The sequence below is a fragment of the Marinobacterium sp. xm-m-383 genome (assembly GCF_013283255.1).
Lineage (GTDB): Bacteria > Pseudomonadota > Gammaproteobacteria > Pseudomonadales > Balneatricaceae > Marinobacterium_E.
In genome coordinates this window covers 344259-396372 of record NZ_WBYT01000002.1, presented here as the reverse complement: position 1 = coordinate 396372, position 52114 = coordinate 344259, and the positions used below count along the sequence as shown (strand labels likewise).

Genomic DNA, 52114 nt, shown 5'->3' with positions numbered 1-52114 from the left:
GCTCGTCAGCAAAGAAGCAAGCTTCTCTCTGTTACCGCTCGACTTGCATGTGTTAGGCCTGCCGCCAGCGTTCAATCTGAGCCATGATCAAACTCTTCAGTTAAAAAGTTCGACAGTCATAAATGACTATCTAAATCTTGCTCAAGAAAAACATTACGCTAAATGAATTCACATATAGGTTGCTTGTCTTGTTAAGCTTTTGTGCTCAACCTCAACAAGCGCCCACACGCATTACCTGATTAATTGTTAAAGAGCGTGCCACCGATCTTTTGGTGGCTGCTTGAGTACTCGTCTCAAGCGAGGTGCGTATATTACCGACACCCGATTTTTATTCAACCCCTTTTTTGTAAAAAAACTAACTTTTTTACAAATAAAACAGGTGGTGTTTCTTTTTACCCAGTTTGACTAGGAAATATTTACCAAATAGGCCTGCTTCAGAGCTGAAAATTTCGTTGCCTGACATATTATCGGCCATACCACAGGCACGATCATTTACGATGACAGCGTCACGCTGCAGTGCATCTTTGATCTGCTTACCGGAATTCGCCATACCCGCATCAACCAACAGTGTCGTCAACGGTGTATCCGAAAGATCGGTTGGAACCTGTGTCGCCGGAAGACCATCTTGCTTAAGCTGCTCAAAGTCAGCTTCACTTAACTGGCTAATATCACCTGAGAAGAGTGACTCTGTAATTCGCTTAGCCGCTTCTACTGCATCATTACCATGCACCAAGCGTGTCACCTCTTCCGCGAGAATCGCTTGCGCTTGAGGACGACCAGTCGCTGCTTTATCTTCCTCTTCAATGTCAGCAATTCTCTCAACATCTAAGAAGGTGAAGTAACGAAGGAACTTGTAAACATCTGCATCAGCCGTCGACATCCAGAATTGGTAGAAGGCGTAGGGCGATGTTTTAGTCGCATCTAACCAGATAGTACCTGACTCGGTTTTACCAAATTTTGTTCCATCTGACTTGGTTACCAGTGGCAGCGTAATACCGAACACCTGGTTGCCATTCATACGGCGTGATAGTTCGATACCACCAGTAATGTTGCCCCACTGATCAGAACCACCGATCTGTAAAGTACAACCGTGCGACTTATTAAGCTGCTGGAAGTCAAAAGACTGAAGAATCATGTAGGTAAACTCTGTAAAAGAGATACCAGATCCCTCACGATCAATACGCTGTTTTACAGACTCTTTTGCAATCATCGAGTTTACAGAGAAGTGCTTGCCCACATCGCGCAGGAAGGTCAGTACATCCATGCCTCGAGTCCAGTCGAGGTTATTTACAACCTCGGCACTGTTATCGCAGTTATCAAAGCTGATGAACTGACTCACTTGTGCTTTGAGTTTATCCACCCAACCAGCAACCGTTGAATCATCGTTTAACTTTCGCTCCTGTGCTTTAAAGCTCGGATCACCGATCAAACCGGTTGCTCCACCCACAAGAGCCAAAGGCTTATGGCCATACTCTTGAAAACGACGCAATGTTAACAGCGGCACTAGGCTACCAATGTGCAGACTATCTGCCGTCGGATCGAAACCACAATAGAGCGTTACAGAACCCTTCTCTAGGTGTTCCATTAACTCATCTTCACTACTCATTTGCGCGACAAGTCCACGCGACTGAAGTTCAGCGATTAAATTGATATTTGCCATGGTTTGTTTCAATCCGATGTTTGCGGTCTTAATTTGAGAGGCGAGATTCTACCGATTGATCATCTGTTAGACAAATTTGATAAGGGATCCATTTGATTAAAATCATCGCTAAATCGCTTTATCTATCGGAATCTAGATGGAACTTTTATACAATTAACTGTCTAAGGGACAAACACTCTGTTTCAACTAATATCTGGCTGTAGGTTTGGCTAAAAATATTTTCAGAAAAGCGAAGCGATTTCCTAAGATGCACCTTGCCGTTGTTGGGTCTCTGTCGTTTATCGCCTTGATGCTCTCGATACTTCCTTCATCGGAGGTAGAAGCCACTCGATCTCAGATCGAACTTATTTCACCCAAAGCCCTTCCAGAAGCACAACTACCGGTGGCTGAAACCACCTCTTCAACCCTTATAGAACACAATGAGCAAACCTCAGCCACCACTGAAGTGGCAGAACAGCCACCCGCTATTGAGTGGCAACGCTTTAAAGTCAAAAGCGGTGACAACCTAAGCAAAATCTTCAAGCGTGCCGGCCTAGGTGCTAAAGATGTTCATAAGATTGCCCAGGCTGATAAAAAAACCAAGCACTTCAATGCGCTCCGTCCTGGCCAGACGCTCAGTCTTCACATTGAAGATAACCAACTCATCACACTGCGCATTGAAAAGAGCCTGTTAGAGTCAGTTGAGTTTTCGCTGACGGATACGGGTTATCAGCAAGAGACCCTAGTACTTGAACCCGAGATGCGCCAGCGGTTCGTCACTGGAGAGATCTCCAGCTCGCTCTACCTTGCAGCCAAAAGCGCCGGTCTATCTGAGAACATCACCATGAAACTGGCCGAGGTATTTGGCTGGGACATCGATTTTGCTCTGGATATTCGCAAAGGCGACCAGTTTAGAGTGCTGTTTGAAGAGAAGTATTTAGATGGAAAAAGAATTGGCGATGGCGACATTCTTGCCGCGGAGTTCACCAATAACGGTGATACTTTCGCCGCCGTTCGCTATGAAGACTCCAACGGTGACGTAAACTACTTCACTCCGGAAGGCCGCAGTATGCGTAAAGCTTTCCTACGCTCCCCTGTCGACTTCCGCCGAATCAGCTCAGGCTTCACACGCGAGCGCTACCATCCAGTGCTTGGCGTAAAACGTCCTCACCGAGGAACTGATTACGCTGCTAAAACAGGCACACCCATCAAGGCAGCCGGGGATGGCAAAGTTATTTGGCGCGGTACAAAAGGCGGATACGGTCGTACGGTCATTATCCAACACGGTGGCAACATCACTACGCTCTATGGCCACATGAGCAAATACAACAGCAAGGTTAAAAAGGGTTCACGCGTTAAGCAAGGCCAGACCATTGGCTACGTAGGTATGAGCGGCACTGCAACCGGCCCCCACCTGCACTATGAGTTCCGAGTTGCGGGGGTCCATAAGAACCCACAGACGGTGAAACTTCCTGCCGCACAACCGATTGCTAAGAAAGAGCGTGCCAACTTCAATAAAGTGGCTAACGATATGATTGCTTCACTTCAGCAGAAGGCTATTGAGCAACTGATTGCCAGTGAGAGTCGTGCAGCAGAGTAAAATGTTTCTGGGCCTCATGTCCGGCACCAGCTTAGATGGGCTCGACATCGCTCTTTGCTACTTCGAACCTGAGTATCAACTACTGCACTCTCGCTGTTTCGAATTCTCTGACGAACTTAAGCAGCGCATTCTTCCCTTTATGACTGGCCAGCCCCAATCGATTGATCAGCTGATGATCCTAGATAGGGACCTGGCCACTTTTGCTGCGGAAGCCATTCTGATCTTCCTGCATGACCACCGCATTGATCCTAAAGAGGTCAACGCTATTGGCTACCACGGTCAAACCCTACGACATAGACCAGACGAAGGCTGCACTCTGCAGGCAGGTAACCCTCATATTCTGGCCGAGATGACCGGAATCGATGTCATTGCCGACTTCAGACGACGCGACCTTGCAGCAGGTGGTGAAGGAGCGCCTTTGGTACCTGCCTTCCATCATTTCCTAACCGAGAAGATGCGCCGACCCTTTGCCCTTTTGAACCTTGGCGGCATTGCCAACCTCTCTCTGTTTACATCAAACGGAGATATTCAAGGTTTTGATACCGGACCTGCCAACACACTGATCGATCAGTGGATCTACCAACATAAGGGGGTTCACTTTGATGCAGAGGGTGCATGGGCGGCGAGCGGTGATATAAACCAACCCTTGCTTGACGCTCTATTAGACGAGCCCTATTTCCATCGAGCCGCCCCAAAAAGCACCGGTCGGGAAACTTTCAATCTAGAGTGGCTCAATCATAAACTCGCAGACTTTGATCAGCTACCGCCTGAAGATGTTCAAGCGACGCTGACAGAGCTAACCGCAGTGACCATTGCTGACGCTCTAAAACAGGCCAAGCTGACCCACTGTCAACTGATTCTATGTGGCGGAGGCGCGCGAAACGATCATTTGATTGAACGCCTAACAGCACACCTACCTGACTTCACCATTATATCCAGCGACCTATTAGGCTGGTCAGCCGATGCCATGGAAGCCGCTGCCTTTGCTTGGCTAGCTTGGGCTTTTAAAAACAAAAAAGCTGGGAATATCCCAGCTGTGACAGGCGCCTTCGGTGAGCGTCGCCTTGGCGCGCTCTTTCCCGCTTAAGGCTGAAGGACGTAGCGCAACGTCTCCACTACCTGCTCATTCGTCTTGGCCCAGGCTAGAGATTGAGCATCAACCTCTTTAAGTGGGTGAATCAAATCTTCTGCATGCAGAGTAATGTAAGGCTTACCCAAAGCAGCACAGTAGCCTGCATCGAATGCAGCATTCCACTGCTTATACTTGTCACCAAAACAAATCACAACCAGATCAGCTTGTTCGATCATCCCTTTGGTTCTAATTAGGTTCACTTTGGATGACTGGTGATCACGCCAGAAATTATCTGACTGCTCTCCCAAGTGGTCGCCGGCAGCATCACTGGCAGGGTGATCAGTGACCGGAGCCAAATAGGTAATATCCAGACCCAATGCTTCAGTACCTTGGCGAATCACATCACGCCAATCGGTATGAATTTCACCCGACATATACACTTTGTAACTCATGATAGCCCCCTAATAAAAAAGCCAGCCACTCTTGCTAGGAGCCGCTGGCCTATAGCATTCATTTAAATTGAGAAAGATGAACCACAACCACAGGTCGTTGTTGCATTAGGATTGTTGATCACGAACTGGGAACCCTGTAGACCCTCTTTGTAATCCACCTCTGCACCCACAAGATATTGAAAGCTCATCGGATCAACCACCATGGTCACTCCCGCATTCTCAACCACAGTATCATCTTCAGCCACAGACTCATCGAAAGTGAAGCCGTACGAAAAACCTGCACAGCCACCACCAGTAATGAAGACGCGCAACTTTAGGTTATCGTTCTGCTCCTCTTCAATCAGAGTACGTACCTTATTTGCAGCAGAGTCAGTAAAGATCATATCGGCATCAGCGGACATGAATACACACCTCAAAATTCATTGGAATGGGTGAATTCTCACAAAACCAAGTAAAACAGTCAAGAATTATGGCATCAACGCTACGTTAGTGAGGCCTGCATTCTCTTTTAGGCCAAACATAATGTTCATGATCTGAATTGCCTGACCAGAAGCACCTTTCACTAAGTTATCGATGACTGAGAGAACCACGACCGTATCATCATCTTGTGGACGGTGAACGCTGATACGACAGAAGTTAGACCCTTTTACACTGCGAGTCTCAGGGTGAGAACCTGCAGGCAACACATCGACAAAAGGCTCGTTGGCATAACGTGCTTCAAAGAGCTCTTGCAGACCCGAATCAACAGGGTCTTTCAACGTAGAGTAGAGCGTCGCGTGAATACCACGAATCATCGGCGTCAAATGAGGTACAAAGGTTAAACCGACCGGCTTACCCGCCGCCCAAGTGAGTCCTTGGCGAATTTCAGGGAGGTGGCGGTGGCCAGGCACACCATAGGCTTTAAAACTCTCGCTCGACTCACACAGCAATGTACCAACACTGGCGCCACGACCGGCACCGGATACACCCGACTTACAGTCGGCAATCAAACGGCGTGTATCAACCAAACCCGCTTCTAGCAGCGGCAAAAAGCCCAGCTGAGTCGCGGTGGGGTAACAGCCAGCACAAGCAATTAACTGCGCATCTTTAATCTGCTCCCGATTCAACTCAGGTAAACCGTAGACCGCTTTCTCAACCAGGTCTGGGCAGCTGTGGTCCAGCTTGTACCACTTCTCCCAAAGCGGTACATCCTTGATTCGGAAGTCAGCACCCAGATCGATCACGCGCACACCACGGTCAACTAACGCCGGCGCCATCGACATGGCAACACCGTGCGGCGTTGCAAAGAAGACAACATCACAGGCGGCCAAGCGGTCAACATCTGGCACGGTAAACTCTAGATCGTAATGACCACGAAGATTGGGGAACATATCAGCAACTGGCATACCCTCTTCAGAGCGGGAGGTAATCACCTCGACAGAGACTTCTGAATGGTTGGCCAACAGTCTAAGCAGTTCAACGCCGGTATAACCCGTGCCACCCACAATACCTACTTTAATCACGATAGTTCCACGCTCCATGTTAGCCATACTGACTGAGTCTTAAGAATTCAGGTGCTGTATAATACGCCACAGTGATTTCCAACTCCAGATTCACGATCCAAGGGATTTGTTCAGGCGTACTACTGACACTCCCTTGCTGGCTGTGGATAATGGTCAAAAATGTTTACCGAGGTTAAGTTGATGTCTAAGTCAGAACAGTTATTTGAAGCCGCCCAGAAACACATCCCAGGCGGTGTTAACTCGCCCGTTCGTGCGTTCAAAGGTGTCGGTGGCACACCGGTCTTTGTTAAACGTGCCGAAGGCGCTTACATCTTCGACGAAGATGACAAACAGTACATCGACTACATCGGCTCTTGGGGCCCTATGCTGTTTGGCCACAACTACCCTCCTGTGATCGATGCGGTGCGTGATGCCCTAAACCACGGCATCTCTTTCGGTGCACCAACAGCAATCGAAACAGAGATGGCAGACAAAATTTGTGAGCTTGTACCCTCAATGGAGATGGTTCGCATGACCAGCTCGGGTACTGAAGCGACCATGAGTGCCATCCGATTAGCGCGAGGTTACACCGGTCGCGATAAGATCGTTAAATTTGAAGGCTGCTACCACGGTCATTCCGATTCACTGCTGGTCAAAGCGGGCTCAGGAGCACTGACACTGGGCGAACCAAACTCACCTGGAGTGCCTGCTGCACTGGCGGAGCACACCATCACACTGCAGTTTAACAACCTAGAGAGTGTCAAACAGGCCTTCGCTGAAGTGGGTAAAGAGATTGCGTGTATCATCGTTGAGCCAGTCGCTGGCAACATGAACTGTATCCCTCCAGTAGAAGGATTCTTGGAAGGCTTGCGTGCCATCTGTGATGAATACGAAACCGTTTTGATCTTTGACGAGGTGATGAGTGGCTTCCGCGTAGCGCGCGGCGGTGCACAAGAGCTTTATGGTGTCACACCTGATCTTACCACTCTAGGCAAGATCATTGGCGGCGGCATGCCCGTTGGCGCCTTTGGTGGCAAACTGGAGATCATGCATCAGATCGCGCCACTGGGCCCTGTTTACCAAGCGGGCACCCTATCAGGCAACCCTCTAGCCATGCGTGCCGGCCTTGCTATGCTAACCGCGATGGAGCGTGAAGGCTTGTACGAAGAGTTAAGCGCGAAGACAGAATACCTCACCGAAGGGTTGAAGGCAGTAGCGGCTAAAAACGGCATCTCTGTGACCACGACCACAGTAGGTGGTATGTTTGGTCTGTTCTTCACCGATCGTGAGAACATCACTGGGTTTAGTGATGCAACCGCCTGTGATGTTGAAGCGTTCGGAAAGTTCTTCCACCACATGCTCGACGAAGGAGTCTATCTGGCACCTTCAGCGTATGAAGCGGGCTTCCTTTCCGCCGCTCATACAGAGGCTGACCTAGACGCAACCATTGCAGCGGCTGACCGCGCCTTTGCGAAACTAGGGTAATCTGCGATGACTCTGTTGGGGCAAATACTCCTGTTGCTAGCGGCCATCGCTAGCACGCTCTACCTCTTCAGAGGGACGCAAGATAACCTCGATAGCAGCAGTGAGATCAAAGTCACTCGACTCTCACTGCTGAGCATGATCATAGCCCTCATTGGCAGCTTCACCCTGACCAGTGACTCCATGGACAGTTCGACACTGCTTCGGATGCTGAACAATTTGGCCCTCTATGCAGGGGCCCCCATGATGGCTAGCGCACTGCTGGCACGAGCGGTGCAGCGCAGCTTCACCATGCAAACCTGGGGGCGTTACCTACTGGCACTGATTGCCCTGTTTGAGCTCTGCCGTAGAATGGATGCCGGAGCAGGTTACGCTATGGTGTTGGCTATTGTTCTAATAGGTGCATTAGGAGCAGCTGCCTTTCTTAGCAAAATCAGATCCCAACGAGCTTCGTTTTTGAGTGCGGCAATTCTACTGGCAATCGCTATTTTCAGCTGGAAAGCCAACACCTCTGATCTACTACTCTACTTAGCCCTTAGTTTGACGCTTCTGTTTGCCTCCAAAGGATTGAAGGCCAAAGCTTCACAGGCATAAAAAAGCAGAGGCGGTAAACCGGCTCTGCTTTTTAATCACTGATATCAATTAGTAGCGGTTCAACATGCCATCAAGGATGTTTTTCGGCGCTTCTGCGTAGTTTTCAAACTCCATTGAGTAGGTCGCACGACCCTGGGATGCTGAACGAAGATCGGTCGCATAACCGAACATCTCACCCAGTGGCACTGCAGCACGAATCACCTTGCCTGATGTCGTATCTTCCATACCCTGAACCAGACCACGACGGCGGTTAAGGTCACCCATCACGTCACCCATGTACTCTTCAGGTGTTACGACTTCCACTTTCATCATCGGCTCTAGAAGACAAGGATCGGCTTCCATAGCGTACTTTTTAAGTGCTTGAGATGCGGCGATCTTAAAGGCCATCTCATTAGAGTCGACATCGTGGAAAGAGCCGTCGTAAAGACGCGCTTTCAGACCGATCAATGGGTAGCCCGCAAGAACACCGTTCTTCATCTGCTCAGAGATACCTTTCTCGATCGCAGGAATGTACTCTTTTGGAATCGCACCACCGACGATCTCATTGATAAACTCCAACCCTTCGTCATCACTTGGCGAGAACTCAACGACAACGTGACCATACTGACCACGACCACCTGACTGGCGGGCAAACTTGTGGTTTGCAACAACACTGCTGCGGATCTTCTCACGGTAAGCCACCTGAGGTTTACCGATGTTCGCTTCAACCTTGAACTCACGTTTCATACGGTCAACGATGATGTCTAGGTGAAGCTCGCCCATACCCGAAATGATGGTCTGGCCTGTCTCTTGATCGGTCTCAACACGGAAGGATGGATCCTCTTGCGCCAATTTGCCCAGTGCCAAGCCCATCTTCTCTTGATCCGCTTGTGATTTAGGCTCAACCGCAACCGAGATCACTGGCTCAGGGAACTCCATACGCTCTAGAACGATCTTCTTGTCAGCATCACACAGCGTATCACCTGTGGTCACATCTTTAAGACCGATCATCGCAGCGATGTCGCCTGCGCGAACCTCTTTAATCTCTTCACGGCTGTTAGCGTGCATCTGCACCATACGACCGATGCGCTCTTTCTTCTGTTTAACCGAGTTATAAACGCTGTCACCAGATGCCAACACACCTGAATAGACACGAACGAAGGTCAAGGTTCCCACAAAGGGATCGGTAGCGATCTTGAATGCCAGTGAGGCGAACGGCGCGCTGTCATCCGCTTCACGCGTTTCAACGGTTTCAGCAGCATCATCCAATGTACCTTCGATCGCTTTGACCTCAGTCGGCGATGGTAGGTACTCAATAACCGCATCGAGTACTGCTTGAACGCCTTTGTTCTTGAACGCAGAACCGGCTAGCATCAAAACAATCTCGTTATTCAGAGTACGCTGACGCAGACCCGCTTTAATCTCATCAATAGATAGCTCACCCTCTTCAAGGTACTTATCCATCAACTCTTCATTGGCTTCGGCCGCCGCTTCTAGCAGCTCTTCACGAAGCTCTTCGGCACGGTCCTGTAGATCAGCTGGAATCTCTTCCAGATCATAGGTCATACCTTGATCGGCTTCGTTCCACATGATCGCTTTCATGCTGATCAGGTCAACGACGCCTTTGAATTCATCTTCAGCACCAATCGGAATATTAATAGGTACTGGTACAGCACCCAGGCGCTGTTTAAGCTGATCAACCACCATGTAGAAATCTGCACCGGCACGGTCCATCTTGTTCACAAACACCATACGAGGTACTTCGTACTTGTTTGCTTGACGCCATACCGTTTCAGTCTGCGGCTGAACACCCGAAGAGGCACAGAGCACAACAACGGCACCATCCAGTACACGCAGTGAACGCTCTACCTCAATGGTAAAGTCAACGTGCCCAGGAGTATCAATGATGTTAACGCGGTGCTCATCGAACTGCTGATTCATCCCTTTCCAGAAACAGGTTGTCGCAGCCGAGGTAATGGTGATACCACGCTCCTGCTCTTGCTCCATCCAGTCCATGGTTGCAGCGCCATCGTGCACTTCACCGATCTTGTGTGACATGCCTGTGTAGAACAGAACGCGTTCGGTTGTTGTCGTTTTACCAGCATCTACGTGAGCACAGATACCAATGTTACGGTAACGATTAATTGGGGTAGTACGAGCCATTGATCAAACTCCTGAAACGTAAAAAGCCCTCGTCATAAACGAAGGCTTTAAAAAAGCGAATTTAAAGCTGGCGAAATGATAACACCATTTCGCCAGATAAAAACGCTTAGAAGCGGAAGTGTGCGAACGCTTTGTTAGCGTCAGCCATGCGGTGAACGTCTTCACGTTTCTTAACCGCAGCGCCACGGCCTTCAGCCGCGTCTAGTAGCTCGCCCGCTAGACGAAGAGACATGTCTTTTTCGCCACGCTTACGCGATGCGTCAACCAGCCAACGCATTGCAAGCGCCATACGACGTGATGGACGAACTTCAACAGGTACTTGGTAAGTTGCACCACCAACGCGGCGAGACTTAACTTCGACCATAGGCTGAACAGTTTCCAACGCTTTATCAAACAGTTCCAAAGGATCTGCTTTAGTACGCTCTTCAACTTTCGCTAGAGCGCCGTAAACGATGCTCTCTGCTACAGATTTTTTACCGCTAATCATCAAGTGGTTGATGAATTTAGCCAGTGTGATGTTTCCGAATTTAGGATCCGGTAGAATTTCGCGCTTTGCAGCGACGCGTCTTCTTGGCATGGATAAGCCCTCAATAAATCGTTTAAAAGGTCTTCAGGTTACTCAGGCAATTAAGCCTGCCCTTACTCTTATCGTCTCGGTCTAGCTACCAGCGCGGACTAGGTCCTGCTTAACAGCTTCGCCGACTCTCATAGAGAGTAGACGAACTTAAGACTTAGGACGCTTAGCACCGTACTTAGAGCGGCCCTGTTTACGGTCGTTAACGCCCGCACAGTCAAGCGCACCACGTACAGTGTGGTAACGTACACCAGGTAGGTCTTTAACACGGCCACCACGGATAAGAACAACACTGTGCTCCTGTAGGTTGTGACCTTCACCACCGATGTATGAAGAAACTTCGAAACCGTTAGTAAGACGAACACGACAAACTTTACGTAGTGCTGAGTTCGGTTTCTTAGGTGTAGTAGTGTAAACGCGGGTACATACGCCACGACGTTGAGGACAAGCTTCTAATGCACGAACATCAGACTTCTCTACAACGCGTTTACGTGGTTTGCGCACCAGCTGGTTGATAGTTGCCATTAAGCAAACTCCACGTTTAGTTAAACAACAAAAAGACTAGGACCGAAGCCCTAGTCATTCAGGGGGCGAAATTTTAATCAATTCCACCCCTTCTCGTCAACGTCTTCTGAAATTATTCAGAATCTTCCACTGAAGCGTTCAATGCTTCAGTCAAAGCTGCTTGTACTTCTTCAGCACTTACAGTGACGCTAGATTCTGTATCCTGCATACGTTTGCGTTTGCGTTCGCTGTGGTATGCAAGACCAGTACCGGCTGGGATCAGACGACCCACAACCACGTTCTCTTTCAGACCGCGCAAGTAATCTTTCTTGCCGGTTACTGCACCTTCCGTTAGGACACGAGTTGTCTCCTGGAACGACGCTGCAGAGATGAACGACTCTGTTGCCAGAGAGGCTTTAGTAATACCTAGAAGCACACGTTCAAACTTAGCTGGCTGCTTACCTTCAGCAACCAATTTTTCGTTTGCGATTGTCACATCTACGAATTCAGCCTGTTCACCCTGAATGAATTCAGAATCACCGCTATCTAGGATCTCTACCTTGCGAAGCATCTGACGCACAATCACTTCGATGTGCTTGTCGTTGATGCCTACACCCTGTAGACGGTAAACGTCTTGGATCTCAGAAACGATGTATTTAGCTAGCTCTTCTACGCCCAATACGTGCAGGATATCGTGTGCACTTGATGGACCATCTGAGATCACCTCACCCTTCTCAACTGTCTCACCTTCGAAGACGTTAAGCGAGCGCCACTTCTGAATCATCACTTCGATTGGATCCGCACCATCAGTTGGAGTGATCACAATACGACGCTTACCTTTGGTCTCTTTACCAAAGCTGACAGTACCTGAAATCTCAGCAAGCACAGCCGCTTCTTTTGGTTTACGCGCTTCGAATAGATCCGCTACGCGTGGAAGACCACCGGTGATATCTTTGTTGACAGTACCCTCTTGTGGTAGACGTGCTAGGACGTCACCAACACCCACATCTGCACCATCTTGAAGGTTCAAGATCGCATTAGGTGGCAGCATGTACTGTGCAGGCATTGCTGTACCAGCGTGAAGAACGTCTTCACCCTTGGCATCAACAAGCTTGATCATTGGACGGATATCTTTACCTGCCTGTGGGCGGTCTTTGATATCCAATACTTCGATCGTAGTTAGACCTGTTAGCTCATCCGCTTGGCGCTTAACAGTGATGCCGTCTTCAAGACCAGCAAACTGAATGCGACCCGCAACCTCGGTTACGATTGGGTGAGTGTGCGGATCCCAGTTAGCAATGATTGCGCCTGCTTCGACAGTGTCGCCATCTTTCGCTTTGATCACTGCACCGTAAGGTACTTTGTAACGCTCGCGCTCACGACCGTGCTCATCGGTTACACCGATCTCACCAGATCGTGAAGAAGCGACTAGGTTGCCATCTGCACGCTCAACGGTTTTAAGGTTGTGTAGACGAATTTCACCGCCGTTCTTAACCTGGATGTTATCGACAGCAGCTGCTCGTGATGCCGCACCACCGATGTGGAAGGTACGCATGGTAAGCTGTGTACCCGGCTCACCGATTGACTGTGCAGCGATAACGCCGACAGCTTCACCGATGTTAACCTTGTGACCGCGACCTAGGTCACGACCGTAACAGCTTGAACAGATACCGTGGTGTGATTCACAGGTAATAGCAGAACGAACGATCACTTCATCGATCGAGCTGTAAGTATCGTCATTATCTAGACGTGCTACCCAAGCTTCATCCATCAATGTACCCGCAGGGATCAATACATCTTTACCCTGTGGATCAAGAACGTCTTGTGCAATAACACGACCAAGAACACGCTCACCTAGACCAACAACTACGTCGCCGCCTTCGATTAGCGCCTGAATCACTAGACCCTCTTCGGTGCCACAATCCTGCTCTGTGATAACCACATCCTGAGCAACGTCTACTAGACGACGAGTTAGGTAACCCGAGTTCGCAGTCTTAAGTGCCGTATCGGCTAGACCCTTACGAGCACCGTGAGTCGAGATGAAGTACTGAAGTACGTTTAGTCCTTCACGGAAGTTAGCCGTGATCGGTGTCTCGATGATCGAGCCATCTGGCTTAGCCATCAGACCACGCATACCTGCTAGCTGACGAATCTGAGCCGCACTACCACGTGCGCCTGAGTCGGCCATCATGTAGACAGAGTTGAAAGACTCTTGCTCTTCCTGCTCGCCTTCAGCGTTGATCACTGTGTCAGACTTCAGGTTGTCCATCATCTTCTTAGCAAGCAATTCGTTTGCACGAGACCAGATATCGACAACCTTGTTGTATTTCTCACCCTGAGTAACAAGACCGTCTGCGAACTGACGCTCGATCTCTTTCACTTCAGTGTCGGCTTCAGCAACAATGTTCACTTTCTCATCTGGGATAACGAAATCGTTAACACCGATCGATGCACCTGAAAGCGCTGCTTGACGGAAGCCCATGTACATTAGCTGGTCAGCAAAGATAACCGTATCCTTCAGACCACAACGACGGTACGCCTCGTTAAGAAGACGCGAGATCGCTTTCTTCTTCATCGCCTGGTTGATCAGTTCGAACGGAAGACCCGTTGGAACGATATCAAACAGCATTGCACGACCCACTGTCGTATCAACGATTGCAGTGCGAGACTCTTCGTTACCTTCGATGTCGCGGATCGTTTCGTTGATACGAACCTTCACGCGAGCCTGTAGGTGAACCTGTTTAGCACCATACGCACGCTGAACCTCTTTGATATCAGAGAATGCCATGCCTTCGCCCTGCGCATTGATGCGCTCACGAGTCATGTAGTACAGACCCAATACCACGTCCTGTGAAGGAACGATGATCGGCTCACCATTTGATGGCGAAAGAATGTTGTTGGTAGACATCATCAAAGCACGAGCTTCAAGCTGCGCTTCGATCGTCAACGGTACGTGTACCGCCATCTGGTCACCGTCGAAGTCGGCGTTATACGCAGCACACACAAGTGGGTGTAGCTGGATCGCTTTACCTTCGATCAAAACAGGCTCAAATGCCTGGATACCAAGACGGTGAAGTGTCGGTGCACGGTTTAGAAGAACTGGATGCTCACGGATAACCTCATCAAGGATATCCCATACAAGCGGCTCTTCACGCTCAACCATCTTCTTAGCGGCTTTAATCGTAGTTGCGTAACCACGAAGCTCTAGCTTAGAGAAGATAAATGGCTTGAATAACTCAAGAGCCATCTTCTTAGGAAGACCACACTGGTGAAGACGCAGTGATGGGCCAACCACGATTACAGAACGACCAGAGTAGTCAACACGCTTACCTAGAAGGTTCTGACGGAAACGACCCTGCTTACCTTTGATCATGTCAGCAAGCGACTTCAGAGGACGCTTGTTAGAGCCAGTGATGGCACGACCACGACGACCGTTATCAAGCAACGCATCGACAGATTCCTGCAACATACGTTTTTCGTTACGTACGATGATATCTGGAGCGTTAAGGTCTAGAAGACGCTTCAAACGGTTGTTACGGTTGATCACACGACGGTATAGATCGTTAAGATCAGAGGTTGCGAAACGACCACCGTCCAGTGGTACGAGTGGACGTAGATCTGGTGGTAGAACTGGAAGAACTTTTAGGATCATCCACTCTGGGTTGTTACCAGACTTGTAGAACGCTTCAAGTAGCTTAAGACGCTTAGACATCTTTTTAAGCTTAGTTTCTGAGTTAGTCGCAGGAATCTCTTCACGAAGAACTGAGATCTCAGCTTCTAGATCGATCGACTTTAGAAGTTCGCCGATCGCTTCAGCACCCATACGAGCGTCAAAGTCATCACCGAACTCTTCCAGTGCTTCAAAGTACTGCTCGTCGTTCATTAGCTGACCGCGCTGAAGCGTAGTCATGCCTTCATCGATCACAACAAATGATTCGAAGTAGAGAACGCGCTCGATGTCACGAAGGGTCATATCTAGCATCAAGCCGATACGAGACGGTAGTGACTTAAGGAACCAGATGTGTGCAACTGGAGAGGCTAGCTCGATGTGACCCATGCGCTCACGACGCACTTTAGTCATTGTCACTTCAACGCCACACTTCTCACAGATAACACCACGGTGCTTCATGCGCTTGTACTTACCACATAGACATTCGTAATCCTTTACAGGACCGAAAATCTTGGCACAGAACAGACCGTCACGCTCTGGTTTGAATGTACGGTAGTTAATCGTCTCAGGTTTTTTAACCTCACCATATGACCATGAACGAATCATGTCTGGTGAAGCCAGAGAGATACGGATCGAATCGAACTCGTCGCTCTGACTTTGAGTCTTCAACAGATTAAGTAAATCTTTCATTATCTATAGCTCCTCACGGGAGGGGGCTGCAGCACTTGGCATACAGCCCGATGTTCAATTAGGCCCTTACTCGTTCTCTAGCTCGATATCGATACCGAGAGAACGGATCTCTTTGATCAGCACGTTAAATGATTCAGGCATGCCTGGATCCATGCTGTGGTCGCCATCGACGATGTTCTTATACATCTTCGTACGACCATTCACGTCATCGGATTTGACTGTGAGCATCTCTTGAAGCGTGTAAGCTGCGCCGTACGCTTCCAGTGCCCAAACCTCCATCTCACCGAAGCGCTGACCACCGAACTGAGCTTTACCACCCAGCGGCTGCTGAGTAACAAGGCTGTAAGAGCCGGTTGAACGTGCGTGCATCTTGTCATCAACCAAGTGGTTAAGTTTCAGCATGTACATGTAGCCAACAGTCACTGGACGGTCGAACTTGTCGCCTGTGCGACCATCGAACAGATCCACCTGTCCACTATCATTCATGTCTGCAAGACGCAGCAGCGCTTTGATTTCAGATTCTTTAGCACCATCAAAGACTGGAGTCGCTAGTGGAACACCCGCTTTGAGGTTGTCAGCCAGAGCCAAGATCTCGTCATCGCTGAATGACTTAAGATCTTCTTTACGAGCACACTCTAGGCCGCTGTGCTGTGCGTTGTAGACGGCTTCAAGGAATTCACGAACTTCCTTAACTTTTTCAGCCTTCTTACGCTCAACTTCCAGCATGGTGTTGATCTTACGACCAAGACCTTTCGCTGCAGCACCCATGTGAGTCTCAAGGATCTGACCTACGTTCATACGAGACGGTACACCTAGTGGGTTAAGCACCACATCAACTGGCTCACCGTTCTCATCGTAAGGCATGTCTTCGACAGGCATGATAACTGAGATAACACCCTTGTTACCGTGACGACCTGCCATCTTGTCACCAGGCTGTACGCGACGCTTAGTTGCTACGTAAACCTTAACAATCTTAAGTACGCCAGGCGCTAGATCATCACCCGTCTGAAGCTTGCTCTTCTTATCTTCGAAGCGCTTATCCAGCATTTCACGACGCTCTTCAAGCTGCTTCTTAGCCGCTTCAAGCATCTCTGCTGCTGCACTGTCAGATACGCGAATCTTGAACCACTCATCGTGTTTAAGATCAGCAAGGAATTCAAACGTGATCTCTTGACCCTTCTTAAGACCTGCACCACCGTCAGCTTTAAGGCCAACTAGTGTGCGCTCAAGACGCTCGAAAATTGCTACTTCAACAATACGGAACTCGTCATCAAGGTCTTTACGGATGCTTGCAAGTTCAGCTTGCTCGATAGCGATTGCACGCTCATCTTTTTCAACACCGTCACGAGTGAAGACCTGAACGTCGATAACCTTACCAACAGTACCTGTTTTAACACGTAGAGAAGTGTCTTTAACATCAGACGCTTTCTCACCGAAGATCGCACGCAGTAGCTTCTCTTCAGGAGTCAATTGAGTTTCGCCTTTAGGCGTTACTTTACCTACTAGAATATCACCAGGACCTACTTCAGCACCAATGTGCACGATGCCTGATTCGTCTAGTTTAGCGAGTGCAGATTCACCAACATTCGGGATATCCGCAGTAATCTCTTCAGAGCCTAGCTTAGTATCACGAGAGACACAGGTTAGCTCTTGAATGTGGATCGTAGTGAAACGATCTTCTTGAACAACACGCTCAGAGATTAGGATCGAGTCCTCGAAGTTGAAACCGTTCCAAGGCATGAACGCGATACGCATGTTCTGGCCAAGGGCTAGCTCACCAAGGTCAACCGATGGACCATCGGCTAGGATATCACCACGTGATACCTGCTCACCTAGGTTAACGATTGCGCGCTGGTTGATACATGTGTTCTGGTTCGAACGCACGTACTTAGTTAGGTTGTAGATATCTACACCTGCATCGCCAGCAGTAATTTCGTCATCGTTAACGCGAACAACCACACGGCTTGCGTCAACTGATTCAATAACACCGCCACGCTTAGCAACCACACAGACGCCAGAGTCACGAGCGATGTTGCGCTCGATACCGGTACCAACAAGCGGCTTATCAGCCTTCAGTGTTGGAACAGCCTGACGTTGCATGTTCGATCCCATCAATGCACGGTTCGCATCATCGTGTTCAAGGAACGGGATAAGAGCTGCCGCAACCGATACAACCTGACGTGGTGAAACGTCCATGTACTGTACGCGCTCTTTAGGCATTACGGTTGTTTCGTTCAAGTGACGAACAGTGACCAGCTCATCAGTCAGTTTGTTCTTCGCATCCACCGTTGCCGAAGCCTGTGCGATAACGAAGTTAGACTCTTCGATAGCTGATAGGTAATCGATGTCGTCTGTTACCTGACCATCAACAACGCGACGGTAAGGAGTCTCTAGGAAGCCGTAGTTGTTTGTACGAGCAAACACAGCTAACGAGTTGATCAGACCGATGTTTGGACCTTCAGGAGTCTCGATAGGACATACACGACCGTAGTGAGTTGGGTGTACGTCACGAACCTCGAAGCCCGCGCGCTCACGCGTTAGACCACCTGGGCCTAGTGCAGAGACACGACGCTTGTGAGTTACTTCGGAAAGCGGGTTGTTCTGGTCCATGAACTGTGACAGCTGCGACGAGCCAAAGAACTCTTTAATGGCAGCAGCAACTGGCTTAGCGTTGATCAGATCCTGAGGCATCAGGTTGTCTGATTCAGCCATGCTTAGGCGCTCACGTACAGCACGTTCTACACGAACAAGACCGACACGGAATTGGTTCTCAGCCATCTCACCAACTGAACGGATACGACGGTTACCAAGGTGGTCGATATCGTCAACAACGCCTTTACCGTTACGGATCTCGATCAGTGTCTTCATAACATCTAGGATGTCATCTTTAGACAGAATGCCTGAACCTGTCTCCTCTTCACGACCAAGACGGCGGTTGAACTTCATACGACCTACCGCAGAAAGATCGTAGCGCTCTTCAGAGAAGAATAGATTTTCAAATAGTGATTCTGCTGACTCTTTCGTTGGTGGCTCACCAGGACGCATCATGCGGTAGATCTCTACCAATGCTTCTAGCTGGTTACGAGTCGGGTCAATACGAAGAGTGTCAGAAACGAATGGACCACAATCCAATTCGTTAGTGTAAAGCGTTTCGAAACGTTCGATCTTAGCTTCTTGAAGCTTAGCTACCGCCTCTTCAGTCAGCTCGGTGTTACAAGGAAGCAGTACTTCACCTGTAGCAGGATCAACGATATCTTTAGCTAGAGCTTTGCCCACTAGGTACTCTGCAGGAGTCTCTAGTTGAGTCATACCCTCTTTCTGCATCTGACGGATGTGGCGCGGAGTGATACGGCGACCCGCTTCAACAATCACATCACCTTTAGGTGTAAGGATCTCGAAGCTCATTGTTTCACCACGTAGGCGCTCAGGAATAAGATCCATCTGAATCTTATCTTTCGATAGATTCCAGCCAGTCGTGTCAAAGAAGATATCTAGAATCTCTTCTGCTTGGAAACCAAGCGCGCGCATCAAGATAGTCGCAGGCAGTTTACGGCGACGGTCGATACGAACAAATAGAGAGTCTTTTGGATCAAACTCGAAGTCGAGCCAAGAACCACGGTAAGGAATGATTCGAGCAGAGTAAAGCAATTTGCCCGATGAGTGTGTTTTACCCTTGTCGTGATCGAAGAATACACCAGGTGAACGGTGGAGCTGCGATACGATTACGCGCTCAGTACCATTGACAACAAAGGTACCATTCTCAGTCATGAGCGGCATTTCGCCCATGTAAACTTCTTGCTCTTTAATGTCTTTAACCGCTTTCGTAGACGAATCGCGATCGTAGATCACCAGACGCACTTTAACGCGTAGTGGCGCTGCGTAGGTGATACCACGCTGCTGACACTCTTTTACGTCAAAGACAGGCTCACCTAGGCGATAACCAGCGTATTCCAAAGCAGCGTTTCCAGAGTAAGAAACGATTGGGAATACAGAATTGAATGCGGCATGAAGCCCCTCTTCGGTGCGACCTTCAGAAGTAGCGCCCGCCTCTAGAAACTTACGATATGAATCCAGCTGTGTCGCGAGCAGGTAAGGTAGTTCCATTACCTGACCGAGTTTACTGAAATCCTTTCGGATACGTTTCTTCTCAGTGTATGAATAAGCCATCAGTGTTCCCCAGCATGTGCATCTAGGTTGAGAAACCAAACTCGATAAATTATCGAGCAATTCGTTCCGTTAAAAAGTCTATCTACTAATAACGGAAAAAGGCCGGTGGCATTTTTGCCACCAGCCATACGCTTTTTAAGCAGCGTAAAGCTGCTTAATGCGCAGCAAGCTCAAGTTATTACTTAAGCTCGACAGAAGCGCCAGCTGCTTCAAGATCAGCTTTGATCTGCTCAGCTTCTTCTTTAGAAGCGCCTTCTTTAACAGTTGAAGGTGCACCGTCAACCATCTCTTTCGCTTCTTTAAGACCAAGGCCAGTTACTGCACGAACTACCTTGATTACGTTTACTTTCTTATCGCCAGCAGAAGCTAGAACAACGTCGAAGTCAGTCTTCTCTTCTGCAGCACCGCCAGCATCGCCAGCAGGACCAGCAACTACTGCAGCTGCAGCAGATACGCCGAATTTTTCTTCCATTGCAGAAACTAGTTCAACAACGTCCATTACTGACATTTCAGCAATTGCATTTAGGATATCGTCTTTAGACAGAGACATGATTAATTCCTTTATTAAATCGGTTACTTAGCAACCAGCCAATTAAGCTGCTTGCTCTTCTTTCTGAACGCGTACCGCATCGATAGCACGTACGAGCTTGCCAGCAGCTGCTTCTTTCATGCAGCTCATTAGCTTCGCTAGTGCTTCGTCGTATGTCGGTAGGCTTGCTAGCATTGCGATATCAACGATCTCGCCTTCGAAGGCAGCTGTTTTCAGCTCAAACTTGTCATTGCCTTTTGCAAAGTCTTTCAAGATACGGGCGCCAGCGCCTGGGTGCTCTTGAGAGAAAGCAATGATAGTTGGACCTACGAACGAGTCCGCTAGACATTCATAAGCTGTGCCCTCTACTGCACGACGTGCTAGCGTGTTACGTACGACTTTAAGCCATACACCCGCTTCACGTGCCTGCTTACGCAGTGCAGTCATATCGCCTACTTCAACGCCGCGGGAATCCGCAACGACAGCAGACAATGCAGAGCCAGCAGCTTCCTGAACCTCAGCGACGATCGCTTTTTTCTGTTCAAGTCCTATTGCCACAATTTACTCCTGGTTGTCTTTCGACATATTTACCAACCACCCCGCTTACGCGAGGCATGAGTACGGCTAAAATGATTCCGAGGAATCTCACCGTCTGCGCAGGCTGGTTGGCCCATTAAGATGCCACTGAATAATCAATAGCATCACCTGCGGTCTTTGACGGTCTTCGTCTCTGTCAGACAGGTCTGAAGACCCTCAAATACCTTTGCTGGAGGATTAAGCGTCTAGTGACGCAACATCCACCTGTAGACCCGGTCCCATAGTTGTAGACAGGGTTACTTTCTTAACGTAAACGCCTTTAGCAGACGCTGGCTTAAGTTTCTTAAGCTCAGCGAGTAGAGCCGCTACGTTTTCAGCGATTTGGTTTGGCTCGAAGCTTACTTTACCAACTGACGCGTGAATGATGCCGTTCTTGTCTGTACGGAAACGTACCTGACCAGATTTAGCATTCTTAACTGCACCAGCAACATCTGGAGTTACAGTACCAACTTTAGGGTTTGGCATTAGGCCACGTGGACCAAGTACTGTACCTAGCGCACCAACAACGCGCATAGCGTCTGGGCTTGCAATTACTACGTCGAAGTCTAGGTTGCCAGCTTTAACTGACTCAGCAAGATCCTCAAAACCAACAACGTCCGCGCCCGCTTCTTTTGCTTTCTCAGCATTCTCGCCTTGAGCAAATACAGCAACACGAACTTCTTTACCTGTACCGTTTGGAAGAACACTTGAACCACGTACAACCTGGTCAGATTTCTTCGGATCAACACCTAGGTTGATCGCAACATCTACAGACTCAGCGAATTTAACAGCAGAAACTTCTGAAAGAATCTGAGCAGCATCAGCAGCAGCGTACAATTTACCCGCTTCTACTTTTTCAGCGATCGCCTTTTGACGTTTAGTCAACTTAGCCATTACTCATCACCCTCCACAACTAGACCCATGCGACGTGCAGAACCTGCAATCGTACGTACCGCTGCATCCATGTCCGCAGCAGTAAGGTCAGCCATTTTAATTGTTGCAATCTCTTCAAGCTGAGCGCGAGTAACAGTACCCACTTTCTCAGTGTTTGGACGAGATGAACCAGATTTAAGACCAACCGCTTTCTTCAATAGGATTGAAGCTGGTGGAGTCTTAGTGATGAACGTAAAGCTACGATCAGCGTATACAGTGATAACCACTGGAATTGGCATACCAGGTTCCATCGATTGAGTCTGTGCGTTGAACGCTTTACAGAACTCCATGATGTTCACACCGTGTTGACCTAGCGCAGGACCTACTGGCGGACTTGGGTTCGCCTGACCTGCTTTAACCTGCAACTTAATGTAGGCTTCTATCTTCTTAGCCATTGAGCTACTCCTTTGGGTACAAGCGCCTCTCGGCTCCCCTTTACACAACAAAAACCGAGCAGCCTTTCAGCCACTCAGTTCGTTAAAAACCTTCGTTAAACTTTTTCGACCTGACGGAACTCAAGTTCAACCGGTGTTGAGCGACCGAAGATCAATACAGCCACTTTCAGACGTGACTTCTCGTAATCAACCTCTTCAACAACACCATTGAAGTCAGCGAATGGGCCATCATTAACACGCACCATCTCACCCGCTTCAAACATCGTCTTAGGACGTGGCTTATCAACACCACTCTCTACACGACGTAGAATCTCATCAGCTTCACGCTGAGTAATTGGTGCAGGCTTATCTGCCGTACCACCTATGAAACCTAGAACACGTGGCGTACTCTTAACCATGTGCCAAGTTTCGTCGTTCATCACCATGTTAACGAGCACATAACCTGGGTAGAACTTGCGCTCAGACTTACGCTTCTTACCATCACGGATCTCTACAACCTCTTCTGTTGGCACAAGGATATCGCCAAACAGATCTTCCATACCGTGACGCTCGATCGCTTCTAGCAGACCAGCCTGAACACGCTTCTCATAACCAGAGTAAGCGTGAACAACGTACCAGCGCATCTTTTCTGAACTCATAGAAACCTCTTAACCAATAAAGCCAGACACTACCCAGCCGAGTAGCGAGTCCAGACCCCAAAGCAAAAGACCAACAATCAATACAGCCACAACAACGATCAAGGTCGTCTGCAACGTCTCTTGACGAGTTGGCCATACCACTTTGCGAATCTCATTCTTCGCCTCTTTGAATAGACGGAAGAACGCTTTACCTTTTGCCGTTTGAAGTGCAACAAAGCCAGCTACAATTGCGAGCGCAACTAACGCAAGCACACGATAGAGCAGTGACTCGTTAGCGTAGACAGAGTTACCGACCACACCAACAGCAACGATCGCAATAACAACAAGCCACTTCAGGCTGTCAAATTTAGACACGTCGTCAGAAACTTTTGAGTTCACCAGAACCTCTACTAATCAAACACTTAAGCTAGATTTGCTGCATATAAACCACCTGCAAAAGGTGGCAGGGTAGGAGGGACTCGAACCCCCAACCTGCGGTTTTGGAGACCGCTGCTCTGCCAATTGAGCCACTACCCTATACAACAAGGGACGCGCATTATACCCGCCTAAAATCTCAGTTTCAACTGATAAAACCAAGAAATTCAGCAGCCTATGCGGTATTGAAAACCCACTTCGAAACGCTCTGACACCTACCCCAAGACGTAAAAAAAGGCAGACAATTAATCTACCTTACATGTGTCATGGAGCTCATGGGCGGATTTGAACCGCCGACCTCACCCTTACCAAGGGTGTGCTCTACCCCTGAGCTACATGAGCGAATATCGTCGATTGGAGCGGGTAGCGGGAATCGAACCCGCCTCTTCAGCTTGGAAGGCTGAGGTAATAGCCACTATACCATACCCGCCGAAGGAGCTATCGAAATGGTGGTGGGAGATGGATTCGAACCATCGAAGCTTTCGCGTCGGATTTACAATCCGATCCCTTTGGCCACTCGGGAATCCCACCAGTACTTATTGCTGAAATGGTGCCGGCACCAAGAGTCGAACTCGGGACCTACTGATTACAAGTCAGTTGCTCTACCAACTGAGCTATACCGGCTCAGCAATGAAGTGGGGCGTATCTTACTGATCAGGTTTCAGCGTTGCAACCCCTTCGCAGGGTTTTTTTTCAAATTGAGCGCCAGGCCACTGTGTCGCGACCATTTCGATCAATTCTTGATCAAATTCAAACCCTTGTAGGTAGCTTACAGTCACACGAAAAGCATCACTTTGAATGGTGTTAACCTTTTTACGCAATTTGCTCTGTAAATCATCTGGGAACTGCTTTCGCAACTCATCGACGGCAGCATCATCAGGATAGACGCCCATCACTAGTGCACCATCGCGACTCTCGGGAACCCAACCCAGTGACGCCAGCTGATCGAGCAAGGCAACACGACGATCGGCATCTGCTGGCAGGGGCAATTCAACTTTCCAACCTTGCGCAACAGGAGGAATCTTTTCGTAAGCGAGATCTACTCCATAGCCTTCAAGCTGAATAAGCAACCTCTCTGCCTCATAGTCACTCTCTAAAGGCTGAAAATAACCACACTCCCTTGGACGCAATACTAACTGCTCGCTTGCATCAAGTTCATTGGGAAGTCGAAGCGCGGCAGGCCTGATGTCTGGCTGCCTGACGGTGTCTGCAAATCGGTATTCTTGCGCGTACCACAAAAACAGCAGCGCATTCCCTAAAAGCACTAACAACACCAACCAACGTAACATTAAAGTGTCACCCTCTCCGCCAAACTCAATCCATCTAACACCAGGTTTGGCAGACACTCAACCCTAGGTTCTGACTTAATATATTCAAAAAGCTTAAGAGCATCACCACCGGTTAACAGAACACTCGCCTGCTCATTGAAATCTGCTCTTAGAGCCAAAATAGAGTGAGCCAGACCGGCAAATACTAACTCCGCACCTGATGAAACACAGCTAGCAGTATCGACTCCACCAAAGGGTTGAGCACTAGCCTCTTGCTCAAAACGGATGTTTGCCGTTTGCCCCAGCAGCGCACTCTGCAGCATTTGGTAACCTGGGGTGATAAATCCACCTGTATGCTGCCCATTTGCCGTCAATAGATCGATGGTCACCGCACTGCCGGCATCAACCAGTATCGCGGGCACTCCCTTCCCTCTCTGAAAAGCAGCCAACAAAACCAACCAACGGTCGACACCTAATCGAGAGACCTCCTCATATCCACAGCGCACACCCGCGCACTCTTTCGAAACACGAGCAAACTCTGGAGTACAGCCATAGCGCTGTTCCAGTTCCGAGGAGAGCCTTTCATTAACCTCTGACGCCGCAACTGAGCTAATCCAAAGAGCATCCACCGATGCATCAGGCCATTGAGGATCAACCAGTCTGGTCACACCCTCGCGTTCAACCCGATCTGATACCAGGCGCCACTTAACTCGACTGTTGCCTATATCCAGTTCAAGACGCACTGTTAACTCCTCGTAAACTAATCTCACCAGCAGAGTAACGGTTTAGCTTACCCTCAACCTCCACTAGCACCTCACCCTGCGCATCCACACCTCGGCAAATACCCTCCACTTCAGCGTGACCCATTAAGAGCCTAACAGGATAATCTTGGAATGCATGGACCGCCTGCCACTGCTGAGCGTATGCCGAGAAACCTTTTGTTTCAAACTCATTTAACAGTTGAGTTAATGATCGGACAATCTCAATCAAAAGCTGAGAACGAGTTAGCGTACCTGACATGTAGTTGCCCAAATCCGACCACTCTTGGTCAATGCTCGAATTGACACTGTCCGGCATCTTCACATTGATCCCAACACCAATCACAGCAGAACACTCACCCGTCAGATCGCCGGCCAGCTCGATCAATACCCCACCCAGCTTACGCTTCTCTAATAGGAGATCATTCGGCCACTTCAACTGCACCCCTGTCACAGCAAGCGAACTCAATGCCTGCTGAACAGCCAACCCAACCGCCAAACTTAGACCTTGGAGTGCTGCCGCGCCCCCTTTAAATTGGCAGCCCAGTGAAAGATACAAATTGGCCGCAAAAGGGCTCACCCACTGACGTCCGCGTCTACCTCGACCCTGCCCCTGATACTCAGCTGCCACTAACACTTTGCGACAGCCATCAGACATATGGGTTTGCGCAACACGATTGGTCGAGTCGACCGAATCTAAAACGTCGATGCGGTCATAGTTAAGAGAGGACAACTCATTTGCGATAAACTGTTCATCAAGCAGATCTAGACCGCCATTGATGCGATAACCCCGCCCTCTCGATGATTGAATAGCGATTCCCAGAGCACTGAGTTTATCTAACTCTTTTCGAAGTGCGGATGAGGATATGTCCAGAATCGCAGCCAGACTGTTACCACTGCGATACTGGCCATCTGCCAGCAGCGATAACAGTCGTTGCACGGTTACGCCTCGCTGCGGTCGTAGACGATGAATGCGTAGGGGTAGCGGTTCGGCTGGTCGCCGGCAGGAAAAGATTGACGACCCAACTCTTGCCACTGGCCGTAGTCAATTTCAGGGAAGTGAGCATCTCCCTCAGGCTCAGCCTCAACCTGTGTCAGGTAGAGACGATCAACAAGAGGTAGCGATTGTGCATAGATCTGAGCACCACCAATAATGACAGCCTCCTCTACCCCATCGATCATAGCCTGTGCCTCACCGACCTCGATAGCCTCTTCTAGGCTTGCCACGATTTTGACACCTTCAGCACTCCAATTCGAATCTCGTGTAATGACGATATTCAAACGACCTGGCAGAGGCTTGCCAATCGACTCAAAGGTTTTGCGACCCATAATAATGGGCTTACCCATGGTCACCTCTTTGAAATAACGCAGATCTTCAGGTAGGTACCAAGGCAGTTTATTGTCATTACCAATAACGCGATTTAAACCCTGAGCGACGATTAAAGCTAATCTCATAACCTCTCCTACTTATACAGAAAATGGGTATTGAATGGCGTCATGGTACTGATAGCCAACCACTTCAAAGTCATCCGTTGTCACCCAGGTTTCGATATCCTCAAGCGATTTAATATCGGGATTGATCTTTAACTGCGGGCTAGGGAAAGGTTCGCGCTTAAGCTGCACGTCACGCATCAACTCCAACTGATCTTCATAGATGTGCGCATTGACGATCTTATGATACGCCTTACCTGGTTTATGACCGGTTATCTGGGCCATCAACGCCAACAACACATAGACCTGAACCTGATTAAAATTGAGGCCCAGCGGCACATCACAACTGCGCTGATAGGATGTTAAAAAGAGCTGATCACCCAATAGCGAAAAGGTGTGGGTATGCATACAAGGACGCAGACAACCAAGATGAAACTCACCCGGGTTGTAGAAGGTCAGGATTTCGCCGCGATCATCGATCCCTTTAGAGAGGTTATCAACAATCTTCTTAAGCTGATCGGTGACGCTGCCATCGGACGCCATCCACTGACGACCCTGCACTCCGTAAACACGCCCCATGTCATCCTCACCTTTACGAGCAGGATTATTCAACCAAGCACCATTCTCGTTTGCGTTAGCATTCCACGTATTACAGCCAATATCACGAAACTGAGCCGCACTATCGTATCCACGTAGGTAACCCAAAAGCTCAGCAATGGCCGCTTTGTAAAAACTCTTGCGCGTTGTGACGAGCGGGAACTGATTGCCAGCGACATCATATTCAAGATTGGCATCAATCACTGTTAAACAACGCTTACCGGTGCGCTCATTACCCACCCAGACGCCTTCATCAATGATGCGTTGGCACAACTCTAAATACTGTTTCATCCAATAACCTTAGATTAATTTTTCGAAGCAACTGGGCGCATAAGCAGATAAAGCCCAATCAAAATCATGGGTAGAGAGAGTAACTGACCCATTGTTAAAACATCAAATCCAATAAAGCCAAGATGCGCATCCGGCTCCCTGAAGAACTCTACAGCACTACGAGCAAGGCCGTAACCTAACAAAAAGAGCCCTGAAACCGACCCCAACTTGCGCGGTTTCATTGAGTAGATCCAGACAATTGAGAACAGAACAATACCTTCGAGCAGCGCTTCATAAAGCTGCGAAGGGTGTCTAGCTAACAGGTCGCTGGCACGTGGAAAGATCACACCCCAGGCCTGATCAGTGGCACGCCCCCACAACTCACCACCGATGAAGTTACCCATCCTGCCAGCAGCCAAACCTAAAGGCACGAGCGGGGCGACAAAATCACCGATCTCAAACAGTGATTTACCCTGACTTTTTGAGAACCAGAGAATGACTGCAACCACCCCTAACAGACCACCATGGAAGGACATCCCGCCCTCCCAAACATGGAATAACCAGAGCGGATTTTCTAAGAAGTAGTCAAAGTGGTAGAAAAGGACATAACCGACTCGGCCACCAAGAATGACACCTAGAGCACCATAAAAAATCAGATCAGAAAGCTGCTTTTCGCTCCATAGACCGGTTCGCTTTGCTTGAACAGTACCCAACCAATAGGCCGAACCGAATGCGAGCAGGTACATGATGCCGTACCAATGAATCTGTATAGCACCAAAGCCGACCGCAACTGGGTCAATATCATGAGTCCAGATCACGCCAGCCCCATCAAGTTAATCAGCAAGAAACGAACACCAATGACCATTAAGAAGATGGCAAAGATCTTTTTCAGGTGTTTTTGTGGCAGAGAGTGCGCCAATTTCGCACCGACTCGAGCAAACTGTGAACTGGCAATCGCAATGCCCACAAAGGCTGGCAGATAGATGTAGCCAACACTATAAGCTGGCATACCTGCGGCATCTTGGCCGGCCCAGATATAAGCCAGTGCACTGAACAGCGCGATGGGCAAACCAACTGCGGCTGAAGTACCGACCGCTTCACGCATGTCACTGCCTCGAGCGGTCAAGTAGGGCACCGTCAAGGTACCACCGCCGATACCGAAAATAGAGGAGGCTCCACCAATGACTGACCCCGCAACACCCAACTCTAAGTTTTCAGGCGTGCTATTACCTTGACGCGGCTTCAAATCGAAAGCCATCTGCACTGCGACCATACAGGCAAAAATTCCAAAGATGATTTGAAGATTATCACCACTTAACTGATCAGCGATCCAAACACCGACCATAGCACCAACGGCAACACCGACAGCGAGCGGCTTAAACTGATCAAAGCGAACCGCACCGCGTTTATTATGCGCCAGTACCGAACTGATCGAGGTAACCACAATGGTTGCAAGTGAAGTCGCTACTGCAGCGTGTGTCACAACGGCCTCTGGCATCGCCTGTGCCGTAAAGCTAAAGATAAGAACTGGAACGATCAACAGACCGCCACCAATACCAAAGAGTCCAGCCACAACGCCAGCCACCGAACCTAGAACTAGGTAGGTAATTAATGTCTCTATCATCTAATCGTTTCCTGGAAGAACGGGGCGCGTCAACTGTGTCAGACCCGCGTTTTGAAGCGTTTCACGAAGCAAAAGGTGAATATCTGAAGATTCATCCATCTTCATCACCTGCCCTAAAAGCAACGCTGCATCTTTATATTCAACACTGCGAATCGCCAACTTAACTTTAGGTAAGTTGGTCGAGTTCATTGAAAGCACGTCATAACCCATCGCCATCAACAGCAACGCACCGCCGGGATCGGCCGCCATCTCACCACAGATAGAGACCTGTTTCTGGTATTTGTGCGCCTCATTAGCAATCAACTGCAGTGCCTGCAACACCGATGGGTGATAGGTGGTGTAGAGATCAGCAACACGCGGATTATTGCGATCAACTGCGAGCAGATACTGAGTCAAATCATTAGAACCGACTGAGACAAAATCGATCAAAGGCGCAAAACGGCCAATTTGATAGACCGCAGCGGGCACTTCAATCATGACGCCAATCTCAGGCTTCTGAAGATCCAACCCCTCCTCCAACAACTCGTTGAACGCCTGATTAATCTGCTCCAGCGCCGCTTCCACCTCTTGAACACTGCTGATCATTGGCAGCATGATCCTTAAGTTATTGAGCCCCTCAGATGCCCGCAACATAGCACGCACCTGAACAAGGAAGATCTCGGGATGATCTAAGGTGACACGAATGCCTCGCCAACCAAGGAATGGGTTCTCTTCCTCAATTGGGAAATAGGGCAACGCCTTATCACCACCAATATCTAGGGTGCGCATGGTTACAGGTTTGGGGGCAAAGGCTTCCAGTTGACGACGGTAACTGTCCGCTTGCTCTAGTTCAGAAGGAAAAGTATCCCTAATCATAAACGGAATTTCTGTACGATAGAGTCCGATACCTTCAGCACCGCGTTTAACCGCACGCTCCACATCTGCCGTCAGACCGGTATTAACCCATAACGTCTGATTGAAACCATCTTGTGTCTCAGCGGGAAGGTCGCGAAGTTGATCCAGGTTAGCCTCAATCGCTCGCTCCTCTTTGAGAATAGAGCTGTAGGCTTCTAACAGATCATCTGTCGGGTCAACGTAGATCCTGCCTGAGTAGCCATCGACAATAACCTGACGACCATCAAGCTTGGTATAGGGCAGCTCAACCACACCCATCAGCGTTGGAATACCCATTGAACGAGCCAATATGGCGGCATGTGAGGAGCCAGAGCCGGTCACAGACACCATACCGACCAACTTATCTTCAGGCACCAAACCGAGCATAGCCGGCGAAAGGTCATCGGCAATCAAAACCGTGTTATCTGGGAAATCAGGAACCCGTTCAGCCCCCTCTTGTTGCATTGCCGAGAGCAGACGACGACCTAAGTCACGAATGTCAGTTGCCCGCTCGCGCAAGTAGGGGTCCTCCATATCGGAGAACTGCCTAACATGAGCTTGAATAACTTCCCGAAGCGCACCCTGAGCCCAGTTTCCTGCCTCAATCTTAGTTCGCACTTCACTTGGAATGGCATTGTCATCCAGCATACGGAGGTAGACTTCGAAGAGCGCCTGCTCCTCTGTTCTAAGGCGCGTCGCTAGAGAGTCAGAGACCTTCTGAATATCTTCCCGCACTTGAACCAGGGCGTGTTCGAAATCTTGCAGCTCTGCCTGGATATCATTGGCCGGCTTGTCAGGCACACTGCGTAGATCTGCAGAGAGCGTTGCCACATAGACATTACCGATAGCGACACCGGGTGCGCCAGCGATACCGACAAAACGCTTCGCCGTGACAGGCTCATCATCCTGTTTAGCGGCAGCAAAAACATCAAGAATGGAGCCGGTGGCCTCGGCATGGGCAATCACGCCAGCGAGCTGAGCCGACAGAGTAACCATGAAAGCCTCTTCAGACTCATCAAAGCGTCGAACTTCCCGCTGCTGAACAACCAACACACCGTGCACTTTACGCTGATGGATAATCGGCACACCAAGGAAGGCGTGGAAGCGTTCCTCACCGGTCGATTGTAGATAGACAAACGAAGGGTGAGTGAAGGCATCTTCAAGGTTGATCGGTTCTGCACGAGAACCGACTAAACCCACGATACCCTCAGTCGACGATAGAGAGACCTTACCCACCGCGTCCTGATTCAAACCCTCGGTGGCACGAAGCACATAACGATTCGTTTGCGTATCGGTTAGGTAGATGGAGCACACTTCAGTCGACATTGTCTCACGAATGCGACGCACAGTAAGGGAGAGTACCGACTCAAGATCGGACTCACTGCCTACTTCCTGCACAATCTGACGCAATCGAGCGAGCATGCTCATGTGCGACTCCTTTTAGACATTGTGTGTCTAGCGTTTAACGATACGTGTCAAACGAGGAGATAACTCCCGCATCGCTTTACGATAAACCTCTTTTTTAAATGAGACGACTTGCCCTACTGGGTACCAATAACTCACCCATCGCCAACCATCAAATTCTGGGGTGTCCGAACAGTCGATTTTCACTGCCTCGTCACGACTCAACATGCGCAACATAAACCACTTCTGTTTTTGACCTATACAGAGTGGAAACTGATTACGACGAATCATGCGTTTTGGCAGACGATACCTTAACCAACCACGGGTAACGCCGAGGATCTCCACATCCTTTTTCGTTAGGCCGATCTCTTCATGGAGTTCACGATACATGGCTTGTTCAGCGGTCTCATCCGCATTGATTCCACCTTGTGGAAACTGCCACGCATCTTGACCACAACGACGCGCCCACAGAACTTGACCCAGCGAGTTAACCAGAATGATACCTACATTCGGTCTAAACCCATCTGAATCGATCACTTTGTTTTCCTTAAAAAACTTTAACTTATGGTCCTATTGTTCCACAGTACCAACTTTTAAGAAATAGACTATTCACAGTGTCTTGCCAGTCAGCTCAGACACCCGTATTCTCTGCAGCGAATCCTAAACACGAGAACCTTATGAAACCCTTGGCTATTTTTGATCTGGATAACACCCTACTCAACGGCGACAGTGATCACGCATGGGGGGAGTTTTTGTGTCAAAAAGGCATTGTTGATGAGACCGCCTACCGAGCCGCAAATGATCGTTTTTTTGAACAGTACAAAGCGGGTACGATGGATATCAACGAATTTCTCGAGTTTGCGTTAAAACCACTGACAGAGCACAGCAAAGCTCAACTAGATCAGTGGCACAACGAATTCATGTCCGAGGTTATTGAGCCGATCATCCTGCCTAAGGCTGAAGAGCTCTTAGCAACACACCGCGCCGCGGGAGATAGGCTGATGATCATCACCGCGACCAACAGCTTTGTCACAGGACCCATTGCTAAACGCTTAGAGGTAGATGAGTTTCTTGCCACTGAGCCAGAACAGCTCAATGGTGCATACACAGGAAAAATAGCGGGCACACCCTGCTTCCAATCTGGCAAAGTTACCCGACTCAACGAGTGGCTCAAAGAGCACAACGCCAACCTCTCTGGCAGCCACTTCTACAGCGATTCAATCAACGATCTACCTCTGCTTGAGCAGGTAGAACGCGCCGTAGCCGTTAACCCAGACGAACGACTAACAGCTGAAGCTCAGCAGCGCGGCTGGCCGATCCTTGATCTTCGCCGCTAATCCTACGCAACTGTTTTAAGCGGATTTTTTGGTATTCGCCAGCGTGTCATTAAGTGCACGCATCACATTTTTACGGGTTACTATTCCAAGCAACTTACCCTCTTCACAGACTGGGTAAACCTTAGGCTTACCACCTTCCATGCGCTCAGCCAGCTGCAACAGCGTCTCTTTAGGAGAGACCGTCAGTGGTTGGCGATACATGATATCGCTGACACAGGTGCGATCATCAAGATAGTAGCTACTTGAGATGAGGTAGCGCAGGCAGTCATGCTCTGACAAGAATCCTGAAATTTTGCCCTCAGTGTTAACAACGGGCAGACCCGGGTAGTTAGAATCAACAAGGTGGGCAACCGCCACCTCCAAAGAGGCAGACTCTTGCAGAGGCACGACCGAAGCATCCATTAGATCTGAAACCAGTTTCTGAGAAAACATTACTCTCTCCTATTGATTAGAGTCACACTTTCATTGTGGTTCAAAATCCAATTTTTTCCACACTCAGACTTAAGAGATAATCAATCAAATGATCTGGCACAAAAAAACGGAGCTAGGGCACCGTTTTTCTCTTCCATAAATTCTGATCACTCATTCGCCAATAAGCGCATGAAATAAGCTTTCAGATACTCAGTTTCAGGAATCGCTGGGTGAATAGGGTGATCCGCTCCCTGATAGCCCTGTGCGAAAATTTGCCCCTGACGATCCAGCTCACGACTGTTGGTCCGTAGCATATCGACTAGACGGTCTGTCTGCAGGTGCATTGAGCATGATGCCGATACCAACACACCACCACGCTTCAGCAGACGCATCGCAAAGTTGTTGATACGTGCATAAGCACGCTCACCATTACGAATGTCTTTTTTGCGCATAATAAAGGCAGGTGGATCGACGATCACCACATCAAAGCGCTCTTTATCAGCTACCAGTGTTTTACAGATATCGAAGGCATCGCCTTGCAGAGCTCTAAATTTCGGCAGAGCATTTTGTAGACGCGCATTCTCTTCAGCCACTTCCAGTGCGCCTGCAGACGCATCAACACAGGCCACTTCAGACGCGCCGGCAGCCAGTGCTTGAGCACCCCAGCCACCCACATAACTGAACAGATCAAGGACCTTTTTACCCTTCACCATCGTCTGCATACGTGCTCGGTTTTCACGGTGATCGTAGAACCAACCTGTTTTTTGCCCCGTCAACAGGGGTGCAACTAGGTTAACGCCATTTTCAGACAGTGGTGACAGATCGCCGACTTCACCTTGAACCACCTCAACGTAGGCCTCAAGACCTTCGGTTTCACGGAACTTACCGTCATTACGCAACACAATGGCGGCCGGCATAAAGACCTTGTTCAAGGCATCAATCACATGATGCTGAACCTTCTCCATCCCTGCCGTCGAAATCTGTATCACAAAGATATCGTAGTATCGATCGATCACTAGGCCAGGTAGACCGTCCGAATCGCCATACACTAAGCGGTAGCAGGGCTGATCAAAACTCATCTCGCGCAAAGACAGTGCGATGTTGAGACGGTGCACAATCAGCGAGCGATCGAGCTCTTGCTCTGGATCACGACTAAACAGACGACCACAGATCAAGGTATTGGGGTTGATAATCGCACTGCCTCTTGGGCGACCTTGGGAATCTACAACCTGGACCTGCTCTCCCACCTCAAAATTTTTCAGGGGTGAGGCTTTATTGTCCACCTCATTACTGTAGATCCAGACGTGTCCGCCACGAAGACGGCGATCTGCACCCTGCTGTAGAACTAAAGATTTTGCTTTCATCTAGCGATTACCAAAAATAAAAATACCCCGGTTGGCATTGAAACTTTCAAGCCAACCGGGGTTTTAGTCAGATCAGATTACTCTTCTTCGCAAGCAGCTGAGTATTCGTCAGCGCTTAGAAGGTCATCCAATTCACTCTCATCAGTCAGTTTAAGTTTGAAGAACCAGCCATCACCATAAGGGTCGCTGTTAACCATCTCTGGTGCATCTTCAAGATCATCGTTAACCGCAACGACAACACCGCTAACCGGTGCATAGATATCAGATGCTGCTTTTACAGACTCAACCACACCTGCGTCATCACCAGCAGACACCTCTGCATCGATGTCAGGCAACTCAACAAATACCACATCGCCCAGTGCTTCTTGCGCGTGGTCTGTAACACCAATCGTTACAGTGCCATCACCCTCAACACGGATCCACTCGTGGCTGCTTACATACTTCAATTCGCCAGGAACGTTACTCATCTTTTATCACCTGATCTGATTATTCAAAAACTTTTTTGCCGTTGCGGACGAAAGGCGGACGGACGACTCGAACGTCGATCTCTTTTCCACGCATTTCAACTTTCGCAGCAGCACCAGTACCGGCAGGCACTCGAGCCAGAGCGACCGAGAAGCCTAAGGTTGGGGAGAATGTACCACTGGTAATTTCACCCTCACCAACACCGTCAACAATAACACGCTGATGCCCTCTTAAGACACCTCTTGTTTCAAGCACCAAGCCCACTAACTTATCGTAGCCGCCATTCGCTTTTTGCTGATCAAGAACCTCACGACCGACAAACTGTCGATCAGATGGTTCAAACGCCACCGACCATGCAATGCCGGACTCTAACGGAGTCACAGAATCGGTCATATCGCTGCCGTATAGATTCATACCCGCCTCCAGGCGAAGCGTATCACGCGCACCTAAGCCACAAGGTGCGACACCCGCTTCAGCCAGTGCAGACCAAAACTGAGCAACTTCATCATCAGGCACCATGATCTCAAGGCCATCTTCGCCGGTATAACCGGTGCGGGCAATAAACCACCCTTCCGACTCAAACCCTTGGAAGACCGATAGTTCGTTAATGGCCTGCTCACGCGATCCACCAAGAAGCGCAGCGACTTTTGCACGCGCCTTAGGACCCTGCACAGCGACCATGGCCAACTCAGGTTGCTCATTTAACGTCACATCAAAACCGATCGCTCGATCCGCCATCCAGGCCAAATCTTTCTCACGCGTCGCACAGTTAACCACCAAGCGGTACCACTCGTTAGAAGAGCTCTTATCAGTCATCAAGTAGATAATAAGATCATCGATAATGCCGCCCTGCTCATTGAGCATGGCTGTATAGAGCGCCTTACCTTTAACTTCTAAACGCGCGACATCATTAGCCACAAGATATTGAAGATACTTACGTGATTCCTGACCTGATACGTCAACAATGGTCATGTGCGACACATCGAACATACCTGCATCTTGGCGCACGATATTGTGCTCTTCTAGCTGAGAACCATAGTGCAATGGCATATCCCAACCGCCGAAATCGACAAGCTTACCGCCCATTGATGCGTGCAACTCATAGAGTGGAGTTTTGTGTCCCATTTACAGTCCTGTTATTCAATCAATAAACTCCGCTTCTCTGCGGAGTTTCAAAAAGGGACAAGAAGTTTACCCTAAAATGGGTTTAGTTCAATCTTTGATCAACGCTTGCCGACGCTGCTCGTCGCATCCGAGTCGGTAGATCGCCGGAAAGGCCCATCGCTTCTGACATAATGTGCTGCTTAATTGGCTCAACGTGATTGAAAAGACGCATACCAACACTGCGCGCCCATTCGATCGGAGCTGGTTGTGGAGCAAATAGACGCCTAAACCCTTCCATCACCGCGCTCATGCGCAGGTTACTCATCTGCCTTGAACGCTCATAACGCTTTAACACCTTCGCATCACCGATCGGCTCACGACGCATCTGTGCCTGAGCAATCACGTCGTTGAGCGCAGCGCTGTCCAAAAAACCTAAATTGACACCCTGCCCTGCAAGCGGGTGGATCGTGTGTGCAGCATCGCCGATCAGTACTCCTCCCTCAACAGCATAGTGCTTGGCGTGACGCTGTCTTAACGGAACCTTTTGAATACCAGTTGCCGACGCCACTCGGCCCAACACATCACGCGAACCAAAGCTGACGGCTGCACAAAAGGCATCCTGATCCATCTCTAATAGTTCTGCTGCATGTTTAGGCGAGGTCGACCAGACCAACGAGACATGATGAGCGCTTGCGGTCTTAAGAGGGAGCAGTGCAAGAGGGCCATCCTCTGTAAACCGCTGCCAACAGGTGTGTTGATGAGGCCGAGTCATCTCAAGCGTTGCCACAACGGCATGCTGACCATAGTCCCACTCATGAGTAGCCAGACCCAACTGCTTACGTGTATTTGAGTGGGCACCGTCAGCACCTACCACAAGCTGCGCAGATAAAAGATCACCATCTTCGAGCTTTATGAGTCGACTAGACTCTTGGAATCGCCCCAGTGTTTTAATACGTGAGGCGAAATTGAGCTTAAGATTTGCACGGTCAAGTGCCGCTTTTAATAGACCTAAAACAACCAGGCGATTCTCTACGATAAAGCCCAACTGCTTCTCGTGAATATCAAAACAGTCAAAATCGACCTCGCCACGCGTTTCACCGTCCCAGACATGCATTTTCTCATAGGGTTCTGCTCGCCAGCTAAGAATATGCGACCAAGCTCCCAAGGATTTCAGTAACTCGACTGAGGCCAGTGTGAGTGCACTCACACGAGAATCAAAAGCCCCCTGCATGAGTTGAGCAGCCTGATCATCAATGGTCGACAGATCCATACCAAACTGATCCAACACCTCAACCTTCAAACCAAGATCCGCCAGTTGAATCGCCGCTGCCAAGCCGGTCATACCTGCACCAGCAATGGCAACGTCCATTGAGCGAATAGCATTTTTATCAGTCATTGGACTTTAACCTCGCTGCCGGAGTATCCAAACCCATTGCAGCCCTCGCCAATAGAGTGCGTGCTGACGGAATCAGATCTAAGGTCTGAAGAGCCAAGCTTCGTCCCAAACGCAAAGCAGGGTTAGTAGAGCTGAAGATTTTCAATGCAGAGTCGCCAAACCCGATCGTACGACTTTGATCTTTTCGACGCCCGTCAATGAACTCTTCCAGCATGGCTAATGCACCCATATCTTGGTTAGCTTGCTTGGCCAGAATAATCCGTTCCGCCAACTCACAAACACCGCGCAAGGCTAGGTTAAACCCCTGCCCTGCGATGGGGTGCAGAGCATGGGCGGCATTACCAAGAACCACCAAACCACGGCGAACCTGCTCATCAGCCAAGGTTAAATGCAGTGGGTAGGAGAATCGCTCACCCACTCCAATCAAGCGACCGGCACGATAGCCAAAGGCTTGTTGTAGATCGGTCAAAAACTGCTGGTCGATTTGCTCCATGCGGGTAATGACCTGATCGTCAGACAGCGTCCAAACCAACCCCATTCGATGGCGCCCTTCGTGATCCTCGATCGGAAGCAGTGCAATGGGGCCATTTTCGGTAAAACGTTCATAGGCGATGCCATCATGAGGGCGATCAATCTCTAGGTTGGCAATGAGTGCATGCTGATGATAAGGGGTCTGGCGATACTCAATACCCATACGCTGTCTAAGCTCAGAACGTCCACCATCCGCCATGACCACCAGTGGTGCTGTTAAGGTTATCGACTCACCATCTTGTTCAATCACTACATGACGCTGACCCTCCACCCACTCAACCGATTCAACGGTTGCCGGCGAATAGAGTTCGACCTGATCGCGCGCGGCCAGTACCGAGCTCATTAACACCTGACCTAACCAGTGGTTCTCGACAACATAGCCCAGTGCGTCGACGCGCTCCTGCTCAGCACTCATGGTCGTTTGACCCCAGCGTCCTCTGTCAGAAACATGGATCCGATCGATGGGAGTCAGGTGTTCATGGAGAAGCTCCCACACACCCATAGACTCAAAGGCGGTTCGGGATCCATAAGCCAATGCGGTAGAGCGTGCATCAAAGCTGGGCTGAAACTGAGGATTGGGCTTAGCCTGCATAGGGCTCTGCTCAACAAGAGCGATCTTAAGACCTAAGGATTTGGCAGAAGGTGTTAACGCAGCGACTAAACTGGCGCCCACCATGCCACCACCACAAATGATTAGATCAAACTGCGATTCATGCACGGCGCATCAATGCCTCTATCTCATCTATCTCTTTGGGTACTGCAGAGGTTAAAACTCGCGCACCCTCATCTGTTACCATAACATCATCTTCGATGCGAACACCGATGCCGCGCCAGCGTTCTTCGACGCTGTGATCATCGGGGGCGATGTAGAGACCCGGTTCAATGGTCGTGACAATGCCAGGAGAAAGCTCGCGCCACTCACCCTCTACACGGTAAGAGCCAACATCATGAACATCCATACCTAACCAGTGACCAATGCGGTGCATATAGAATCGACGATAAGCGCCCGATTCAATTAACTGATCCACCTCACCCGACAGCAAACCGAGCTCAACCAACCCTTTAGTCAATATTTCGACAGACAACTGATGCAGAGAGTCCCAATTACAACCCGGTTTGACCGCGTCAATGCAGGCTTTGTTGGCGTCTAAGACCAACTGATAGATGGCACGCTGCTCTTCGCTGAACTGGCCGTTAGCAGGGAAAGTCCGGGTAATGTCACTGGCATAGTTATCCAATTCACAACCTGCATCTATCAGAATGAGATCACCCTCATTAATGGGCTGATCGTTGTCGATGTAGTGAAGAATACAGGCATTTTTCCCTGCCGCCACAATAGGCGTGTAAGCTTGAAAACGAGCACCCTCAGCCATGCAGTGACTCTGAATAATCGCTTCCAGTTGGTACTCATTCATGCCAACCCGGCACTGCTGCATCGCTTTAACATGAGCCTCTGCAGAGATATCGGCCGCTCGCTGCATGATGGCGATCTCAGCATCGGATTTAAACAGACGCATCTCATGCAAAATAGAATCTGAATCACTCAAAGCCTTGGGAACTTCAGCGCCCGCTCGAACACGTTTAGCCAGATCCTGAATCCAACCTTTTACCCGGGAGTCCAATGCAGCATCGCGTGCTAACGGGTAGAACAGCTGATCAACGCCATCGATTAGGCTGGGAAGCTGTTGATCAATCTCTGAAAGATTGTATGCAGCATCCGCGCCAAAGGTCTCAATGCAACCCTCTGGACCTGCTCGGTAACCAGTCCAGATCTCCATTTCAGGATCACGTGGCTGACAGAACAGTACCACCGGCTGATCTGAACTTGGCTTAAGCAGCAACAAACCATCCGGTTCATTAAATCCCGTAAGGTAGTAGAAATCACTCGACTGCCTAAACGGAAACTCAGCGTCGGCGTTGCGGCTGACCAAAGAGGCCGCAGCGATAATCATGACCGAATTGTCAGGTAACTCAGAGAGCAGTTTAGCTCGACGCTCTTTGTAGATTGAGAGATCAATTTTCATCAGTGCATTACCGGTTTATCAGACTCAGTAGACTCCGCTTTATTACATTCACTAAATAGCAGCATGGCAGCCATACGAACGTACTCTTCCACCTCCATCAGGAGATTCTCGTCCTCTTCGGCCTGGCCGTCCGCCTCAATTTGCGCAATTTGCACCAGATCTTTAAGACCATCTTGCGCATCATTAGAGAGATGTTGCCCTTGATCGCCAATCGCCATGCCAAAACCTGCTAGGAACCCAGTCACCCAAAGGCCTAACTGCTCTGCACGCTCAGCCAGAGGTTGCTCATCATCCGGTAGTAAAATGGCCAACTCAAAAGCGGATGATTCCAGCTGTTCTAAAATCTGGGTGTAGAGTGCCATCAACTTTTCGCTGCTGCTCTCAAGAGCGATACGAGTGATATCCATTTGAGTGACACAAAACGCCTCAAGACTCGCTTTATCAAAACGTTTAGCGGCGGTGAGCTGCCCAACGATCGCGCCATGTAACTCAGAGGGTGAAAAGGCGATAGCCCCCTCTTCAATCATTAAATTGGCTAGTTGATCAAAATCTGGCGCGCTCATCGACTCTCACTTATTACGGTAGAAATAAAGGTTCAGATGCTATTCAGAGGGCGTTTAAGACGACCGCTTTCAAGAGCATTTATTGGGGATGATCCTAGCACTTTGCGGCCTTTGGAGCTATGCAGAACATTGACCCAATGCAACTGCCTGCTAATATGGTCGGAATTCAAAACGTTCGAGGCAGTCAATGTCAGAAGTAAACCCATCAACGCTCGCCACCAAAGTTGATCAATTGATCGAGTTGGTACAAAAGTTGGATGAGCAGAATCGTCACTTACAGACACAGAACCTGAAGTTGAAAGAGGAGCGTGCTCAGCTACTCAAAATACATGAGGGCACCCGTAGTCGTGTTGAATCGATGCTAAATCGCCTTCGTGTTTTGGAGAAAAGCTCATGAGTAACACACTGACCGTTGCCCTTCTTGATAAAGAGTACACACTTAGCTGCCCAGCCGGCGCTGAGGCAGGCCTTATTGCTGCAGCAGAAAACTTGAACGAGAAAATGCGTGAGATCTCTAGCAGTGGCAAACTACTGGGCATGGAACGTATCGCAGTGATGGCGGCCCTCAACCTGAGTTATGACAATTTGAACTCATCAAAAGCCGAAGCGAGCTCAAACGATGAATCCAAGCAGTTGATCGATAAGATCGACGCGACGCTTGCAAAATTTTCATAGTTTTTCCGGTCTTAAACCCTTTAATAGCGGCTTCATAGGGTTATAATTAACTCAACCCTGGGATGTTCGACAGTTGTTCAAGTCCCTCGAGCCGATAATCATTTTCCCGGATGCGGGGAATAGGTATTGTGAGCATGTCCGCGTGCGGAAAGCCTAATATATCTATACTCGTATCCACTCTGAACCTTCGGGTTCAGGGCCAAGAACACCACCGGCATCCTGGGGTCTTTTCTCTATGCTCAGTATCGAAGATAGAAAAACCATTCGTCTTGAGAAACGTCGAGCACGTCGTGCGCTCTCCAGTAAACAGCAGAAGCGTGCTGCACTCTCATTAGTTCACCAACTAAGAAAAGCCCCCTACTTTCATCGCGCTAAACGCATTGCCGTTTACCTAGCTAACGATGGTGAAATCGATCTTCAACCGCTCATCAAGTTGTGTTGGAAACTTAAGAAATCGGTCTACCTGCCGGTACTGCATCCGGTTCGACACAATCGACTCTGGTTTACTCAATATCAACCCAACACCTCAATGAACCAAAATCGCTACAAGATTTGGGAGCCAAAATTAAAGCGCTCACACTCTCCTGCCTGGGCAGTGGATCTAGTACTGATGCCGCTGGTTGCATTTGATCAACAGGGTGGACGCATGGGCATGGGGGGCGGTTACTACGATCGAACCTTCGAATTCACACAGAAAAAAGGGTTCATGCACGGCCCTAAACTCATTGGCGTGGCACACGACCTGCAAAAGGTTGAGCAACTACCGATACAACCTTGGGATGTTCCTATGCACGGCATTGCGACTGAAAAGAGACGCTATATTGCTTAAAGAGTGAGTTTAGATCGATTGGATCAACCCGGTCACTGCAACTCCGGTTACTAAGGTAACCGTGAGTAGCAGCAATAGGTCTGGAGATTGTTTCATTTTCATATTTTGAACTGAAACTAGGAGGCTTATTAAGTAAGACCTCAGCATCAGAAAAAAGTTCAAAATAAGTTCAAAAAAATTTCAAAATTAATATCATTTCACAAAATCAGGCCCGGCAAGGATAGCGCCACCGGCAATGTCAGCATCGATAACAGGGTCTGTGCAGAGAGAATATTTGCAACTAAGGGTGCATCTCCATTCAGCTGTTTCGCCAGAATATAGGCCGCTGAAGCCGTCGGGACCGACGCAAACACCATAAAAATCAGCAGTGACACTGATGAGAGTTGAAGCATCGCACCAACTGCCAATGCCAATAGCGGCATAACGATTAATCGAGCAGCAACGCCCATCATCAGTGGCAAACCTGAAGATCGCATCGCCTTTAAATTGATTCCCGCACCCACCGCCAACAGACCCAGCGGTAAGGCAACCTGAGCCAACAGCTCCAACACCAGTGTGACGAGAGAAGGTATTCCCAACTTAGAGAGGTTCAACGCCAAGCCCAGCAGACAGGCGAGAATCAGGGGATTACTCAGTATCTGCTTCAACACAGTGAAAACAGAGGGGCGTTTATCGCTGTAGAGGGCAAAGACCAACACGCAGAGTAGATTGAGTAGAGGAATCATGACAGAGGCGATGATCGCCGCAATCACTAACCCCTTACCGGGAATCAGGCTCGCCGCAATAGCCAGTGTGATGTAGGTGTTAAAACGCAGTCCGCCTTGGTAAACCGAAGTAAATGAAGCCGCACTGAATTTGAAAAGCCTCTGCAACGCGAGTAAGAACAGCGAGCCTAGCGCTAGAAGTAGTAGCACCGCTTCAATCAACACCAGAGATTCACTGCCATTAAAGTCAGCCGCGGCCAGCCGTGTCACTAACAGGGCTGGGAAGCAGAGGTAGTAGATGATCTTCTCTGCGCCGTTCCAAAAGTTGTGATCCACGAACTGGACTCGATTGATCAACACACCTAACAACAGAAGTGCGAAGACAGGCCAAAGGGCCGCAAAAATATCCATCAGTTATGCACTCTTGCCAAACAAAGTGCTAGTCTTTGAGACAAATCTAGTAACGATCATGCTTTAGAGCATCCTATCTGTGGAGCGACGACAATGAAATCTTTAGTGCTCAGCTTTATTGCTGATGATAAACCAGGATTGGTAAACCTTATCTCTGCAGCCATCTCAGAGCACCAAGGCAACTGGTCTGAATCCAGTCTATCGCAACTGGCGGGTAAATTCGCGGGCGTTGTAGTGGTTGATGTACCTACCGCAAACTTAGATGGTTTAACTCGCGCATTAGACGACCTAAAAGAGCAAGGCATTCGCGTCTCTTGTGAAGTCAGCAACAGTCAAGAGAGTGATACCGAGTATGAAACCGTGACGCTTGATCTGGTTGGACATGACAAACAGGGTATCGTTCGTGATATCTCCAATACCTTGTCCCTACTGGGCGTTAACGTCGCCAGTTTAGAAACCGAATTGACACCCGGCTCAATGTCATCTGAGCTTTTGTTTAAAGCCAAAGGTGAACTGCAAGTACCGAAAAGCGTTGATTTAGACAGCGTACAAGCAGCACTTGAAGAGATCGCATCCGATCTGATGGTCGACATCACCTTCGCATAACGATCCCCTAAAACAAAAAAACTGCCCGTAGGCAGTTTTTTTTGCTTAGGATAGCCGAATATTACTCAGTGCGTTGCGCCAACTCGTTTCGACCCGCCGCAACCGCCAATCGAACTTGGTTAGGTGCCGTACCGCCAATATGGTCACGAGCGGCCACCGAGCCCTCGAGGGTTAGCACTTCGAAGACATCTTCATGAATCTGATCTGAGAACTGACGTAGCTCTTCAAGAGTCATATCGGATAGATCTTTGCCTGTTTTAATACCATAAGCCACCGACAGCCCAACGATTTCATGGGCATCACGAAAGGCAACACCTGCACGCACTAGGTAGTCAGCCAAGTCCGTTGCGGTAGAGAAACCACGGCGAGCCGCTTCGCGCATCTCTTCAGGACGAGCCTCAATCGCAGGCACCATATCACCAAACGCGCGCAGACAGCCTTGAACCGTATCGACAGCATCAAACAAAGGCTCTTTATCCTCTTGGTTGTCTTTGTTGTACGCCAGCGGTTGTGACTTCATCAACGTCAGCAACGACATCAGATGTCCGTAAACACGGCCCGATTTACCACGTACCAGCTCAGGCACGTCTGGGTTCTTCTTCTGTGGCATGATTGAAGAGCCGGTGCAGAAGCGATCTGGAAGATTGATAAAGTTGAACTGTGCAGAGGTCCAAAGCACCAACTCTTCTGACATACGAGTCATGTGCATCAGCAACACGCTTGAAGCAGCACAGAATTCAATCGCGAAATCACGATCTGACACAGCATCTAATGAGTTGCGAGCTGGCATCGTAAAATCTAGAAGCTCTGCAGTGTAGTGACGATCGATTGGGTAGGTCGTACCGGCCAAAGCCGCGGCACCGAGTGGCATCACATTGACACGCTTACGACAATCCGCAAAACGCTCGTAATCACGACAAAGCATCTCGTACCAGGCCAACAGGTGGTGACCAAAGGTAACAGGCTGTGCCGTTTGCAGGTGAGTGAAGCCAGGCATGATTGTATCAGCATTGCGCTCAGCCAGATCCAAAAGACCCGCTTGCAGACGAGTGATTTCAGACAGTATCTGGTCAATCTCATCACGCATGTAGAGGCGGATATCGGTCGCTACTTGGTCGTTACGCGAACGTCCCGTATGCAGCTTTTTACCGGTAATGCCAATCTTCTTAGTCAGTGCCGCTTCAATGTTCATGTGCACATCTTCCAGTGCAACAGACCATTCAAACTCACCACGTTCAATCTCAATGCGAATCTCACCCAGACCTTTGATGATTGCATCGCGCTCATCTTCAGTCAGTACGCCCACTTTGGTCAGCATGCGTGCATGCGCAATAGAGCCCTGAATGTCTTGGCGATAGAGACGCTGATCAAAATCAACAGAGGCTGTGAATCGAGCCACAAACGCATCGGTTGCCTCACTAAAACGACCACCCCACTGCTGGTTCGTTTGATCACTCATCTCATTTACCTCTCTTGAAACTGTCTCGGTGGATGACACCGCATAAAATAGTGGCGCGATTATAGCACTCTCAGCCGATCTAATAACCCGTCCGGACGCTCAATTTAGTTGAGACATCTGATACACTTAGAAAATTCGTAAAAAAGATCTCTATTTGGAAGTTTCATGTCACGCACACTCCGCATTGCGACTCGCCAAAGCTTACTCGCTTTATGGCAAGCAGAATTCGTAAAAGCCCGTCTTGAAGAGCTACATCCCGATCTTAACGTTGAGCTAGTTACCATGGTGACCCGCGGCGATAAAATCTTGGATACCCCTCTCGCCAAAATCGGCGGCAAAGGCCTGTTTGTTAAAGAGTTAGAAGTCTCTATGCTGGAAGGACGTGCTGATATCGCCGTGCATTCAATGAAAGATGTGCCGATGGAGTTTCCAGAGGGTCTAGGATTGTCTGTCATCTGTGAGCGCGAAACACCCACCGATGCGTTTGTCAGCAATACTTACAACCACTTTGATGAACTGCCGCAGGGGGCTGTGGTGGGTACCTCATCGCTTCGTCGCGAAGTACAGCTGCGTGAACGCCGTCCTGATTTAGAGATCAAAACCTTGCGTGGCAATGTTCAGACCCGCCTTGGAAAACTCGATGCCGGTGAATATGACGCCATTATCCTAGCATCAGCCGGACTGATTCGCCTTGAGCTGAAAGATCGCATTAAACATCAAATCGACTCTACCGAGAGTCTACCCGCGGGTGGCCAAGGCGCAGTCGGTATCGAGTGTCGAATGGATGATCTAGAGACTCAGGCTCTGTTAGCACCATTGAACCACGACGAAACCGCCGCGCGTGTCATTGCCGAACGCGCTATGAACAAACGCCTAGAGGGCGGCTGTCAGGTTCCAATCGGTTGCTATGCCGAACTGGAAGGCGATCAACTCTGGTTACGTGGTCTTGTAGGTCGCCCTGATGGCACACTGGTATTGCGCGATGAGATTCGTGGTCACAAAGAGAGTGCTGAAGCCTTGGGAATTGAGTTGGCTGAAAAGCTCCTTGCAGCAGGTGCCGGTGAGATTCTAGAGCAGGTGTATGCCGAGCGCGGCTAAACCCAGCGTACTAACCACGCGCCCGGCAGCCATGCAGGGCGCGCTAACGTCTGCCCTGAAAGAGAGAGGCTTTACGCCTATCCCACTGCCTCTTCTCGAGATCATTCCTGAAGATCTAGAGAACCCATCTACCCCTGGTCTGCAAAGCAAACTACTGGATCTCGACCTCTATCAACACGTCATCGTTGTCAGCCGTAATGCGGCCAGTATTGCCATTGATTTACTCGATCAACTCTGGCCTCAACTTCCTATTGGGGTGCAGTGGCACGCCATCGGCAAAGGGACGGCTGATGAATTGGCCAGTTATGAGATTCATGCCAATACTAATGAAGGGCTCGATTCTGAAGCCCTTTTAACACTGCCTGCATTTGCACAACCCTCTGGAGAACGAATCCTAATATTCAAAGGCGTAGGCGGTAGAACACTCCTAGAAGAGACCTTAGCCGAGCGCGGTGCAAAGGTTGAAACGATCAGTCTCTATCAACGTCAAATGCCTGAATACAGTGACGCTGAACTTTCAGAATGTTTTAAACAGGCACCAGGCGCTATACTCATCAGTAGTGGCGAAGCGTTAGAGCATTTAGCGAAGCTTGCCGATGAGTGGGGTATGTTTGCCGATACACCCATTTTCGTTCCCAGTCAGCGAGTTGCCGATCTGGGAAATACCTTAGGTTTTACCGATATCACAGTCGCAGAGGGTGCTGATGACAGTGCCATGATCGCGGCCTTAGAGCAGCGATTTTAATAAAGGAATAGAGCGATGAGTCACTCCGATAAAGAGAATCAAACCGATCAAGTAGAAGATGCCGAGATTCTCGAAGCTGAAGTTGTCGAGTCAAAGGTAGAAGAGACCGTCAGCGAGCAGGCTGCAGATAGCTCCGAATTAAAAGAGGCCTCAGATGTAAAAGAGACTGGCCCAGCCAAAAAAAGCGCGTCAGCGATCTTAGCTACGATCATCAGCCTGGTTGCTCTAGGAGCGGTCGGTGCTGGCGGTTACCTGGCCCAGCAAAAACTTACCCAACTCGAAGAGCGCTTTAATCAGCGCAGTGCCGCTCAACAGCTGGAAGCCACTGCAGCGGTCAATGATGCCAATGCAGCAGTTGCCGAGTTGACTGAGAGCTTTCAACAGATCCAAGCGGAAAAAGTGGCACAAACGGCCGAAATCGCCACTCTACAAGAACGCCTAAGCGATGCCATCAAGCAGGTTGAAGCCGGTCGTGAACGCTCAGAAAGTGACTGGCGTTTGGCTGAGGCTGAGTATCTATTACGCTTAGCGAACCAACGCATCTTAATGGAGAACCGCGCCGAAGGTGCGCTAGCCCTCTTGCGCAGTACCGACACCATTCTAAAAGAGTTGGATGATGTCAGCCTCTACCCACTGCGCCAAAGCCTTGCCAGTGATATCTCAAAACTCGAATCAGTACCCAATTTGGACATAGAGGGCACCTACCTACGAGTTGCAGCACTGATTGAGCGAAGTAAAGACTTACCTACACTCACTTTAGAGCAACAGCGCCAGCTGCCTGAGCTGATCGACAATGTTATTACTGAACAGGTTGATGCCGAGACACAGCAGAACATCACCAGCGGTTTTGCCAAAGCGATCAGCAAACTTGAGTCACTGATCGTTATTCAACGACACGATCAACCAGTAGAGCCGATCCTATCACCGGATCAAGGTCACTACCTTCGCCAAAATATCCAGATGTTGTTAGAACAGGCGCAACTGGCGCTATTACGTCAACAGCAGTCTATATTCACAACCAGCTTGTCACGCGCGCAGTCTCTGTTGATGCAGTACTTTGATAAGGATAACTACACAACCAGTGTTCTAATCCAATCCCTAGCGGAACTGACAACCTTGAATGTGTCGCCAACGATTCCGGACATCTCGGGATCATTGAAGGCTCTGCAGCAGCATCAAAAAGAGATGGCTAACCTGCGCAGGGAGGCACAGTAATGAGACGCTTTTTAATCCTACTCTCACTCCTGCTATTAGTAGGTGCTTGGGTCGGGCAGGCCATGATGAAAGACAGTGGATATGTCTTGATTGCCTACCAACAGGTCTCCATTGAGACCAGTCTGTGGGTGCTTCTGATCGCGGTGGTTCTGCTGTTCACATTGACCCACTGGCTATTCAATCTATTCTCGAATTGGCGCTCACCTGCCGAGAAGCTCCGCCGCTGGAGCGAAGCGCGCGGTGATAGAAAAGCCGGCACAAAATCCAATCAAGCGCTGGAAGCGGAACTGGATGGTGACCTATGGAAAGCTCGCCGCCTGTTTATCCAAGCTGCAGAACTCAGTCGAACTCCTGCCCTATTCTATTTAGAAGCGGCTCGATGCGCGGCAGAGCAAGGGGATGAAAAAGAGGCGCACCGCATTCTTATCAAAGCGGCTAAAGAGTCACCTGAGTCAGAGTTACGCCTTCAACTCGAGCAGGTACGTTTTGACGTTAAATCAGGTCACCATGAGAGGGCTGGCGAACTGCTCAGCAGACTTGCAAAAGAGCGCTCAAACTCAACCGCTGTAGATCGTGAAAAAGCGGCGTTGCTGAGTGCGAAACGCGATTGGAACGCGCTACTGCCAATGCTACCGAGCCTGCAAAAGCGCAAGGTTTTAAACAGCAGCGACATACAAACTTTAAGACGCACAGCCGCTCTCTCTAAATTGAACAATCTAGAAGAGACGTCTCGTACTGCGCTAGATCAGTGTTGGGAAGATCTGAGTTACGAAGCACAACAAGATCCAGAAGTTCGCCGCGCTTACATTGGCCAGCTAACCGCCCTAAACGAAACAGCAGATGCCTGCTCGCAGATCATTAAGTGGTTAGCTAAACACTGGGATAACGATCTAGCGGTTCGCTTCAGCGAACTGTCCTGTGATGATCCAGATTCCATGATCAAAACGGCTAAAGGCTGGTTAAAACAGCAGCCTGACAATGCGGCGGTAGAACTGGTTCTGGCACGTCTATCTCGTCGCGCTCAGTTATGGGGAGCCGCGTTAACGCACTACAGAAAATCACTCGAACTCAACCATCAGGCACAGACGTTGATCGAACTAACCGAGCTCTACCTACAGCTGGGTGAACAGCGCGAAGCGGCTCAACTGTTGAGTTCCAAGAACGCACCGCTTCAACTGCCAACTCCGTCGGAAGCGGATCGCACGACACGACACCATTTAACTCATTAAGGATTGCACCGTGGCTGAACGTTTTATTGAGCGCTTGATGTATTCAACTCGCTGGATTTTAGCGCCCATTTACTTAGGACTTAGCTTAGCCCTGGTCGCATTGGCCATTAAGTTTTTCCAAGAAGTGATACACGTCCTGACCGATGTGACGGTTCTACCAGAGGCTGATCTCATTTTGATCATTCTCTCTCTTATTGATATCGCGTTAGTCTCGGGATTGATCGTCATGGTCATGTTTACCAGCTATGAAAACTTTGTCTCGCGCCTCGATATTCGTGAATCGACAGAAAAGCTCGAATGGCTTGGCACACTCGATACCAACTCTCTGAAGAACAAAGTCGCCGCCTCCATTGTTGCCATCTCTTCAATCCACTTACTTAAGGTCTTTATGAATGCGAGCAACATCGATAACGATAAACTGCTCTGGTACGTTGTCATTCATCTAACCTTTGTTATCTCAGCAGTGGCAATGGGCATGCTTGATAAGATCACCCGCAAAAGCCCTAAATGAGAGAGCTGATCGAGCAAAATTCGATCAGTAGTGATAGAATCCGCACAATTCAATTAGCTAGACCCCAACCACAGGAAAACCATGACCACACTGATTCTTGATGGCAGCGCCGTTGCTAAAAAAACCGAAGCTGAACTCGCTACACGCGTTGAAAACCTTAAAGCGAAAAGCGGCGGTCAAACGCCTGCATTAGCCACTATTTTGGTAGGCGCTGACCCAGCGTCAGCAACCTACGTGCGCATGAAGCAGAATGCCTGCAAACGTATCGGCATGGAATCAATCACGGTTGAGATGGGTGCAGAGACCTCCACCGAAGAGCTGTTAGAGAAAATCCAAGAGCTGAACAGTAATCCAAACTGTCACGGCATCCTGCTGCAGCACCCAGTTCCAGAACAGATTGATGAGCGTGCCTGTTTCGATGCCATCGCGCTAGAGAAAGACGTAGACGGTGTCACCTGTCTTGGCTTTGGTCGCATGGCGATGCAAGAAGAGGCATACGGCTCCGCAACTCCACAAGGCATTATGCGTCTTCTAGACGCTTATGACATTCCGCTTTCAGGCAAGAACGCTGTCGTAGTTGGTCGCAGCCCTATTCTAGGCAAGCCGATGGGTATGATGCTGTTAAACGCAGATGCGACTGTGACCATCTGTCACTCACGCACCCAAGGACTAGCCGACATCATCAAACAGGCTGATATCGTTGTTGGTGCGGTTGGCCGCCCAGAATTCATTAAAGCAGAGTGGATCAAAGATGGTGCCATCGTTGTCGATGCTGGCTACCACCCAGGCGGTGTAGGTGATATCGAACTGGCACCACTAGAAGGTCGTGTTGCTGCTTTGACTCCAGTACCTGGTGGCGTTGGCCCTATGACCATCAACACACTGATCTTCCAGTGTGTCGCAGCAGGTGAGAAGAAGATCTCCAGCTAGAGCTTAACGCCAACTCATAGCATTTATTAACCAACGAAAACAAGGAGAGCAATAGCTCTCCTTTTTGTTACTTATCGGCACCACGCAGACGGCTGCTCACGACCCATTTGAGACACTCAAGTTAAATTTACACCCCACGTTTCAAAGGTCATTTCAGCATTATCGTGACATGTTTTCAGTGAATAAAATTTTGGTATAGGCAAACACAAAAATCAAAAAGCCTATACTCCAAAGTAGAGCTGATGACGCTATAACTATTGAATATTCCATGCCGAATAATGACCCTGTAACGCGGTCAATCGCAGCTAAACTAAGGGCTAATAAGGAACAAATAACCCAAATATTAGCCTTAATTAGTAGTCCAGTATGGCCTAATGAAACTCTCGATATCATCGATAAGATCATAAGCCCCATCCCGCCAACCGTGATCGAATGAAAACCAATTGAAACACTTGGAATTAAATGCATTTTTGCTAAGGCGAGTAGAATAAAACCTAGACTCATAGCTAAGTAACTAAGATGTAAAGACCATACTAGTGGGACCTTAAACGTCACCCATAGTCTCCATCGCAAAGCCCTAACTAGATTTGAAATCCCCGCCACGAATAGAACGGCAATGCTAAGAGTGTTCGGTACAAAGTTTTGAGCCAAAGTTGTAATAAACACAATCACAATGCTTAGAATCGAAAGCTGCTCTAACCACCTAATCGAGTTAACCCGAGGTGTCTTT

Annotated in this window: 50 protein-coding genes, 5 tRNA genes, 1 rRNA gene and 1 other RNA gene (1 of these 57 running past the window's edge); 16 read left to right on the top strand and 41 right to left on the bottom strand. The window is 49.2% G+C overall.

Going from position 1 to position 52114, the window contains the following annotated elements:
- Together XMM383_RS05575 and tyrS are read right to left on the bottom strand one after the other, a co-directional pair.
- A 16S ribosomal RNA gene (locus XMM383_RS05575) occupies nucleotides 1-103 on the bottom strand; the annotation flags it as partial.
- 261 nt (nucleotides 104-364) lie between these two features.
- Nucleotides 365-1660, bottom strand: a complete 1296-nt coding sequence (tyrS, locus tag XMM383_RS05570) for a tyrosine--tRNA ligase (protein ID WP_173494652.1) — start codon at nucleotides 1658-1660, stop codon at nucleotides 365-367.
- A gap of 205 nt (nucleotides 1661-1865) precedes the next feature.
- On the opposite strand from tyrS, the gene XMM383_RS05565 reads away from it, so the two are divergent.
- Both XMM383_RS05565 and XMM383_RS05560 read left to right on the top strand, forming a co-directional pair.
- A complete protein-coding gene (locus XMM383_RS05565; RefSeq protein ID WP_254442858.1) occupies nucleotides 1866-3239 on the top strand; it encodes an OapA family protein in 1374 nt (457 codons plus the stop codon).
- 1 nt (nucleotide 3240) lies between these two features.
- Nucleotides 3241-4326, top strand: a complete 1086-nt coding sequence (locus XMM383_RS05560; RefSeq protein WP_173494651.1) for an anhydro-N-acetylmuramic acid kinase — start codon at nucleotides 3241-3243, stop codon at nucleotides 4324-4326.
- Here XMM383_RS05560 and XMM383_RS05555 read toward each other — a convergent pair.
- From XMM383_RS05555 to argC, 3 genes are all read right to left on the bottom strand, one after another.
- Nucleotides 4323-4763 carry a YtoQ family protein gene (locus XMM383_RS05555; protein ID WP_173494650.1) on the bottom strand — a complete coding sequence of 147 codons (441 nt, stop codon included), beginning with the start codon at nucleotides 4761-4763 and terminating at the stop codon, nucleotides 4323-4325. The two genes, XMM383_RS05560 and XMM383_RS05555, sit on opposite strands and share 4 nt — an antisense overlap.
- Before the next feature lie 62 nt (nucleotides 4764-4825).
- Nucleotides 4826-5164, bottom strand: a complete 339-nt coding sequence (gene erpA / locus XMM383_RS05550; RefSeq protein ID WP_173481802.1) for an iron-sulfur cluster insertion protein ErpA — start codon at nucleotides 5162-5164, stop codon at nucleotides 4826-4828.
- 66 nt (nucleotides 5165-5230) lie between these two features.
- Nucleotides 5231-6265 carry an N-acetyl-gamma-glutamyl-phosphate reductase gene (gene argC, locus XMM383_RS05545; protein ID WP_173481818.1) on the bottom strand — a complete coding sequence of 345 codons (1035 nt, stop codon included), beginning with the start codon at nucleotides 6263-6265 and terminating at the stop codon, nucleotides 5231-5233.
- Between the two features lie 180 nt (nucleotides 6266-6445).
- Here argC and hemL point away from each other — a divergent pair, with 180 nt between their 5' ends.
- Nucleotides 6446-7729, top strand: coding sequence for a glutamate-1-semialdehyde 2,1-aminomutase (gene hemL, locus XMM383_RS05540; RefSeq protein WP_173494649.1), 1284 nt, complete (start codon nucleotides 6446-6448; stop codon nucleotides 7727-7729).
- A gap of 6 nt (nucleotides 7730-7735) precedes the next feature.
- A complete protein-coding gene (locus XMM383_RS05535; protein ID WP_173494648.1) occupies nucleotides 7736-8320 on the top strand; it encodes a hypothetical protein in 585 nt (194 codons plus the stop codon).
- Between the two features lie 48 nt (nucleotides 8321-8368).
- Here XMM383_RS05535 and fusA read toward each other — a convergent pair whose 3' ends face one another.
- From fusA to rppH, 25 genes are all read right to left on the bottom strand, one after another.
- Entirely contained in the window at nucleotides 8369-10462 is a 2094-nt protein-coding gene (gene fusA / locus XMM383_RS05530) for an elongation factor G (RefSeq protein ID WP_173494647.1), read from the bottom strand.
- A gap of 106 nt (nucleotides 10463-10568) precedes the next feature.
- Nucleotides 10569-11039, bottom strand: a complete 471-nt coding sequence (gene rpsG / locus XMM383_RS05525; protein ID WP_173481798.1) for a 30S ribosomal protein S7 — start codon at nucleotides 11037-11039, stop codon at nucleotides 10569-10571.
- A 147-nt stretch (nucleotides 11040-11186) separates the two neighbouring features.
- On the bottom strand, nucleotides 11187-11561 hold the full coding sequence (rpsL, locus tag XMM383_RS05520) for a 30S ribosomal protein S12 (protein WP_173481797.1): 375 nt from the start codon (nucleotides 11559-11561) through the stop codon (nucleotides 11187-11189).
- 112 nt (nucleotides 11562-11673) lie between these two features.
- Nucleotides 11674-15900, bottom strand: a complete 4227-nt coding sequence (rpoC, locus tag XMM383_RS05515) for a DNA-directed RNA polymerase subunit beta' (RefSeq protein WP_173481796.1) — start codon at nucleotides 15898-15900, stop codon at nucleotides 11674-11676.
- Between the two features lie 66 nt (nucleotides 15901-15966).
- Complete coding sequence (rpoB, locus tag XMM383_RS05510; RefSeq protein ID WP_173494646.1) at nucleotides 15967-20067, bottom strand: DNA-directed RNA polymerase subunit beta; 4101 nt, start codon at nucleotides 20065-20067, stop codon at nucleotides 15967-15969.
- Nucleotides 20068-20245: 178 nt separating this feature from the next.
- Nucleotides 20246-20617, bottom strand: a complete 372-nt coding sequence (gene rplL, locus XMM383_RS05505; RefSeq protein WP_173481794.1) for a 50S ribosomal protein L7/L12 — start codon at nucleotides 20615-20617, stop codon at nucleotides 20246-20248.
- 42 nt (nucleotides 20618-20659) lie between these two features.
- Entirely contained in the window at nucleotides 20660-21154 is a 495-nt protein-coding gene (gene rplJ, locus XMM383_RS05500) for a 50S ribosomal protein L10 (RefSeq protein WP_173481793.1), read from the bottom strand.
- Between the two features lie 216 nt (nucleotides 21155-21370).
- On the bottom strand, nucleotides 21371-22066 hold the full coding sequence (gene rplA / locus XMM383_RS05495; protein WP_173494645.1) for a 50S ribosomal protein L1: 696 nt from the start codon (nucleotides 22064-22066) through the stop codon (nucleotides 21371-21373).
- Nucleotides 22066-22500: a 50S ribosomal protein L11 gene (gene rplK, locus XMM383_RS05490; protein WP_173481791.1), complete on the bottom strand. Its 435-nt coding sequence runs from the start codon at nucleotides 22498-22500 to the stop codon at nucleotides 22066-22068. The genes rplA and rplK overlap by 1 nt, the downstream gene beginning before the upstream one ends.
- A 95-nt stretch (nucleotides 22501-22595) precedes the next feature.
- Nucleotides 22596-23138, bottom strand: coding sequence for a transcription termination/antitermination protein NusG (nusG, locus tag XMM383_RS05485; protein WP_173481790.1), 543 nt, complete (start codon nucleotides 23136-23138; stop codon nucleotides 22596-22598).
- A gap of 9 nt (nucleotides 23139-23147) precedes the next feature.
- Entirely contained in the window at nucleotides 23148-23516 is a 369-nt protein-coding gene (gene secE / locus XMM383_RS05480) for a preprotein translocase subunit SecE (RefSeq protein WP_173481789.1), read from the bottom strand.
- Nucleotides 23517-23578: 62 nt separating this feature from the next.
- Nucleotides 23579-23654: transfer RNA gene (locus XMM383_RS05475), tRNA-Trp, on the bottom strand.
- Between the two features lie 165 nt (nucleotides 23655-23819).
- Nucleotides 23820-23894, bottom strand: a tRNA-Thr gene (locus XMM383_RS05470).
- A gap of 13 nt (nucleotides 23895-23907) precedes the next feature.
- Nucleotides 23908-23982: transfer RNA gene (locus tag XMM383_RS05465), tRNA-Gly, on the bottom strand.
- 17 nt (nucleotides 23983-23999) lie between these two features.
- Nucleotides 24000-24083: transfer RNA gene (locus tag XMM383_RS05460), tRNA-Tyr, on the bottom strand.
- A 17-nt stretch (nucleotides 24084-24100) separates the two neighbouring features.
- Nucleotides 24101-24176, bottom strand: a tRNA-Thr gene (locus XMM383_RS05455).
- A 23-nt stretch (nucleotides 24177-24199) separates the two neighbouring features.
- A complete protein-coding gene (locus XMM383_RS05450) occupies nucleotides 24200-24841 on the bottom strand; it encodes a hypothetical protein (protein ID WP_173481788.1) in 642 nt (213 codons plus the stop codon).
- Nucleotides 24841-25563, bottom strand: coding sequence for a type III pantothenate kinase (locus XMM383_RS05445; protein WP_173481787.1), 723 nt, complete (start codon nucleotides 25561-25563; stop codon nucleotides 24841-24843). Before XMM383_RS05445 ends, XMM383_RS05450 begins: the two co-directional genes overlap by 1 nt.
- Nucleotides 25553-26518, bottom strand: a complete 966-nt coding sequence (gene birA, locus XMM383_RS05440; protein WP_173481786.1) for a bifunctional biotin--[acetyl-CoA-carboxylase] ligase/biotin operon repressor BirA — start codon at nucleotides 26516-26518, stop codon at nucleotides 25553-25555. Before birA ends, XMM383_RS05445 begins: the two co-directional genes overlap by 11 nt.
- A 2-nt stretch (nucleotides 26519-26520) precedes the next feature.
- Nucleotides 26521-27033: a dihydrofolate reductase gene (locus tag XMM383_RS05435; RefSeq protein WP_173481785.1), complete on the bottom strand. Its 513-nt coding sequence runs from the start codon at nucleotides 27031-27033 to the stop codon at nucleotides 26521-26523.
- Between the two features lie 12 nt (nucleotides 27034-27045).
- Nucleotides 27046-27897: a thymidylate synthase gene (locus XMM383_RS05430; protein WP_173481784.1), complete on the bottom strand. Its 852-nt coding sequence runs from the start codon at nucleotides 27895-27897 to the stop codon at nucleotides 27046-27048.
- 14 nt (nucleotides 27898-27911) lie between these two features.
- Nucleotides 27912-28691 carry a prolipoprotein diacylglyceryl transferase gene (gene lgt / locus XMM383_RS05425; RefSeq protein ID WP_173488820.1) on the bottom strand — a complete coding sequence of 260 codons (780 nt, stop codon included), beginning with the start codon at nucleotides 28689-28691 and terminating at the stop codon, nucleotides 27912-27914.
- Nucleotides 28691-29500: a sulfite exporter TauE/SafE family protein gene (locus XMM383_RS05420; RefSeq protein WP_173494644.1), complete on the bottom strand. Its 810-nt coding sequence runs from the start codon at nucleotides 29498-29500 to the stop codon at nucleotides 28691-28693. Before XMM383_RS05420 ends, lgt begins: the two co-directional genes overlap by 1 nt.
- A complete protein-coding gene (gene ptsP, locus XMM383_RS05415; RefSeq protein ID WP_173481816.1) occupies nucleotides 29501-31795 on the bottom strand; it encodes a phosphoenolpyruvate--protein phosphotransferase in 2295 nt (764 codons plus the stop codon).
- 33 nt (nucleotides 31796-31828) lie between these two features.
- A complete protein-coding gene (rppH, locus tag XMM383_RS05410; protein WP_173481782.1) occupies nucleotides 31829-32314 on the bottom strand; it encodes an RNA pyrophosphohydrolase in 486 nt (161 codons plus the stop codon).
- Between the two features lie 140 nt (nucleotides 32315-32454).
- Here rppH and XMM383_RS05405 point away from each other — a divergent pair, with 140 nt between their 5' ends.
- Nucleotides 32455-33114 (top strand): HAD family phosphatase, encoded by a 660-nt coding sequence (locus XMM383_RS05405; protein WP_173481815.1) that lies wholly within the window; start codon nucleotides 32455-32457, stop codon nucleotides 33112-33114.
- A 15-nt stretch (nucleotides 33115-33129) separates the two neighbouring features.
- Here XMM383_RS05405 and XMM383_RS05400 read toward each other — a convergent pair whose 3' ends face one another.
- The 8 genes from XMM383_RS05400 to XMM383_RS05365 all read right to left on the bottom strand — a co-directional run bounded on the left by XMM383_RS05400 (nucleotide 33130) and on the right by XMM383_RS05365 (nucleotide 40972).
- Complete coding sequence (locus XMM383_RS05400; protein WP_173481781.1) at nucleotides 33130-33546, bottom strand: CBS domain-containing protein; 417 nt, start codon at nucleotides 33544-33546, stop codon at nucleotides 33130-33132.
- Nucleotides 33547-33692: 146 nt separating this feature from the next.
- Complete coding sequence (locus XMM383_RS05395) at nucleotides 33693-34889, bottom strand: class I SAM-dependent rRNA methyltransferase (protein ID WP_173481780.1); 1197 nt, start codon at nucleotides 34887-34889, stop codon at nucleotides 33693-33695.
- Nucleotides 34890-34966: 77 nt separating this feature from the next.
- The gene (gene gcvH / locus XMM383_RS05390) at nucleotides 34967-35356 is read right to left on the bottom strand and encodes a glycine cleavage system protein GcvH (RefSeq protein ID WP_173481779.1); all 390 of its coding nucleotides are present in this window, start codon (nucleotides 35354-35356) and stop codon (nucleotides 34967-34969) included.
- A 19-nt stretch (nucleotides 35357-35375) separates the two neighbouring features.
- Nucleotides 35376-36479 carry a glycine cleavage system aminomethyltransferase GcvT gene (gene gcvT, locus XMM383_RS05385; RefSeq protein ID WP_173482540.1) on the bottom strand — a complete coding sequence of 368 codons (1104 nt, stop codon included), beginning with the start codon at nucleotides 36477-36479 and terminating at the stop codon, nucleotides 35376-35378.
- An 82-nt stretch (nucleotides 36480-36561) separates the two neighbouring features.
- Nucleotides 36562-37854, bottom strand: coding sequence for a UbiH/UbiF/VisC/COQ6 family ubiquinone biosynthesis hydroxylase (locus tag XMM383_RS05380; RefSeq protein ID WP_254443083.1), 1293 nt, complete (start codon nucleotides 37852-37854; stop codon nucleotides 36562-36564).
- A complete protein-coding gene (gene ubiH / locus XMM383_RS05375) occupies nucleotides 37847-39103 on the bottom strand; it encodes a 2-octaprenyl-6-methoxyphenyl hydroxylase (protein ID WP_371743470.1) in 1257 nt (418 codons plus the stop codon). The genes XMM383_RS05380 and ubiH overlap by 8 nt, the downstream gene beginning before the upstream one ends.
- Nucleotides 39096-40409: a Xaa-Pro aminopeptidase gene (gene pepP, locus XMM383_RS05370; protein WP_173494643.1), complete on the bottom strand. Its 1314-nt coding sequence runs from the start codon at nucleotides 40407-40409 to the stop codon at nucleotides 39096-39098. Before pepP ends, ubiH begins: the two co-directional genes overlap by 8 nt.
- Nucleotides 40409-40972, bottom strand: coding sequence for a UPF0149 family protein (locus XMM383_RS05365; RefSeq protein WP_173481775.1), 564 nt, complete (start codon nucleotides 40970-40972; stop codon nucleotides 40409-40411). The genes pepP and XMM383_RS05365 overlap by 1 nt, the downstream gene beginning before the upstream one ends.
- Nucleotides 40973-41159: 187 nt before the next feature.
- Here XMM383_RS05365 and XMM383_RS05360 point away from each other — a divergent pair, with 187 nt between their 5' ends.
- The 4 genes from XMM383_RS05360 to XMM383_RS05345 all read left to right on the top strand — a co-directional run bounded on the left by XMM383_RS05360 (nucleotide 41160) and on the right by XMM383_RS05345 (nucleotide 42476).
- Nucleotides 41160-41369, top strand: coding sequence for a TIGR02449 family protein (locus XMM383_RS05360; protein ID WP_173482543.1), 210 nt, complete (start codon nucleotides 41160-41162; stop codon nucleotides 41367-41369).
- The gene (locus XMM383_RS05355; protein ID WP_173481773.1) at nucleotides 41366-41647 is read left to right on the top strand and encodes a cell division protein ZapA; all 282 of its coding nucleotides are present in this window, start codon (nucleotides 41366-41368) and stop codon (nucleotides 41645-41647) included. The genes XMM383_RS05360 and XMM383_RS05355 overlap by 4 nt, the downstream gene beginning before the upstream one ends.
- Before the next feature lie 51 nt (nucleotides 41648-41698).
- A non-coding RNA gene (ssrS, locus tag XMM383_RS05350) (6S RNA) lies at nucleotides 41699-41877 on the top strand.
- 5 nt (nucleotides 41878-41882) lie between these two features.
- Complete coding sequence (locus XMM383_RS05345; RefSeq protein WP_173481772.1) at nucleotides 41883-42476, top strand: 5-formyltetrahydrofolate cyclo-ligase; 594 nt, start codon at nucleotides 41883-41885, stop codon at nucleotides 42474-42476.
- A gap of 197 nt (nucleotides 42477-42673) precedes the next feature.
- Here the strand turns inward: XMM383_RS05345 and XMM383_RS05340 are convergent, their stop codons facing one another.
- On the bottom strand, nucleotides 42674-43591 hold the full coding sequence (locus tag XMM383_RS05340; protein ID WP_254443082.1) for an AEC family transporter: 918 nt from the start codon (nucleotides 43589-43591) through the stop codon (nucleotides 42674-42676).
- A gap of 93 nt (nucleotides 43592-43684) precedes the next feature.
- Here XMM383_RS05340 and XMM383_RS05335 point away from each other — a divergent pair, with 93 nt between their 5' ends.
- A complete protein-coding gene (locus XMM383_RS05335; RefSeq protein ID WP_173488803.1) occupies nucleotides 43685-44197 on the top strand; it encodes a glycine cleavage system protein R in 513 nt (170 codons plus the stop codon).
- Nucleotides 44198-44258: 61 nt separating this feature from the next.
- On the opposite strand, the gene argH is transcribed toward XMM383_RS05335, so the two are convergent.
- The gene (gene argH, locus XMM383_RS05330; RefSeq protein WP_173494642.1) at nucleotides 44259-45656 is read right to left on the bottom strand and encodes an argininosuccinate lyase; all 1398 of its coding nucleotides are present in this window, start codon (nucleotides 45654-45656) and stop codon (nucleotides 44259-44261) included.
- Nucleotides 45657-45821: 165 nt separating this feature from the next.
- Between argH and hemC the strand changes: the two genes are divergently transcribed.
- The 6 genes from hemC to folD all read left to right on the top strand — a co-directional run bounded on the left by hemC (nucleotide 45822) and on the right by folD (nucleotide 51384).
- On the top strand, nucleotides 45822-46754 hold the full coding sequence (hemC, locus tag XMM383_RS05325; RefSeq protein WP_173494641.1) for a hydroxymethylbilane synthase: 933 nt from the start codon (nucleotides 45822-45824) through the stop codon (nucleotides 46752-46754).
- Nucleotides 46738-47499, top strand: coding sequence for a uroporphyrinogen-III synthase (locus XMM383_RS05320; protein WP_173494640.1), 762 nt, complete (start codon nucleotides 46738-46740; stop codon nucleotides 47497-47499). Before hemC ends, XMM383_RS05320 begins: the two co-directional genes overlap by 17 nt.
- 15 nt (nucleotides 47500-47514) lie before the next feature.
- Nucleotides 47515-48714, top strand: a complete 1200-nt coding sequence (locus XMM383_RS05315) for a uroporphyrinogen-III C-methyltransferase (protein WP_173494639.1) — start codon at nucleotides 47515-47517, stop codon at nucleotides 48712-48714.
- Nucleotides 48714-49943 (top strand): heme biosynthesis HemY N-terminal domain-containing protein, encoded by a 1230-nt coding sequence (locus tag XMM383_RS05310; protein ID WP_173494638.1) that lies wholly within the window; start codon nucleotides 48714-48716, stop codon nucleotides 49941-49943. The genes XMM383_RS05315 and XMM383_RS05310 overlap by 1 nt, the downstream gene beginning before the upstream one ends.
- Before the next feature lie 10 nt (nucleotides 49944-49953).
- The gene (locus XMM383_RS05305; RefSeq protein WP_173481764.1) at nucleotides 49954-50454 is read left to right on the top strand and encodes a TIGR00645 family protein; all 501 of its coding nucleotides are present in this window, start codon (nucleotides 49954-49956) and stop codon (nucleotides 50452-50454) included.
- An 81-nt stretch (nucleotides 50455-50535) separates the two neighbouring features.
- A complete protein-coding gene (gene folD, locus XMM383_RS05300; protein WP_173482549.1) occupies nucleotides 50536-51384 on the top strand; it encodes a bifunctional methylenetetrahydrofolate dehydrogenase/methenyltetrahydrofolate cyclohydrolase FolD in 849 nt (282 codons plus the stop codon).
- A 159-nt stretch (nucleotides 51385-51543) separates the two neighbouring features.
- Here folD and XMM383_RS05295 read toward each other — a convergent pair whose 3' ends face one another.
- Nucleotides 51544-52114, bottom strand: partial view of an NnrS family protein gene (locus tag XMM383_RS05295; protein ID WP_217363591.1) — the 3' end only. Its footprint extends 638 nt past the window's final position; only the last 571 of its 1209 coding nucleotides appear in the window; the start codon falls outside the window, past its right edge; the stop codon is at nucleotides 51544-51546.

Bases quoted from the DNA above. Each gene is read 5' to 3' on its own strand.
- tyrS (WP_173494652.1), bottom strand. From the start codon at position 1,660: ATGGCAAATATCAATTTAATCGCTGAACTTCAGTCGCGTGGACTTGTC.
- XMM383_RS05560 (WP_173494651.1), top strand. From the start codon at position 3,241: ATGTTTCTGGGCCTCATGTCCGGCACCAGCTTAGATGGGCTCGACATC.
- XMM383_RS05555 (WP_173494650.1), bottom strand. From the start codon at position 4,763: ATGAGTTACAAAGTGTATATGTCGGGTGAAATTCATACCGATTGGCGT.
- erpA (WP_173481802.1), bottom strand. From the start codon at position 5,164: ATGTCCGCTGATGCCGATATGATCTTTACTGACTCTGCTGCAAATAAG.
- hemL (WP_173494649.1), top strand. From the start codon at position 6,446: ATGTCTAAGTCAGAACAGTTATTTGAAGCCGCCCAGAAACACATCCCA.
- XMM383_RS05535 (WP_173494648.1), top strand. From the start codon at position 7,736: ATGACTCTGTTGGGGCAAATACTCCTGTTGCTAGCGGCCATCGCTAGC.
- fusA (WP_173494647.1), bottom strand. From the start codon at position 10,462: ATGGCTCGTACTACCCCAATTAATCGTTACCGTAACATTGGTATCTGT.
- rpsG (WP_173481798.1), bottom strand. From the start codon at position 11,039: ATGCCAAGAAGACGCGTCGCTGCAAAGCGCGAAATTCTACCGGATCCT.
- rpsL (WP_173481797.1), bottom strand. From the start codon at position 11,561: ATGGCAACTATCAACCAGCTGGTGCGCAAACCACGTAAACGCGTTGTA.
- rpoC (WP_173481796.1), bottom strand. From the start codon at position 15,900: ATGAAAGATTTACTTAATCTGTTGAAGACTCAAAGTCAGAGCGACGAG.
- rpoB (WP_173494646.1), bottom strand. From the start codon at position 20,067: ATGGCTTATTCATACACTGAGAAGAAACGTATCCGAAAGGATTTCAGT.
- rplL (WP_173481794.1), bottom strand. From the start codon at position 20,617: ATGTCTCTGTCTAAAGACGATATCCTAAATGCAATTGCTGAAATGTCA.
- rplA (WP_173494645.1), bottom strand. From the start codon at position 22,066: ATGGCTAAGTTGACTAAACGTCAAAAGGCGATCGCTGAAAAAGTAGAA.
- rplK (WP_173481791.1), bottom strand. From the start codon at position 22,500: ATGGCTAAGAAGATAGAAGCCTACATTAAGTTGCAGGTTAAAGCAGGT.
- nusG (WP_173481790.1), bottom strand. From the start codon at position 23,138: ATGAGTTCAGAAAAGATGCGCTGGTACGTTGTTCACGCTTACTCTGGT.
- XMM383_RS05450 (WP_173481788.1), bottom strand. From the start codon at position 24,841: ATGTTACGTTGGTTGGTGTTGTTAGTGCTTTTAGGGAATGCGCTGCTG.
- XMM383_RS05435 (WP_173481785.1), bottom strand. From the start codon at position 27,033: ATGAGATTAGCTTTAATCGTCGCTCAGGGTTTAAATCGCGTTATTGGT.
- XMM383_RS05430 (WP_173481784.1), bottom strand. From the start codon at position 27,897: ATGAAACAGTATTTAGAGTTGTGCCAACGCATCATTGATGAAGGCGTC.
- XMM383_RS05420 (WP_173494644.1), bottom strand. From the start codon at position 29,500: ATGATAGAGACATTAATTACCTACCTAGTTCTAGGTTCGGTGGCTGGC.
- ptsP (WP_173481816.1), bottom strand. From the start codon at position 31,795: ATGCTCGCTCGATTGCGTCAGATTGTGCAGGAAGTAGGCAGTGAGTCC.
- XMM383_RS05405 (WP_173481815.1), top strand. From the start codon at position 32,455: ATGAAACCCTTGGCTATTTTTGATCTGGATAACACCCTACTCAACGGC.
- XMM383_RS05400 (WP_173481781.1), bottom strand. From the start codon at position 33,546: ATGTTTTCTCAGAAACTGGTTTCAGATCTAATGGATGCTTCGGTCGTG.
- XMM383_RS05395 (WP_173481780.1), bottom strand. From the start codon at position 34,889: ATGAAAGCAAAATCTTTAGTTCTACAGCAGGGTGCAGATCGCCGTCTT.
- gcvH (WP_173481779.1), bottom strand. From the start codon at position 35,356: ATGAGTAACGTTCCTGGCGAATTGAAGTATGTAAGCAGCCACGAGTGG.
- gcvT (WP_173482540.1), bottom strand. From the start codon at position 36,479: ATGGGACACAAAACTCCACTCTATGAGTTGCACGCATCAATGGGCGGT.
- XMM383_RS05380 (WP_254443083.1), bottom strand. From the start codon at position 37,854: ATGACTGATAAAAATGCTATTCGCTCAATGGACGTTGCCATTGCTGGT.
- pepP (WP_173494643.1), bottom strand. From the start codon at position 40,409: ATGAAAATTGATCTCTCAATCTACAAAGAGCGTCGAGCTAAACTGCTC.
- XMM383_RS05365 (WP_173481775.1), bottom strand. From the start codon at position 40,972: ATGAGCGCGCCAGATTTTGATCAACTAGCCAATTTAATGATTGAAGAG.
- XMM383_RS05360 (WP_173482543.1), top strand. From the start codon at position 41,160: ATGTCAGAAGTAAACCCATCAACGCTCGCCACCAAAGTTGATCAATTG.
- XMM383_RS05355 (WP_173481773.1), top strand. From the start codon at position 41,366: ATGAGTAACACACTGACCGTTGCCCTTCTTGATAAAGAGTACACACTT.
- XMM383_RS05345 (WP_173481772.1), top strand. From the start codon at position 41,883: ATGCTCAGTATCGAAGATAGAAAAACCATTCGTCTTGAGAAACGTCGA.
- XMM383_RS05340 (WP_254443082.1), bottom strand. From the start codon at position 43,591: ATGGATATTTTTGCGGCCCTTTGGCCTGTCTTCGCACTTCTGTTGTTA.
- XMM383_RS05335 (WP_173488803.1), top strand. From the start codon at position 43,685: ATGAAATCTTTAGTGCTCAGCTTTATTGCTGATGATAAACCAGGATTG.
- argH (WP_173494642.1), bottom strand. From the start codon at position 45,656: ATGAGTGATCAAACGAACCAGCAGTGGGGTGGTCGTTTTAGTGAGGCA.
- hemC (WP_173494641.1), top strand. From the start codon at position 45,822: ATGTCACGCACACTCCGCATTGCGACTCGCCAAAGCTTACTCGCTTTA.
- XMM383_RS05320 (WP_173494640.1), top strand. From the start codon at position 46,738: ATGCCGAGCGCGGCTAAACCCAGCGTACTAACCACGCGCCCGGCAGCC.
- XMM383_RS05315 (WP_173494639.1), top strand. From the start codon at position 47,515: ATGAGTCACTCCGATAAAGAGAATCAAACCGATCAAGTAGAAGATGCC.
- XMM383_RS05310 (WP_173494638.1), top strand. From the start codon at position 48,714: ATGAGACGCTTTTTAATCCTACTCTCACTCCTGCTATTAGTAGGTGCT.
- folD (WP_173482549.1), top strand. From the start codon at position 50,536: ATGACCACACTGATTCTTGATGGCAGCGCCGTTGCTAAAAAAACCGAA.